This window comes from Rhodococcus sp. DMF-1 (assembly GCF_021441945.1).
GTDB classification, from domain to species: Bacteria; Actinomycetota; Actinomycetes; order Mycobacteriales; family Mycobacteriaceae; genus Rhodococcus; species Rhodococcus ruber.
Genome location: NZ_CP090442.1, coordinates 1,482,470 through 1,540,140, shown reverse-complemented (window position 1 = coordinate 1,540,140; position 57,671 = coordinate 1,482,470). Strand labels below are relative to the sequence as shown.

Below are 57,671 nucleotides of genomic sequence, written 5' to 3'. Positions count from 1 at the left end.
GCCGGATCACGGTGAGCGAGAACGGGTCGTACACCATGTTGAAGTGCCCGGTCTGATCCGGTGGGCACAGGTCCTGGATCATCAGGTTGACCGCCCCGGGTCCGCGCAACGCGACGTTGGTGGCCGGCTGGATGACCTCGTCGACGCGGGATCCGATGGTGGTGTAGCGGACGCCGGGAACGGTGTCGACCGGGGTGTTGAGCTCGGTGAGCAGCTCGGAGCCCTGCAGCTGCTGCGCGAGGGCCACCGAGAAGAAGTCCTCGACCGCGCCGGTGGCGCCCGGAGCGGCCACGACCGCGGCGCCGAGCCCGTAGAAGGTGCCGCCGTAGCTCGGCGAGGCCACCCCCACCCAGCGGTCCACGACGGCCGAGCCGCCCAGCCGGTTGACGTAGTACCGCGCGACGGTCGCACCCTGCGAGTAGCCGACGAGGTCGACCTCGTCGGCGCCGGTGCCGGCACGCACCCGCTCGACGAACGTCCCGAGCTGCGCGGCGCTGACCCGGATGTCGCCGGTGCCGTACTCGTCGGCACCGTCGGCCTTGCCGTAGTCGAGGGCGAACACGCACCATCCGGCATCGGCGAGCATCGGTGCGACCGCGGCCCAGTCCGAGTAGGAGTTGGAGTCGGTGCCGTGGGCGAGCACCACCGGTCGTGGATGCTCCGGAGACGGCACGCACCCGAAGTCGTTCGACCGCGCCGGCGCCGTTCCGGGATGCTCCTCGGCGTAGCCGGCGGCCTGGGCGTGGGTGGTGGCCACGGGGCCCGGGTCGACGGGTACGGACGCCGACGACCCCGGCGCGGCGGTGACGGCCGCGGCGCCCGTGACGGCCGCGGCGGCCACCGCGATACCGGCCAGCGCCCCGGCAATCCTGCGTGCGCCGTTCACGGCCCCTCCCTCCGGCTCGCCCGCAGCCGGGCTCCCGTCACCAGAATCGACCCCTCGGGACCTATCGTGACACAGGTGCGCCCCACCGGCATGTCATCTTTCCGCAGGTGACGGGGGGTTCTTCCCGTCCTGCCACCCGGGGCGATCCTCCGCGCGGCGCCGGAGGCCGTGGCGGCCGTCACCCGACGCGCAGCGGATCGATCTGCACCCGCAACGCCCCCTCGCCGCGGCGGGCACTGCGGGCGGCCTGCGCCTCACGCAGGGCGCGGCCGAGCGCGAGGCCCCGGCCGCGCGGCACCCGGATCACCATGCGCTGCACCTCGTCCGGCTCGGGATCGTCGGCCCCGAACGGCAGCCGCTCCCCCGGCGGCAACGGCACCGGCCCGAGCACCTCCGCCTCCGGCGGGAGCGTCGCGGCGGCCAGCAGGTCGGCGACTGCGGCGGCGGTGCCGTCGACGGCGGCCATGTGCACCGCCGGCGGGAAGCCGACCTCGGCGCGCTCGGCGAGCTGGGACTGCGCGTGCCCGATCGGGTCCCACCGCACCAGTGCCTGCACGGTGGGGATGCCGGCGTCTGCGACGACGACGACCTGGCCGCCGTCGGCGAAGGGCCGCACCAGCGACGACGCGGTGAGCCAGCGACGCATCGTCTCCTCGGCGGCCCGCAGGTCGGCGCGGCCGAGCAGGGCCCACCCGTCGAGCAGCAGCGCCGCGCCGTACCCCCCGGCGGCGACGGGTTCGGCGCCCACCGTGGCCACGACGAGCGCCGGTCCCGCCGGGGCGGTGGCTTTGACCTCCGTCCCACCGGAGGTGACCACCGGGACACCGGGGAACGCCCGGCCGAGTTCCTCGGCGGTGCGCCCGGCGCCGACGACGACGGCGCGCAGGGCACGAGCACCGCACGCGTGGCAGCGGTGGGTGGCGTCGGCGATGCCGCACCAGCGGCAGGCGGGGGTCGCGGCACCGTCCGGGCCGGCGGCCTGCGGCAACGCGAGCGGGCCGTTGCAGTGCCGGCAGCGGGCCGGGGTCCGGCACTTGGCGCACGCCAGCGCAGGCACGTAGCCGCGGCGGGGCACCTGCACGAGCACCCCGCGGTCGGCGCCCAGGGCGGCGCGGGCGGCGGCGAAGGCGATGGCCGGCAGGCGGGCGGCGCGGGCGGCGGGGTCGCGGGCGAGGGCCTGGTCGCTGTCGGCGAGGGCGGTGATCTTGGGGGCGCTGGCACGGACGACGTCGCGGGGGGCGGCGAGGTCGTGCGCCCATCCGGTGTCGACGAGGGCCTGGGTCTCGGCGGTGCGGGCGTGCCCGGCCAGGACGACGGCGGCACCGGTGGCGTGGGCTCGCAGCAGCGCCACCTCTCGGGCGTGCGGGTACGGCGCCCGGGGCTCGGAGTGCAGGTCGTCGCCGTCGTCCCACACCACGAGCAGGCCGAGGGCGGGGGTGGGAGCGAACACCGCGGCCCGGGTGCCGACGACGATGCGGGCGGTTCCGCGCAGCGCCGCGAGCCAGCGCCGGTAGCGCACGGCCGGACCGAGCCCGGCGGCGAGCCCGACGACGCAGTCGGCGCCGGCCATGTCGGCGCAGGCGGTCACGACCCGGTCGAGGTCGCGCTGGTCGGGCACCACGAGCACCGCGGCGTGGCCGGTGGCGGCGACCGCCGCCGCGAGTTCGGCCAGGCGACGGGGCCAGTCCTCTCCGGGCAGGGACTGCCAGGCCGCGCGGGGGGCGCGGCCGGCGGCGAGGGCGTCGAGGAAGTTCTCGCCGTGGCGGTATCGGGACCAGGCGATCCGGTCGACGGCCGGTGCCGCGGTGGGCGGTGCGGGTGGCGGGTCCTCCGCCTCGACCCGGGCGTGCCGCGGGGGCACCGCGAGTCGCAGCACGTCGGCTCGGGTACCGGCGTAGCGGGCGGCGACGGCGTCGGCGAGGGCGGCGATCTCGGGGGTCAGGACGACCTCGGGCGAGACGATCCGGTCGAGCCAGCCGAGCCGGCCCGTGTGCTCGCTGGTCGGCGCGCGGGACAGCAGGAAGCCGTCGACGAGCCTGCCGGCGAACCGGACGCGCACCCGCACGCCCGGCCGCGCCTCGGCATCGAACTCCCGCGGGATCAGATAGTCGAACTCGCGGTCGAGGTGGGGCAACGGCAGCAGCGGCAGGATCCGCGCCACCGGATCCGTCTCGGCCGCGGTCCTGTCGGTGGCCACCCGGACCGTCGAGGGTCCGGGTTACAGACCGGCGGCGGCGCGCAGCTTCTCGGCCCGGTCGGTGTTCTCCCACGGCAGGTCGATGTCGGTGCGGCCGAAGTGCCCGTACGCGGCGGTCTGTGCGTAGATCGGCCGCAGCAGGTCCAGGTCCCGGATGATCGCACCCGGTCGCAGGTCGAACACCTCGGTGATCGCCTGCTGGATCCGTGCCGGGTCGGTCTTCTCGGTGCCGAACGTCTCGACGAACAGTCCCACCGGGGCGGCCTTGCCGATGGCGTAGGCCACCTGCACCTCGAGCCGGCCGGCCAGGCCCGCGGCCACGGCGGTCTTGGCGACCCACCGCATCGCGTAGGCGGCCGAGCGGTCCACCTTCGACGGGTCCTTGCCCGAGAACGCGCCGCCGCCGTGCCGGGCCATGCCGCCGTAGGTGTCGACGATGATCTTGCGGCCGGTCAGGCCCGCATCCCCCATCGGGCCGCCGAGCACGAACGACCCGGACGGGTTCACCAGCAACCGCAGGCCGGTGGTGTCCAGGCCCGCGAGGCTCGGGTCCGCCAGCACCGCCTCGACGACGTGGGTACGCAGGTCCGGGGTGAGCAGGTTGTTCAGGTCGATGTCCGCCGCGTGCTGGGTGGAGATCACCACGGTGTCCAAGCGGACCGGGCGGTCGCCGTCGTACTCGATGGTGACCTGGGTCTTGCCGTCCGGCCGCAGGTACGGCAGCACCCCGCTCTTGCGGACCTCGGTGAGCCGGCGCGAGAGCCGGTGCGCCAGCGCGATCGGCAGCGGCATCAGTTCCGGGGTGTCCGAGCAGGCGTAGCCGAACATCAGGCCCTGGTCGCCGGCGCCCTGCCGGGCCACCTCGTCGTCGGTGAGCACCCCGGTGCGGGCCTCGTGCGAGACGTCGACGCCGCCGGCGATCTCCGGGGACTGCGCGCCGATGGCGATGTTGACCCCGCAGGAGTTGCCGTCGAAACCCTTCGAGGACGAGTCGTAGCCGATCTCGAGGACCCGGTCGCGCACGATCTTCGGGATGTCCGCGTAGGCCGAGGTGGTGACCTCCCCGACCACGTGCACCTGCCCGGTGGTCACGAGGGTCTCGACCGCGACGCGGGCGCGGGGGTCTTCGGTGAGCAGCGCGTCGAGGACGGAGTCGCTGATCGCGTCACAGATCTTGTCCGGGTGTCCCTCCGTCACGGACTCACTGGTGAAAAGCCGACCGCCGGTCTTGCTCACGGAACTCCCTCTCGACTGGTTGTGTCTAGCTCGAACGATATGGGCGACGCTACTGTTCCGGCCGCGCCGACGCGAGACTTTCGCTCACGGGCGCGCCCCCGACGTCACGGGCGCGCCGCCCCCGCGTCACGGGCGCACCGCCCCCGACGTCACGGACGCGCCGCTGCCAGGGTCACGACCGGTCCTGCGCCAGCAGCGGGCGCAGTGCGTCGAGGACGCGGCTGGCCATCAGCGCCTTGGAGCCGTGCGCGAGGGCGGTCTCGGAACCGTCTGCCGCCAGCAGCCACCCGTCGTTGTGGTCGACCTCGAACGCCTTCCCGTCGCCGACGGCGTTGACCACCAGCAGATCGCAGCCCTTGCGGGCCAGTTTGGCGCGGGCGTGGGTGAGGACGTCGCCCTCGGCGTCGCCGGTCTCGGCGGCGAAACCGACGATGACGGTGCTCGCCGGCAGCGTGCCCTCGGTGCGGGCGGCGACCAGCCCGGCGAGAATGTCCTCGTTCTTGGTCAGCGCGATCGCCTCCGGCTCGCCCGCGCCCTTCTTGATCTTGCTGGTGGCGAAGGTGCTCGGCCGGAAGTCGGCGACGGCGGCGGACATGACGACCGCGTCCGCACCGGCGGCATGCTTGGTGACCGCGGCCTGCATCTGGGCGGCGGTCTGGACCTGCACCACCTCCACCGCGGCGGGATCGGCCAGCCCGGCCACCGCCCCGGCGACGAGGGTGACGTCGGCGCCGCGCTGGGCGGCGAGCCGGGCGAGGGCATAGCCCTGCTTGCCGGAGCTGCGGTTGCCGAGGAACCGCACCGGGTCCAGCGGTTCGCGGGTGCCGCCGGCGGAGACGACGATGCGCCGCCCGGTCAGATCCCGCGGCAACGCGTCCGGTCGTTCGAGCAGCAGCGACGCCAGTCCGAAGATCTCCTCGGGTTCGGGGAGCCGGCCGGCGCCGGTGTCGTGCCCGGTGAGCCGGCCGGAGGCGGGCTCGACGACGACGGCGCCGCGGCGGCGCAGCGTGGCGACGTTGTCCACCGTCGCCGGGTGTTCCCACATCTCGGTGTGCATCGCAGGCGCGAACACGACCGGGCACCGCGCGGTGAGCAGCGTGGCGGTGAGCAGGTCGTCGGCACGGCCGTGGGCGGCGCGGGCCATCAGGTCGGCGGTGGCGGGGGCGACGACCACCAGGTCGGCCTCCTGTCCGAGCCGCACGTGCGGAACCTGCGGCACGTCGGCGAACACGCCGGTGTGCACGGGGTTGCCGGACAGGGCCTCGAAGGTGGCGCGGCCGACGAACTCGAGCGCCGAGTCCGTCGGGATGACCCGCACGTGGTGTCCACTTTCGGTGAACGCCCGGATCAGCGCGCAGGCCTTGTAGGCGGCGATGCCGCCACCGACGCCGACGACGATGCGGCGGCGTTGCGCGAATTCCGAGTGGTCCGCGGTGCCCGCGGCGCGCTGGCTCACTCGCCTTCGGCGTGCTCGAGCAGGTCTGCGTGGATCTCCCGCAGCGCGATCGACAGCGGCTTCTCCTGCAGGCCGGGCTCGACGAGCGGGCCGACGTACTCGAGGATGCCGTCGCCGAGCTGGTTGTAGTAGTCGTTGATCTGCCGGGCACGCTTGGCTGCGTAGATCACCAGCGCGTACTTCGAGGAGGTGCGCTCGAGCAGCTCGTCGATGGGCGGGTTGGTGATGCCCAGCGGGGTGTCGTAGGCCGGCAGGTCGTGGCCGGCGGTGTCGGACACGGCTGCTTGGGTGCTGCTCACTCGGTGTTCTCCTGTGTCGTTCCGGAGCTCTGGTGGGGCCCGGGATTCGGGTTCGAGGCGGGGAAGGTCGTGATCGGCTGCGGACGGTCGGGGCGATCGTCGCGGGGACCGACCAACAAGGATACCAATTCGTCGCAGGCGCGGTCGACGTCCTCGTTGACGATCACCGTGTCGAACTCGTCGCGGGCGTCGAGTTCGGTCCGGGCGGTCTCGAGCCGGCGGCGGACCACCTCGTCCGATTCGGTGCCGCGGCCGGTGAGGCGGGCGACCAGCACATCCCAGCTCGGCGGCGCCAGGAAGGCCAGCACGGCCTCCGGCATGGCGGCGCGCACGGAGCGGGCGCCGGTCAGGTCCACCTCGACGAGCACGGGGCGTCCCGAGGCGAGCGCGTCCCGCACGGGACCGGCGGGGGTGCCCGAGCGTTGCAGCCCGCCGTGGATCTCGGCCCACTCGAGCAGGTCCCCGGACTCGATCATCCGATCGAACTCGTCGCGGCTGACGAAGTGGTAGTCCACCCCGTTCACCTCGCCGGGCCGGGGGTCGCGGGTGGTGGCCGACACGCTGAACAGCAGGTCGGGCACCCGGCTGCGGAGCCGGCGGACAACGGTGGACTTCCCGACGGCGGAGGGGCCGGCCAGCACCACCAGCCGGCCCCTCCGCGTCGTGGAACCGCTGTCCGACACGGTGTGTGCGTCAGCTACCACCGGTCGCTCAGGCGTCGAAGTCGAACCTGGCGAGCAGCGCCTTGCGCTGACGGTCGCCCAGGCCGCGCAGGCGGCGCGTCGGGGCGATCTCGAGTTCGGTCATGATCTCCTGCGCCTTGACCTTGCCGACCTTCGGCAGGGCCTCGAGCAGGGCGGACACCTTCATCTTGCCGAGGATCTCGTCGTTCTCGGCATCGGCCAGGACCTGCTTGAGGTCGGTGCCGCCGCGCTTCAGGCGGTCCTTGAGCTCAGCCCGGGCGCGACGGGCAGCAGCCGCCTTCTCCAGAGCAGCGGCGCGCTGCTCGTCGGTCAGCTGGGGAAGGGCCACGGTTCCTCCGTCTCATCGTTGGCAATCAGTCTCATCCGCCGGTTAACCAGCGGCGATAGCGACCGTACTCACGCCGGACGACGATTGCGAACCCACCCCCCGGCGTTTCGGCTCGAAAACACGTGCGGTAGTGCGCCCGCAGCGTGGCCCGCGGGCAGGTCCGGCCCGGGGACGTAGGCACCGCCCCTCACCTCGGCGAACCCGGCATCGCCGCAGGTAGCGGCGTTGTGGATGGCAGTTCGGCCCGGCGCGGGTGCCGGTCTGCGGGCCGGCGCCGGCGCCGGCGCGTCCACGCCGGAAACGGCCCGGAAAAATTTCCGCGCACGAGCGTGTCGGGGGGCTCCCACCTGCACCGGAACGGACATCCGGCCCGGAGCCGGGAGCCGGATCCGGGCCGGATGTCCGGGCCGTCAGGCCCGCAGGAAGGCGAACGCGTCCACGGTGCGGGACACGGCGTCGCGCAGCGCCGCGGGCGTCGGGCCCGCCCGCAGCACCTCGCGGGAGACGTTGGGCACGACGGCGTCGAGGCGGTCGCCCGCCAGCCGGCGCACGTCCTCCGCGGTGCCGCCCTGGGCGCCCACCCCGGGCATCAGGATCGGGCCGTGCAGCGCGCTCAGGTCCGGTGCCCGGGTGAGGGTCGCGCCCACGACGACGCCGACGGAGCCGAGCGTGTCGGCGCCGGCGTTGCGGGCCGCGGCCTCGTCGACCATCACCTGCGCGACGCTGCGCCCGTCGGCGGTGCGCGCCTGCTGCACCTGGGCGCCCTCGGGGTTGGAGGTGGCGGCGAGGACGAACACCCCGCGCCCGTCGACGGCGAGGCGCAGCGCGGGCTCGAGCGCGCCGAACCCCAGGTACGGCGAGACGGTGACCGCGTCGGAGCCCAGCGGGGACGCATCGGTCAGCCACGTGCGGGCGTACGCGTCCATCGTCGAGCCGATGTCGCCGCGCTTGGCGTCCGCAAGGACGAGGGTGCCGGCGCCGCGCAGGGCCGTCACGGTGCGCTCGAGCACCGCGATGCCCGCGGCACCGAACGCCTCGAAGAACGCGACCTGCGGCTTGACGAGGGCCACCCGCCCGGCGAACGCGTCGACACACGTCCCGGCGAACCGCTCGAGGCCCGCGACGTCGACCGGCAGCCCCCACGCCGCGAGCAGTTCCGGGTGCGGGTCGATGCCCACACACAGCGGCCCGCGCTCGGCGAGGGCCGCGTGCAGACGCTGCCCGAACGTCGTCACGACGCCGTGTCCGCGAGTCCGTCGCGCAGCCCTCCGACGCCGCCGGACGCCCCGGCGTCCTCGCGGAGGCTGCCCTGGTCCTCCCGGAGCCCGGCGTGCATCTCCTGCAGGGAACGGACCCCGATGTCGCCACGGATGGCGGCCTCGATGCCCTGCACGGCCGCGGAGGCACCCTGCACGGTCGTGATGCACGGGATGTTCGCGGCGACGGCCGCGGTGCGGATCTCGTAGCCGTCGATGCGCGGCCCGGAGTTGCCCCACGGGGTGTTGATCACCATGTCGACCTCACCGGCGCGGATCTTCTCGACGATGGTGTGGGCCCCCTCGGGCCGTTCCTCCTCCGACACCTTGTACACGTGCTCGCACGGGATGCCGTTGCGGCGCAGCACCTCCGCGGTGCCGATGGTGGCGAGCACCCGGAAGCCGAGGTCGGCGAGCCGCTTGACGGGGAAGATCAGCGACCGCTTGTCCTTGTTGGCGACCGAGACGAACACAGAGCCGGAGGTGGGCAGCGAACCGTAGGCGGCGGTCTGGCTCTTGGCGAACGCGGTGCCGAAGTCGTCGTCGATGCCCATGACCTCGCCGGTGGACTTCATCTCCGGGCTGAGCAGCGAGTCGATGCCGGTGCCGTCGGCGCGGCGGAACCGGTTGAACGGCAGCACCGCCTCCTTCACCGCGACCGGGGCGTCGACCGGGGCGTGCCCGCCGTCGCCGTGGGCGGGCAGGATGCCCTCGGCGCGCAGGTCGGCGATGCTCTCGCCCATCATGACCCGCGCGCAGGCCTTGGCGAGCTGCACGGCGGTGGCCTTCGAGACGAACGGCACGGTGCGGGAGGCACGCGGGTTGGCCTCGAGCACGTAGAGGACGTCGTCCTTGAGGGCGTACTGCACGTTGAGCAGGCCCTTGACGCCGATGCCGTGCGCGAGGGCCTCGGTGGAGCGGCGCACGTTCTCGAGGTCGGACCGCCCGAGGGTGATCGGCGGCAGCGCGCACGACGAGTCGCCGGAGTGGATGCCGGCCTCCTCGATGTGCTCCATGATGCCGCCGATGTAGACGTCGGTGCCGTCGCACAGGGCGTCGACGTCGATCTCGACCGCGTCGTCGAGGAAGCGGTCGACCAGCACGGGCCGGTCCTCGGAGATCTCGGTGGCGCGGGAGATGTAGCTCTCGAGCGCGTTCTCGTCGTAGACGATCTCCATGCCGCGCCCGCCGAGGACGTAGGACGGACGGACCAGCACCGGATAGCCGATGCCGGCGGCGATGTCGCGGGCGCCCTCGAAGGTGGTGGCGGTGCCGAACTTCGGGGCCGGCAGGCCCGCCTCGGTGAGCACCCGGCCGAACTCGCCGCGGTCCTCGGCCAGGTCGATGGCCTCGGGGCTGGTGCCCACGATCGGCACCCCGGCGGCCTTCAACCGTCGCGCGAGCCCGAGCGGGGTCTGGCCGCCGAGCTGGACGATGACCCCGGCGACGGTGCCGGACTGCGACTCGGCCCGGTACACCTCGAAGACGTCCTCGAAGGTGAGCGGCTCGAAGTAGAGACGGTCGGCGGTGTCGTAGTCGGTCGAGACCGTCTCGGGGTTGCAGTTGACCATGACGGTCTCGTAGCCGGCCTGCGACAGGGTCAGGGCGGCGTGCACGCACGAGTAGTCGAACTCGATGCCCTGACCGATGCGGTTGGGGCCCGAGCCGAGGATGAGCACCTTCGGCCGCTCGCGCTGCTCGGCGACCTCGGTCTCGGCGTCCGGGTCGAGTTCGTACGTCGAGTAGTGGTACGGGGTCTTGGCCTCGAACTCGGCGGCGCAGGTGTCGACGGTCTTGTACACCGGATGCACGCCGAGCTGCTCGCGCAGGGCCCGCACCGCGTCCTCGTCGCCGAGTTCGGGGCGCAGCGCCGCGATCTGCCGGTCGGAGAAGCCGTGGTGCTTGGAAAAGCGCAGTTCCCGCTCCCCGAACGTCTCGGCGGCGCGCACCGTCTCCCCCAGCTCGACGATCTGCTGGATCTGATCGAGGAACCACGGGTCGATCTTGGTGGCGTCGAACAGCTGCTCGACGGTGGCGCCGAGCTCGAAGGCCTTGGCGATGCCGTAGAAGCGGCCGTCGTGCGGGACCTCGAGCTCGCCGAGGAGGGTGCCGAGATCGGCCGCCTCGACCTCGGGGCCGGTCCAGAACCCGGAACGCTTGGTTTCGAGGGACCGCAGGACCTTGCCGAAGGCCTCGGTGAAGTTGCGGCCGATCGACATGGCCTCGCCGACCGACTTCATGGTGGTGGTGAGGGTGCCGTCGGCGCCGGGGAACTTCTCGAACGCGAAGCGCGGAGCCTTGACGACGACGTAGTCGAGCGTCGGCTCGAAGCAGGCCGGCGTCTCCTTGGTGATGTCGTTGACGATCTCGTCGAGGGTGTAGCCGATGGCGAGCTTGGCGGCCATCTTCGCGATCGGGTAGCCGGTGGCCTTCGAGGCCAGCGCGGACGACCGCGACACCCGCGGGTTCATCTCGATCACCACGAGACGACCGTCGCGCGGGTCCATCGCGAACTGGATGTTGCAGCCGCCGGTGTCGACGCCGACCTCGCGCAGGATCGCGATCGACAGGTCGCGCATCTTCTGGTATTCGCGGTCGGTCAGGGTCATGGCGGGGGCGACGGTGACCGAGTCGCCGGTGTGCACGCCCACCGGGTCGACGTTCTCGATGGAGCAGACGATCACGACGTTGTCGCGGCCGTCGCGCATGAGCTCGAGCTCGTACTCCTTCCAGCCGAGGATGGACTCCTCGATGAGCACGTTCGCGGTGGGCGACGCGGCGAGGCCGCCGCCGGCGATGCGCTCGAGGTCGGCCTCGTCGTAGGCCATGCCGGAGCCGAGGCCGCCCATGGTGAACGACGGGCGCACCACGACGGGGTAGCCGAGCTCGGCAACGGTGTCGCGCACCTCGTCCATCGTGTAGCAGACCCGCGAGCGCGCGGACTCGCCGCCGCACTTGGCGACGATGTCCTTGAACTTCTGCCGGTCCTCGCCGCGCTGGATGGCATCGAAGTCGGCGCCGATCAGCTCGACGTCGTACTTGGCGAGGATGCCCTGCTCGTGCAGGGCGACGGCGGTGTTGAGCGCGGTCTGCCCGCCGAGGGTGGCGAGCACCGCGTCGATCGGGGTGCCCTTGGCCTGCTCGGCGGCGATGACCTTCTCGACGAACTCGGCGGTGATGGGCTCGACGTAGGTGGAGTCGGCGAACTCCGGGTCGGTCATGATCGTGGCCGGGTTGGAATTGACGAGGGAGACCCGCAGGCCTTCCTCGCGCAGCACGCGGCACGCCTGGGTGCCGGAGTAGTCGAACTCGCAGGCCTGGCCGATGACGATCGGGCCGGAGCCGATGACGAGGATGTGGGAGAGGTCGGTACGGCGTGGCATCTAGTTCTTCTCTCCCTCGAGCATGCTGGTGAACCGGTCGAACAGGTAGGAGGCGTCGTGCGGGCCGGCCGCCGCCTCGGGGTGGTACTGCACGGAGAAGGCGGACCCGTCGAGCAGGCGCACGCCCTCGACGGCGCCGTCGTTGGCGCAGGTGTGGCTGATCACGGCCCGGCCGAACGGGGTGTCGAACTCCTGGCCCGCCTCGCCCTCGAGCGCGAAGCCGTGGTTCTGGGCGGTGATCGCGATCCGCCCGGTCTCGTGTTCGATGACCGGGATGTTGATGCCGCGGTGCCCGAACTTCATCTTGTAGGTGCCCAGACCGAGGGCGCGGCCGAGGATCTGGTTGCCGAAGCAGATGCCGAACAGCGGCAGTCCCTGCCCGAGCACTTCCTTGGTCAGGTGCACCGCGCCGTCCGCGGTGGCCGGGTCCCCGGGACCGTTCGAGAGGAAGACACCGTCGGCCTTCAGGTCCAGGATGTCGTGCAGCGTCGCGGTGGAGGGCAGCACGTGCACGCGCATGCCGCGCTCGGCGAACATCCGCGGGGTGTTGGTCTTGATGCCGAGGTCGATCGCGGCGACGGTGAAGCGGGCCTCGCCGTCGGGCTCGACGACGTAGCCGCTGGTGGTGGTGACCTCGCCGGCGAGGTCGGCGCCGAGCATCGACGGCTGGCTCCGGACCCGGTCGAGCAGCTCGGCGTCGTCGGCGAGGGCGTCGCCGGAGAAGACACCCGCCCGCATCGAGCCGCGGGTGCGCAGATGCCGCACCAGGGCGCGGGTGTCGATCCCGGCGATGCCGACGATGTTCTGCCGCTCGAGTTCGTCCTGCAGGGAGCCGGCCGCGCGCCAGCTCGAGGTGCGGCGCGACGGGTCGCGCACGACGTACCCGGCGACCCAGATCTTCGCGCCGGCGGGGTCACCGGTGGGGCCGACGGACTCGTTGTCCTCGGCGTTCCACCCGGTGTTGCCGATCTGCGGGGCCGTGGACACCACGATCTGCCGGTGGTAGCTGGGGTCGGTGAGGGTCTCCTGGTAGCCGGTCATGCCGGTGCTGAACACCGCCTCGCCGAGGGTCTGGCCCACCGCACCGAAGACGGTGCCGCGGAACGTGCGACCGTCCTCGAGCACCAGTATCGCGGTGTCCGTGTCGAAGTTGTTGCCGCTCATGCGTTCTCTCCGTTCTGCTCGACCTCACCGGAGCTCGCCGCATCAGCCGAAATCTCGCGTGCCGTCGTCGCTGTACCAGCCGTCCAGGCTGTCGTCCTAGCTGTCACTGTCCCGGTGATTCTCGTTCGTCTCCTGCACCCACTGGGGGTAGATGGTCTTGTCGTCGCCGCGGAATCCGGTGTCGATCTCGGTGCCGGACGGCAGCTGCCAGCGGATCACCAGCACCCCGTCCTTGGTCATCACCTTTCCCGCGAGGCCACGTTCGGTGCGCACCGCTCGGATCGAGTCCTGCGGGATCCAGATCGGCGAGGCGCCGTCCCGTTCGAGCAGCACCCCGGCGCGGTAGCGGCTGATCTCGCCGGCCGCGCGGTGGCCCAGGTCGCCGACGGCGATCCGGTCCTGCCAGCTCGGCGCGAGGGTACTGCCCACGTACAGGCCGGTGCTCGGGGCCACCAGCTGCTCCCCCAGCTCGGCCGGCACCGGCGGGAGGGCACCGACGGCCTCGGCCTGGCGGCGGCCGCGGCCGCGCCAGCCCTTCCACATCAGCAGGACCAGCACCACCCACAGGGCGACGAAGCCGAGCGTGAGCCACAGGCGGTCCATCACCGCACCCCGCTTCCGGTGCCGGGCCGGACCGCTCCGTCGAGTGCGGTGATGCGGCCGCGCAGCACGGTCGCAACGACCTTGCCGGGCAGCGTCATCGCCTCGTACGGCGTGTTGTGCGCCACCGAGGCCAGCTCCGGTCCGCGCACCGTCCATTCGGCGTCGGGGTCGACGAGCACCACGTTGGCGGGCTCGCCCACCTCGAGCGGGCGCCCCTGGTCGTCGAGGCCGACGATCTCGGCGGGCCGTTCGCTCATCACCTTCGCGACGCCGCGCCAGTCCAGCAGCCCGGGACGGACCATCGTCTCGACGACGATCGACAGGGCCGTCTCGAGCCCCAGCATGCCGGGCCGGGCCTGCGAGAACTCGCAACACTTGTCCTGCTCGGCGTGCGGGGCGTGGTCGGTGGCGATGCAGTCGAGCACGCCCTCGGCCAGTCCGCGGCGCAGCGCCTCGACGTCGGAACGCTCGCGCAGCGGCGGGTTGACCCGGTTGATGCCGTCGTAGGTCTCGAGCCGCGAATCGTCGAGCATCAGATGATGCGGGGTCACCTCGGCGGTAATCGGGATCCCTTGTGCCTTGGCCCATTTCACCAGTTCGACGGTGCCGGCGGTGGAGGCGTGGCAGATGTGCACGCGGGCCCCGGCGTCCCGGGCGAGCAGGGCGTCGCGCGCGACGATCGACTCCTCGGCCGCGCGCGGCCAGCCGGCCAGCCCGAGACGCGCCGCGGTGGGCCCCTCGTGCGCGACGGCCCCGGCGGTCAGCCGCGGCTCCTCCGCGTGCTGGGCGATGAGCACCCCGAGCGAACTCGAGTACTCCAGCGCCCGCCGCATGATCAGCGGATCGTGGACGCAGTGCCCGTCGTCGGAGAACATCCGGACGCGGCCGACGCCGGCGGCCATGGTGCCCATCTCGGCGAGCTGCGTGCCGGCGAGCCCGACGGTGACGGCACCCACGGGGTGCACATCGACGAGGCCGACCTCCTGCCCCCGTCGCCACACGTGGTCGGTGACGACGACGGAGTCCGCGACGGGGTCGGTGTTGGCCATCGCGAACACCGCGGTGTAGCCGCCGAGCGCCGCGGCCGCGGATCCGGTGTCGATGGTCTCGGTGTCCTCGCGGCCGGGCTCACGCAGATGCGTGTGCAGGTCGACGAAGCCGGGCAGCAGGATCCGTCCGGCGCCGTCGATCACCTCGGCGTCGGGGCTCGCCTCGAGGTCGGGGCCGAGGGCGAGGATCTGTTCGTCGCCGAGCAGCACGTCGGTCGGCGCACCCTCCCCGTAGACGAGCACGTTGCGGATGAGCACCTGCGGCGACACCGAATCTTCTCCTGTCCCACTGTTCTTCGTCTTCTGCGCGGACGTCCGGTCCGCATACGCGTCGGTCATGCGATTGCGCTCTCCGTGCCGACGAGCAGCCGGAACAGCACGGCCATGCGCACGTGCACGCCGTTGCTCACCTGCTGCAGCACCGCGGTCTGCGGGGCGTCGGCGACCGCGGAGGCGATCTCCATGCCGCGCAGCATCGGGCCGGGGTGCAGCACCACGGCGTGCTCGGCGAGCATCGCCAGTCGCTTCTCCGACAACCCGTAGCCGATCGAGTACTCGCGCGCCGACGGGAAGAACCCGCCGTTCATGCGTTCGGCCTGCACCCGCAGCATGAGCACCGCGTCGAGGCCGGGCAGTTCGGCGTCGAGGGAATGGGAGACGGTGACGGGCCAGGTCTCGACGCCCACCGGCAGCAACGTGCGCGGCGCGACGAGCACCACCTCGGCCCCGAGCGTGGACAGCAGCAGGGCGTTGGAGCGCGCGACCCGGCTGTGCAGGATGTCGCCCACGATCGCGATGCGCCGGCCGGCGATCGATCCGAGCCGCTGCCGGAGGGTGAGCGCGTCGAGCAGGGCCTGCGTGGGGTGCTCGTGGGTGCCGTCGCCGGCGTTGATCACCGCCGGTCCCCCGCCGTCGCCGTCGCCGGTCCATTCGGCGATCCGGTGCGCGGCGCCCGACGCGGGGTGCCGCACGATCAGGGCGTCGGCGCCGGCGGCGTGCAGGGTCAGCGCGGTGTCGCGCAGCGATTCGCCCTTGGCGACCGACGAACTCGACGCGCTGACGTTGATGACGTCGGCGCTCATCCACTTGCCGGCGACCTCGAACGAGACCCGGGTGCGGGTGGAGTTCTCGAAGAACACCGTCATCACGGTGCGGCCGCGCAGGGTCGGCAGCTTGCGCACCTCACGGCCGAGCAGCGCCTGCTCGAACCGTTCGGCCTCGTCGAGAAGCTCGGTCGCGGACTGCTCGGTCAGGTCCGCGATGGAGAGCAGGTGCTTCACGAAATCTTGCCTCCGGAGATCACCACGGCGTCGCGGTCGTCCTGCTCGGTGAGCAGGACCCGCACGTCCTCGGCGCGGGCGGTGGGGACATTCTTGCCGACGTAGTCGGCGCGCAGCGGCAGTTCGCGGTGCCCGCGGTCGACCAGGACGGCGAGCTGCACCGCGCGGGGCCGGCCCAGGTCGCGCAGGGCGTCGAGGGCGGCGCGCACCGAGCGACCCGAGAACAGGACGTCGTCGACGAGGACGACGAGGGCGTCCTCGACGCCGCCCTCGGGCACCGATGTGCGCTCGAGCGGCCGGTGCGGCTTGGTGCGCAGGTCGTCGCGGTAGAGGGTGATGTCCAGGGAGCCGACGGGCACGCGCACCCCGGAGAACTCGGCGATGCGTTCGGCGAGCCGGTGCGCGAGGGTGGTGCCGCGGGTGGGAATGCCGACGAGGACGACGCGGGGGGCTTCACCCGCGGGGGCGTCGAGCGCGGTCTTCTCGATGATCTGGTGCGCGATGCGGGCGACGGTGCGACCGACGTCGGCTGCGGAGAGCAATTCGCGGGCCGGACCGGGCGGGGATGCCGGTGACCCGTCTTCGGACATGGCCATACTGCGACCTCCTTCTCCGCCTCGCTGGACGGATCGTTAAAGGATGCCTGACGGTGCTCCAGCCTAGCAGCGGCCGGTGCCCGCCAGACACGGATGCGGGGTGAGGCCCGACACAGGCCGGGGTCCCCGAAGCGGCGAGCGGGCCCGGCCGGCGACCTCCGTCGCCGGCCGGGCCCGCTCCCGCTGCGTTGTCAGGGCCGCTCGGAGTCCCGCTGCCCGGCCGGGTCGGCGGCGCGCGACGAGGTGGCCGCCGCGGCGGCACGCACCTGGTCGGCGAGCGCCACGATCTGACCGAGGATGCCGTTGACGAAGGCCGGCGAATCGTCGGTGGACAGCTGCTTGGCCAGCTCGACCGCCTCGTCGACGGCCACCACCGGCGGCACGTCGGGGGCGTGGAACAGCTCCCACACCGAGATGCGCAGGATCGCCCGGTCCACGGCGGGCAGCCGCTCGAGCGTCCAGTCGTGCAGGTGCTCGGCGATCACCTGGTCGAGCTCGTCGAGTCGCTCCGCCACGCCGCGCACGACGGTCTGCGTGTACGGCGGGATCTGCGCGACCTGGTCGTCGGTGACGGCGAGCGCGATCCGGTCGGCGGCGAGACCGACCGGATCGATGTCGCGGGCCTCGGCCTCGAACAGCAGATCCACGGCGCGCTTACGCGCCTTGTGCCGGGCTCCGAGTTTCTTCTGCGTACCGGACACTCAGGAATTCACTCGCCCGAGGTAGCTGCCGTCACGGGAATCGACCTTGAGCTTGTCACCGGTGTTGATGAACAGGGGCACCTGGATCTCGGCGCCGGTCTCGAGGGTCGCGGGCTTGGTGCCGCCGGTCGAGCGGTCGCCCTGCAGGCCGGGATCGGTGTGGGTGACCTCGAGTTCGACGGTGACGGGCAGTTCGACGAACAGCGGGGTGCCCTCGTGGGTGGCCACCTGCACCTGCATGTTCTCGAGGAGGAATCGGGCGCCGCCGCCCAGGGTCTCCTCGCTGATCGAGATCTGGTCGTAGGTCTCGCCGTCCATGAAGACGTAGTCGGTGCCGTCGTGGTACAGGTACGTCATGTCGCGACGGTCGACGGTGGCCGTCTCGACCTTCACGCCGGCGTTCCAGGTCTTGTCGACGGTCTTGCCGGAGAGCACGTTCTTGATCTTCGTGCGGACGAACGCCGGCCCCTTGCCGGGCTTGACGTGCTGGAACTCGATGATCTGCCACAGCTGACCGTCGATCTTCAGCACGAGCCCGTTCTTGAAATCGCTGGTATCGGCCACTTGGTTTCGCGTCTCCTAGAGTCGAGGTACCGCCCTTATACGACGGTCAATGTCTTGTCGGTGAGTGTGAGCAGCTCCGGTCCCTGCTCACGCACCACGAGCGTGTCCTCGATCCGCACGCCTCCGCGCCCGGAGAAGTACACGCCCGGTTCGACGGTCACCGCCGCACCGCAGGCAAGTGTACCGGTCGCGGCCTGGCCGATTCCGGGTGCTTCGTGGATCTCCAGACCGACGCCGTGGCCGAGTCCGTGCAGGAACAGCTCACCGTGGCCGGCGGCGGCGATCACGTCGCGGGACGCGGCGTCCACGGCGGCCAGGTCGACGCCCGGCACGAGCGCCGCCCGCCCGGCCGCCTGGGCGCGCGCGACCAGGTCGTACACGTCACGCTGCCAGTCGGCGGCCCGGCCGAGGACGTAGGTGCGGGTCATGTCGGAGTGGTATCCGCCGACCTGTGCACCGAAATCGAGCTTGACGAAGTCGCCGGCGGCGAGCACGGCGTCGGTGGGCCGGTGGTGCGGCACGGCCGAGTTCGCCCCGGTCGCGACGATCGTCTCGAAGGAGATGCCGTCGGCGCCGTGGTCGAGCATGCGGGCCTCGAGATCGCGGCCGACCTGCCGTTCGGTGCGGCCCGGGCGCAGGCCGCCGGCGGCGACGAGATCGGCCAGTGCCCGGTCGGCCACGGCGCACGCCGCCGCGAGCAGCCCGACCTCGTGTTCGTCCTTGACCATGCGCAACTGCTCGACCAGCCCGGGCGCGGGGGTGAGGGTGAGCGGGCTGTCCAGCCCCGCCCAGCGCACGTGCGCGTCGACGGTGACGACATGGCTCTCGAAGCCCCACCGGGCCGGCGTCGCCGCGGAACGGACCAGGTGATCGGCGCTGGCGCGGGCGATCTCGGCCCGCAGATCGGGCACCTGCGCGGCGACCTGGGTGAGGTAGCGGCCGTCGGTGCACACGACGGTGCGGGACTCGTCGAGGTCGTCGTCGGTGGTGACGAGCAGCGCGGCGTTCGAGCCGGTGAATCCGGTGAGGTAGCGGATGTTGAGCAGGTCGGTCACCAGGAGCGCATCGAGGTCGCGGTCGGCGAGCAACCGGCGCAGCGCGGCGCGGCGGGCGGAGTGATCGGCGGACATGGGGTCAACGTACTCCCGCGCCGACAGCCGGGACGGCCGTCGACGGTCACGAATGTGGGGCGGGACACATCCGCGCCGATCCAGACGTTACTCTGAGGTACATGAAACCCTGGTTGCTTCGCGGGCTCGGCCTGACCCTCGTGCACGTGCTGGTACGGGTCCTGCTGGGGGTCGCCCTGGTGCAATGGCCGCTGCAAGGCTCGATGCTGCGGATGGTCGCGTTGGCCGTCGTCGTGCTCGCCGCGATCGTGTGGGCCGGGCTCGACGGGATCCGCGATCAGCGGGCGCACCCGCAGTCGGAGGACGGGGCGGACCTGACGATGCTGTGGCTGAAGGCCGCGGCGGTCACCGGTCTCGCCGCCGGCCTGCTGACGTGGCTGATCGACACGGTCGGTCCGATCCAGGTCGGGGTCAAGTCGCTGTTCTTCGAACTGACCTCGGGTGCGGCGTTCACCGTGCTGCTGGTGTTCGTTCCCGCGACGGCCGCGGTGATGCTCGGGCGGCTGCTGGTGCGTCGAGATCAGCGCAAGTCTGCGGCGACGGGGACGGCGACGGGGAAGCCGGACGACGGGCCGGCACCGGTCACGGCGTCCGCTGCCCCGGATCAGGGGTGGCGTGACGACGACGCGCCCACCGAGGTGTTCGAGCGGATCGACCCGGACCGCCGCCCCTGACACCTACCCGGGTCCGCACCGTTGGCGGAGAATCGGGTCCGCGGCCCGGAGCGGGCAGGTACCGTTCGGCCCATGGCCGGACGCGGGACGAGCGGCACCCACGGACGCCGGCGGACGGCGCTGGTCGTCGCGGGCGCGGGTGCGCGCGGCGCGTATCAAGCCGGCGCGATCACGACCCTGCTCCCCCGGATGACGCGGCACCACGGAGCGCCCCGGATCCTCGTCGGGACCAGCGCCGGCGCCATCAACGTGGTCGGGCTCGCCGCGTTCGCCGACGAGGGACTGCCGACGGCCGCCGAACGGCTCGTGGACCTGTGGACCGGGGTGGTCTCGTCCGACGTGTACTCGTCGGTGCACAGCGTGCTCGGCACCGGCGCGGCGTTCCTGGGTCAGGCGATCGGTTTTCCCCGCACGCGTCTCGTCAGCCTGCTCGACACGACCCCGATCCGGGGGACCCTGCAGCGCCTGGTGCCGTGGGACCGGCTGCACGAGAACATCCGGGCCGGGCTGGTGGACGCGGTCGCGGTCGCGACGACGTCCGTGGCCACCGGCGGGACGGTGGTGTTCGTGGAGAAGAACGCCTCGGTGCCCCTCCCCGAGTACGACATCCGCCGCAACATCAGCTACGTCGAGACGACCCTGACCGTCGACCACCTGCTGGCGTCCTCCGCGGTGCCGATCCTGTTCCGGCCCATCCACGTCACCGATCGGTGCGCCCCGCAGCGCTCCGGCTGGTACATCGACGGCGGTCTGCTGCTCAACACCCCGATCAAGCCCGCGCTCGTGCTCGGCGCGAACGACGTCGGCGTCGTGGCGACGCAGCCGCGGATGTGGCCCCCGCCGGTGTCCGCGCGCACCGGCAGGCGCCGACCGGCACCTCCCGACGTGGCCGGCGTCGCGGCCCTGGCGCTGCGGGCGATGCTCGGCTACCGGATGATCGAGGACCTGCACACGCTCGAGTTCCGCAATGCCCGCATCGCCCAGACCCGAGCCGTGTCCCCCACCGACCGTCCCATCGGGATCGACTTCGCCGGCCCGCCGCCCGGCCAGGCCGGGCGGATCGCCGAGATCGCGGAAGGGGTGGTCCGTCGCCGCCCCGCCGTGCGCCGGTTCCTGCGCAACCCCGCGCCGTCCGTCGTCGCACGATTGATCGGTGGCGACGACGAGGATCGCGGCGACCTGCTCAGCTTCCTGCTGTTCGATCCCGAATTCACGTGCGCGATCGCCGAACTGGGTCGCGAACACGGCGCCGAACCGAGCACCGCACAGCCTGCCGCCGAGCTCCGGGCCTGATCCCCGCGCCGATCCGGGCGGTCAGGGCCGTCGCGCCGGGGTCGGGCGCCGATATCCCACCGCATCCCGGTCACGGGGCCCGTACCGCGCCGTCCCGAAGGTCTCCACGAAACTGCGGTCGCGCCGTACCGGCCGCAGCCCGGTGGCGGCGAAGTAGGTGCGCACCGCGGATCGCGCGACGTAGGCCAGAGCGGGCCGCGGCTCGGGCAGGCTCTGCACGGCCCGTAGGCGGTCGTCGCAGAACGTCGACAGCACCTCCGGCGCGAGCGGTCGCAGCGGACCCGGAAACCAGCGGTCCGCGAAGTCGTCGACGAGTCGCCGGGTCACGGCGAGCCCGTCGTCGGTGCGCGCGTATTCCGCGGCCTCGAAGTCGGCGGTCCACCGCGCGAGCTCGTCGCGGGAGCCGGGGATGTCCGTGATGCGCTGGGCGGCCGCCACGCCGCGCCAGAAATGCCACTGCGCTTGAAGTTCCGTCCCGGAGAACGGCCGGGACCCGACGAGCGCGGCGATACGCTGCGGTTCGAGCACGAGCGTGGCGAGCGTGTAGAGCGAGTCCTCGTTGCGGATCGGGAAGTGCCCGTGGATCTCGTTGAGCCGCTCGATCCATGCGAGCCCCTCGGACGTGTCGTAGCCGAGTTCGAGGAACTTGCCGAAGAACACCATCGTGTCGTCGTTGCGCTTCGCCGTGCGGACGACGATGTCGCCGCGTCCGCGGCGGTGCAGGATCTTCGCGATGCCGGGCACGGCCACCTGCCGGATGAACGACACCGTGAACAACGCGTTGACGAGCATCGCGTTCCCGTGCAGGACCTCGAGCGAGAGTCGAGCGACGGCGCGATCGTCGCGGAGCGGATCGAGACGCTCGATTTCCCGTCGGACCTGCCGTCCGATCGTCACATTCCTCATTCGTCCTCCGTCGCTCTCCCGGCCCCCGTAGTGGACAACATATGTTGTCCACTACGGGCGGTCAACGGCCGTTCCCGGTCCGACCGATCGGTCCGGCAGGATGGGATCCATGCGCACCCCCCCGAGCCGCAGCTGGCACGGCGTCAGCGCCGACGACCGGCGCGCGCAGCGCCGTACCCGGATCCTGGCGGCGGGTACCGAACTGCTCGGCACCGGCGGAGGCCGCGCGGTCACGGTCCGCGCCGTGTGCCGGGCCGCCGGGGTCAGCGAGCGGTACTTCTACGAGAGTTTTCCCTCGCGCGACGAACTGGTCGCCGCAGTCTTCGCAACGACGGCGGAGGGCCTCATGCGTCACATGCAGGCCGTCGTGGCCTCCGCCCCGGCGGAGGTCGCCGCGCGGGCCCGCGCCTTCGTCTCCGGAGCGATCGACTTCTTCGCCGCCGACCCCCGCCGCGGCCGGGTGCTGGTCCGCGAGGCGATGACCGAGCCGGCGTTGTCGCAGCAGGGCCTGCACGCAGCACCCGCCCTGCTCGGCGCCCTGCTCGTCGGCGTCGCTGCGCCGGAACCGGACGCCGAGTCCCGGCTGATCAGCGGCGCCGTCCTGGGCCTGGGCATCGGGGCGCTGATCGTCGCGTGGATCGACGGGCAGGTCGACGTCGAGCGAGAGGCGCTCGTCGAGCACTGCACCCTGCTCGTCCGACGCGCCGTCACCCCCTCGGAGTCCGGGTAGGTTCCCCGGAACCGGACTCGCCGGGCGGAACGGACCGATTCGGACGGAAGCAGTGTCACGGGACGTGCCGGTGGTGTAAATGTGAACTGTCGGGGTCGAGAACCGGGAACCGGCAGGGGCACGCCGGTCACCCGACCGCACGCACCGAGGGGGGATTGCGATGGCCGAATTCGAGCGATGGCCGACCGATCTGCTCGCCGAATTCGTAGCCGACCTCGAACTGGGACGCACCCTGACACTTCCGGCCGCCGTCGAAATCGCCGCGCGCGAGGAACTGGCCCACCGGAGCATCGACGCCGGATGAGTCCGATCCGCGGCACCGGCCGCGGCGGCCCCGCGCACCGGGACATCGGGCACAGGAGCCGCCGCTCCCCCGTCATGCGATCGCCGAAAACCAATCCCTCTGGCGCCCAGCACATTTAAGGTAGGGAAGCATGGGAGAGCGCGCCCCGATACGTCCCGACCGGAAGACGGTCCCGAACGGCTCGGACGAGGGCGGAGCCTTCGCGTCGCGGACCGGCGGCGAGCCGCAGCTGGGGCGACTGCTCGGGGCGATACTGCCGCTGACGCACCCCGGAGGGCTGTGGTCCACGACGCGGGGGCTCGTGAAAGGAACGTGCAGCGCCGCGGCGGCGGTGGGCGGACGGGTGCTCGGTCTCCGCCACCCGGGCGCCCGGCAGGCGGCCGACCCCGTCCTGCCGGCGAACTGGTGGCCCGACGACCTCGATCTCGAGGCGGCGGCCCGGAAGTGCCCGGGGGTGGATCTGTATGCGGTGACCGTCGACTTCGTCGAGCGCCACCACGGGTTCGCCCTGTCGATGCTGGGCGGGATCCCGTCCTGGACCGCCGCCTGGTACTCCCGGGTCGGCGTGGCCTATCTGCAGGCCCACCGGATCGCCCGCCCGGACCGGGACGAACGGGCCCGCCGCGGGGCACCTCCGTCGGCGCGGGCGACCCGTCCCGGCCTGCAGGTCGTGCACGGCGCCGAGTAGCCCGGCCGGGGCCGGCCGCGCCGGCGACCGACGCGCGGGTGACCGGTCCGCGCGCGCGTCGCCGTCCCGGCCCGGCCCGATCGATCATGGTCCGGCTCGACGACGGCGAGAGCACCCTCACGGCAGTGCGGACGGGCCCAGGACCCGGCCCCGGACGTCGGCCAGCACCCGGCGCACGAACTGCTCGTGCCCGATGCGCGCCCGCTGACCGCACTGCGGCACCAGGACGCTGACGGTGCCGTCCGCGAGTTCCTCGTCGCCGACGATCGCGAGGTAGGGATCGCGGTGCAGGCGCGCAGCGCGGATCCGGCTGCCCAGCGATCCACCGGAGAGCACCTCGGCGCGAATCCCCTCGTCCAGCAGCCTGTCCCGCAACGCGCCGGCCTCGTCGCGGTGTGGGTCACGGACCGGCAGGACCGCCACTTGGCGGGGCGAGAGCCACGGCGGCATTCGCCCTTCGAAGCGTTCGACGAGCATCGCGGTCAGCCGCTCCATCGATCCGAGCACACCCCGGTGGATCATCACGGGCCGGTGCCTGTGCCCGTCCTCGCCGGTGTATTCGAGGCCGAAACGCTCGGGTTGAGTGAAGTCGAACTGGACGGTGGACACGGTCTCCTCGCGCCCGTGCGCCCCGGCGACCTGGACGTCGATCTTCGGACCGTAGAACGCGGCCTCCCCCTCGGCTTCGAAGAAGTCCAGCCCACACCGTTCGAGCGCACCGCGCAGCTGACCCTGAGCATGCGCCCACTGCTCGCCGGAGCCGAGATAGCTGCCCCCGGCACCGCGGAGGGAGAGGCGGTAGCGCCGGGCGTCGAGCCCGAGAACCCGATAGCAGCGCTCGATCGCACTCAACGCGAGTTCCACCTCCGCACCGGCCTGTTCGGGCGCGCAGAACACATGCGCGTCGTCGAGACCGATCTGCCGGACCCGGCTCAGGCCGCCGAGCACGCCCGACAGTTCGCTGCGGAACATCGATCCCAGCTCCGACAGGCGGATCGGCAGGTCGCGGTAGCTGCGGGCCCGCGAGGCGAAGATCTGGGCGTGATGGGGACAGTTGGCGGGCCGCAGGACGAAACTCTCGCCGCCGACCCGCATCTCGGGGAACATGTCGTCGGCGAACTTGGACCAGTGGCCCGACCGGACGAACAGCTCCTTCTTGGCGAGCACCGGGGTGTAGACGCGGCGACAGCCGGACTCGGCCGCCACCTCGGCGGCGAAGGCCTCGAGCTCGGCACGGATCACCGCACCGTCCGGCAACCACAGCGGAAGACCCGCACCCACAATCGGCGCGCCGGCGAACATGTCGAGTTCGCGACCGAGCACTCGGTGATCTGCACCGTTCATTTCCTGTTCCTCGACTCTCGTCTCGGCGAGAGGGAGCGACGTGCCCGAACACGACGAAAGCCCCGGGACGTCGACTCCCGGGGCTCGCTTGGTGGGTCAGCAGTGAGCGACGCGGCGCCGGAAGGCATCCGGCGTCGTCGTGACCTGCTGAGCGTTCATCATGACCGGAATCGTACGGCCGGTTTCGCCCAGAAATCAACGGCGAAGAGCGATCGCATCCCGGAGCTCCTGCGCGCCCGGGTTTTTCATCGTCTTTTCGGTAGGCGGCCGTTCAGCTCGGGCGGGGACCAGGAATTCGGAGAATTCCCGCGTTCCGTCCAGGGCGAATTATCCGCGCGGTGGTGAACCGGGAAGATCCCCGACGAGGACGCGGGCCGTCGCACCCCGAGGGTGCGACGGCCCGTCGACGACGGTCGGCAGCTCAGCCGGTCAGCAGCTCACAGGAGCACGGTGCCTGCGTCCGCGGTGCCCTCCCGCGCAACCGCCGAGTACGCCGCGGCGAGCAGCGACGGATCCGGTCCCTCGAGGCGCCCGGGCTTGGCGAGGCCGTCGAGGACGACGAACCGCAGCATCCCCGCGCGGTTCTTCTTGTCGGTCTGCATGCCCTCGAGCAGCTGGGGGAACGCGTCGGCATCGTAGGTGGTGGGCAGCCCGACGAGCTCGAGGATGCTGCGGTGCCGGTCGGCGGTGGCGTCGTCGAGGCGCCCCGCGAGGCGGCCCAGCTCGGCGGCGAAAACGAGACCGACGGCGACGGCGGCGCCGTGCCGCCACCGGTAGCGTTCGCGCCGTTCGATGGCGTGACCGAGGGTGTGCCCGTAGTTGAGGATCTCGCGCAGGCTCGACTCCTTGAGGTCCGCGGCCACGACCTTCGCCTTGACCTCGACCGAGCGCCGGATCAGTTCGGGCAGTACGCTTCCCGTCGGGTCGAGCGCGGCCTCCGGGTCCGCCTCGATCAGTTCGAGGATCTTCGGATCGGCGATGAAGCCGGTCTTGATCACCTCGGCGAGACCGGCGACGATCTCGTTGCGCGGCACCGTCTCGAGCGTCGCGAGGTCGACGAGCACCGCGGACGGTTCGTGGAAGGCACCGACGAGGTTCTTGCCGGCCTCGGTGTTGATGCCGGTCTTGCCGCCGACCGCGGCGTCGACCATGGCGAGCAGCGTGGTGGGGACGTGCACGATCCGCACGCCGCGCATCCACGTGGCGGCGACGAACCCGGCCAGGTCGGTGGCCGCTCCCCCGCCGAGGCTGACGATCGCGTCGGATCGGGTCAGCCCGATGCGGCCGAGCACCTCCCAGCAGAAGCCCGCCACGGCGAGGTCCTTGCCGTCCTCGGCGTCGGGGATCTCGACGCGGTGAGCGTCGATGCCCTTCTCTGCCAGCGCGGCGCGCACCGCCTCGGCGGTCTCCGCGAGCGGCGGCTGGTGCAGGATCGCCACGGTGCGGGTGCCGGTGAGTTCGTCGACGAGCTCACCGAGCAGGCCCCGGCCGATGATCACCGGGTAGGGCTGGGCCGTCTGGACGTCGACGCGTACCGGTTCGGTCACGATTGATTGCTCCGATTCTCTGTACTGGTCGTGCTGGGCGCGGACGGGTGGGCGCCGGTGGCCGCCAGATCCGACTGGGCCTCCAGCTTGGCGAGGACCTGCTGCACCACGCGGCCCGGACTGCGCCCGTCGGTGCGCACGCGGATGGTGGCCGCCTGCCGGTAGAGCGGGCGGCGCCGGCGCATCAGCTCCCGGTACTTCGCCGCGGGGTCCGCCCCGGCGAGCAGCGGTCTTGTGGTGTTGGTCCCGGTGCGGCGCAGGCCCTCGGCGACGCTGATCTCGAGGTAGATCACCGTTCGGTCCTGGAGCAGGGCGCGGGTGCGCTCGGACAGGATCGCGCCGCCGCCGAGCGAGACGATGCCGTCGTGCCGGGCGAGCGCGTCGGCCACCACCTCCTCCTCGATCCGCCGGAACGCCGGTTCGCCGTCGGTGCCGAAGATGTCCGGGATCGTGCGGCCGGTGGTGCGCTCGATCTCGGCGTCGGTGTCGAGCAACGGCAGATCGAGCGCCTGGGCGAGCCGCCGGCCGATGGTCGACTTGCCGGCCCCGGGCGGCCCGATCAGGACTGCGCGTGGGGTCATGGCGTCACCGTGGTACCCGGGCCGCGACGACCTCGAGGTAGTTGCGGACGTTGGTGCGGGTCTCGTCGATCGAGTCGCCCCCGAACTTCTCGAGCGCGGCCTGCGCCACGACGAGCGCCACCATCGCTTCGGCCACGACACCGGCCGCGGGCACGGCGCACACGTCGGAGCGCTGGTGGATCGCCACGGCCTCCTCGCCGGAGGCCATGTCGACGGTGGCGAGGGCGCGCGGCACCGTCGAGATCGGCTTCATCGCCGCCCGTACCCGCAGCGCCTCGCCGTTGGTCATGCCACCCTCGAGGCCGCCGGCCCGGTTGGTCGAGCGGAGCACGCCGTCCGGGCCGGGCCGGATCTCGTCGTGGGCGACGCTGCCGCGCCGGCGGGCGGTCTCGAAGCCGTCGCCGACCTCGACACCCTTGATCGCCTGAATGCCCATGAGGGCCGCGGCGAGCCGGGCGTCGAGCCGGTCCGCCCCGCTGATGAACGAGCCGAGACCCACGGGCAGGCCGTGCACCACGACCTCGACGACACCGCCCAGGGTGTCACCGTCGCGCTTGGCGGCCTCGATTTCGGCGATCATCGATTCCTCGGCCGCCTTGTCGAAGGCCCGCACGGGGCTGGCGTCGATGGCGGCGAGATCGGCCCCGGTCGGCTCCGCCCCCACGTAGGGGTCGGACGCTCCGATGGAGATCACATGCGAGACGACCTCCGCGCCGAACACCTGCCGCAGGAAGTTGCGGGCCACGGTGCCGGCGGCAACCCGGGCCGCGGTCTCCCGGGCGCTGGCGCGCTCGAGGACGGGACGAGCGTCGTCGAAGCCGTACTTGAGCATCCCCGAGTAGTCGGCGTGGCCGGGTCGCGGGCGGGTGAGCGGTGCGTTGCGGGCCTGTCCGACGAGCAGTTCGGCGTCCACCGGGTCGGCGGACATGATGGTCTCCCACTTGGGCCACTCGGTGTTGCCGATCTCGATGGCCACCGGGCCGCCGAGGGTGTGGCCGTGCCGGACGCCGCCGAGAATGGTGACCTTGTCGGCCTCGAACTTCATGCGCGCGCCGCGGCCGTAGCCGAGGCGCCGCCGCGCGAGCTGCTCCGAGATGTCGCTCGACGTCACCTCGACACCGGCGACCATCCCCTCGAGCATCGCGACGAGGGCGGGACCATGGGACTCTCCAGCAGTTATCCAGCGCAGCACAGGACCATCCTTCCACGTTCGTCGCCACCGGCGGGACGCCGCCCCGGTCAAGCCGCCGCGAGGACCCCGGCGACGGCTGCCGCGCACATCGACGGCCCGTGCGGCAGCACCACACCGCGCGGGCGACGGTGTGCCCGTACCCAACCCACGGCGGCGACGACGACGCCCACCGCGGCGGTGAGCAGCGGCGGCAGCAGGGCCGCCGTCGTCCACGCTCCCGCGCCGGCGGCGCCCGCGGCTGCCCCCAGCCCGGCCGCGAGCTTCACGTCGCCCGCGCCGAGACTGCGCGGGGCGGCCAGGTGGGCAAGCAGGTACGGTCCCGCCAGCAGGCACGCGCCGACGAACGCCGGGACTGCCTGCCCCGCTGCCGCGGCGACCGTGAGGACGACGCCGGTGCCCGGCACGGTCAGCACGTTCGGCAGCCGCCGCGCCGACAGGTCGGCTGCGCTCAGGCACAGGCACCACCAGGTCAGCGCCGCGACGGTAACCGCCCCCGGCATCGTCGAGGTCCCGAGCACGGCCACGGCACCGCCGCCCGCGCCGGCCACCTCGCACATCCCTCGTAGTGGGAGACGCCGGACGAGGCGGGCGACGAGCCGCCGCATGCCGGCTCCGGCCACGGCACCGAGAACGGCGAACACCACAACGGTCATGGCGTCAGCGTGCCGTCCGGGTGGCACCCGAACGGCGCTCTCGCCGCCCACGGCCGGAATCTGTGGACGAACGGGCCGGGTGTGGACAACCTGGTTGCCGGGACGGATCGAGCCGGACCTGCGACCATGACCGAATCGTCCCGTCCGCATCCCGGAGGTTCGCATGGAGCTGGCCCGCGTTCTCGAGACCGTCGGCGGCGCCGTCGACGTGGTCGGGGTGGCGGTGATCGTCGTCGGGGCGGCGGTGGCGAGCTGGATCGCCCTACGGTCCTGGCGCCGCTCGCCGGGTGCGCCGATCTACGAGCGCTACCGGCGCGATCTGGGACGGTCCATCCTGCTCGGCCTCGAATTCCTGGTGGCCGCGGACATCATCAAGACGGTCGCCGTGACCCCCACCTTCACGTCGGTGGGGGTCCTGGCGATCATCGTCCTGATCCGGACCTTCCTCAGCTGGTCGCTGCAGCTCGAGATCTCCGGCCGGTGGCCGTGGCAGAACGGCAGGAGCGGACCGCAGAGCGAGAAGGCACCGGTCAGCTGAGTTCGGCGCGGCGACGTTGCAGGAAGCCGCGCTCGGCGGCGTTGGTGGCCCGGGCGAGCGCGGCGTCGTATGCCGCGGCGGCCTCCGGGAGACGACCAAGCCGGCGGAGCAGGTCGGCCCGCACCGCGTGCCACAGGTGGTACCGGTCCAGGTCGAGGACGTCGACCAGGTCCAGACCCGCGGCGGGGCCGTCCACCTCGGCCACCGCGACGGCCCGGTGCAGGGCGGCGACGGGGGTGGGTGCGACGACGAGCAACTGATCGTAGAGTGCGACCACCTGCCGCCAGTCGGTCGTCTCGATCGTGGCGGCGTCGCTGTGGACGGCGGCGATCGCGGCCTGGATCTGGTACGGGCCGGGCCGGCGCAGTTGCAGGCAGCGGCGGACGAGGGACTGTCCCTCGGTGATCAGGTCTCGGTCCCAGAGCGTGCGGTCCTGCGCGGCGAGCGGGATCAGGTCGCCGTCGGCGTTCGTGCGGGCCGGTCGTCGCGCGACGGTGAGCAGCAGCAGCGCGAGCAGGCCCAGCACCTCGGGCTCGTCGGGCAGCAGTTCGGCCAGCAGGCGGGCGAGCCGGACCGCCTCCACGCACAGGTCGTCGCGGACCAGGCGGTCCCCACCGGCCGCGGTGTGCCCCTCGGTGAAGACGAGATAGACGACGGCGAGGACGGAGGCGAGGCGGGCGGGCAGTTCCGCGGGGCCCGGAACGCGGTACGGGATCCGGGCGTCGCGGATCTTGCCCTTGGCGCGCACCAGCCGCTGCGCCATGGTCTTCTCCGGAACGAGGAAGGCGTGGGCGATGTCGGCGGTGCTCAGGCCGCCGAGCAGCCGGAGCGTGAGAGCGACGCGGGCGGCGGGCGCCAGCGCGGGATGGCAACACGTGAAGATCAGGCGCAGCCGGTCGTCGGGCACGGCATTCTCCTCGTCGACGGCGCTGGTCCCGACCTCCTGCAGGCGGGCGGCCTCGGCGTGTTTGCCTGCGCGGGCGTTCTCCCGGCGGATGCGGTCGATCGCGCGGCGCCGGGCGGTGGTGACGATCCAGCCGGCCGGGCTCGGCGGCAGTCCGTCGGCGGGCCACCGGGCGACGGCGACGGCGAACGCGTCCTGCACGGACTCCTCGGCAAGGTCGATGTCCCCGAATGCGCGGACGAGCACGGCGACCGCGCGGCCGTGCTCGCTGCGGAACACGCGCGCGATCTCCGCGGCCGTCACCGCGGCCACGGCCGACTCACCCGCAGTGCCCGCCCTGCAGCGGCCGCACCTCGATCGGCAGTGTGATCGCGCGGGCGAGTTTGCGGCCCCATTCGAGGGCGGCGTCGAGGTCGGGCGCCTCGACGACGGTGAACCCACCGATGTGTTCCTTGCCCTCGAGGTACGGGCCGTCGGTGGTGAGGATTCCGTCGCCGTCGAGCCGGAGCACGGTGGCCGTGCTCGGCGGGTGCAGTCCACCGGCGAACACCCAGGCGCCGGCGGCGCGCATCTCGGCGTCGACGGCCTCGACGTCGCGCATGATCGGTTCGAGGATCGCCGCCGGTGGCGGGTCGCCGTCCGGCTGGTAGATGCTCAGCAGGTACTGGGTCATGGCACTCCTCCTCACGATCACCGGACCGGCGCCGGTGATCCACCCTCTACACGATCGGCGGGCCGCCGAATCGACATCGCACTCGCCGGCTCGGGGCGTCCCCCCTCTTCCGCGCGCCATCGGCTCGGACTGCACCCGAACCGGTTCCGGAACCAGCGGGAGAAATTGCTGGGCGCGGAGAACGACAGCAGGTCGGAAACCTCGGTGAGCGAGTGTCGTCCGCTGCCGACCATGCGCGTCGCCAGGTCCGCGCGGGTGGCGTCGAGGACGGACGAGAACGTCTCCCCCTCGTCCGCGAGCCGGCGGTGCACGGTGCGGCGGTCGATGCCGAGACTGCGGGCCACCTGGTCGACCGAGCACCGGCCGGTGGGAAGGAGCAACTCGATCAGCTCCCGCACCCGGTCCACCGTGGTCGTCTCGCGTGGACTTCCGACCGAGTCGAGGAACTGCTGCGCGTACGACCGCAGCAGCGGATCCGACATGGCATTGGACGCGTCCAGATCCGCTGTGTAGAGGACGATTCCGTCGAAGTCCCGGCCGAAGTCGACGGCGGTGCCGAACACGCGGTGGTGAGTGTCGAGGCGCCGGGGTGCGGGACGGGCGAACGAGACGGACAGCGGACGCCATTGCGGACCGAGGAAGCCCTGCAGCAGACGATGCATCACTGCTACCGCGAGATCGACGGATTGGTGGAACTCCCCCGGCCGGCCGACGTCCAGGGTGATGCGGATGGTGGCGACACCGTCCTGTTCGGTCAGGCGGGTGTGCAGGGCCTCGTTGTACATGTGCTCGTAGCGCACGAGGATCCGCAGCGCGCTGCGGACGTCCGGCTCCTCTCGGACCACCAGGCTCAACGGGCCCAGATTGGAAAATCGCCGTCGCTCGGCCAGCTCGAGACCGAAGTCGTCGCGATCGGCTGCCGCGGCGGAACGTTCGAGCAGGTCCGCGATCGCCTCGGCCGGCACCCACCGGTCCTGCAGGCTCAAGCCGGCCGGGTCGAGACCGGACGCGCGGAGCAGCGTCGCCGGATCGATCTTCGACGAGTGTGCCACCTCGACATAGCTGTTCAGTGCGGCGTAGCGCGCCAGTGGTTTCACTGCCCTCCCTGTCCCGAAATGAATGACAATCCGTCCCCGTGGGATAAGCGTACCGCCTCGAGATCCCCTACTGTTAGTTGCATCACAAGGTACGGCGAAGTGTGACGGAGCGGATCGAGAGTCCGGACCCCCGAGCGGCTCCGCTTCCACCGCCTCGGCCGCACCCCACGGCCGAGAACCGGGATCGCCGCCACCGGCTCACCGAATTCATACACATCCGCCCTCCGCCGGCCAATCGTGGCCTGCGAGTGCGCGTTCAGGAGGAAACATGGCAAAGGCTGTTCGCTTCTACGAGACCGGCGGTCCGGAAGTTCTGCAGTGGGAGGCCGTCGAGGTCGGCGAACCGGGCCCCGGCGAGGTCCGCATCCGGCACGAGGCGGTGGGCCTGAACTTCGCCGACACCTACTTCCGCACCGGCCTGTACCCGGCACCGCTGCCCGCCGGGATGGGCGTCGAGGCCGCCGGGGTGGTCGAGGAGGTGGGTCCAGGCGTGACGTCGGTCCGGGAAGGCGACCGGGTGACCTACACCGGCAGCCCACTCGGGGCCTACAGCACCGAACGGGTGATGCCCGCCGACCACCTGATCGCACTGCCCGACGCCATCGGCTTCGACACGGCCGCGGCGATGACGATGCGCGGCCTGACCACCGCCTACCTGCTGCGGCGCATCTGGCCGCTGGCGGCCGGGGACACGGTGCTGCTGCACGCCGCCGCCGGCGGCGTAGGCCTGATCTTCTCTCAGTGGGCGAAGCTGCTGGGCATCCGGGTGATCGGCACGGTCTCGAGCGAGCGCAAGGCGCAGGTCGCCCGAGCACACGGCTGCGACGAGGTCGTCATCTACACCGAGGAGGATGTGGCGCAGCGGGTGCGGGAACTGACCGACGGCAAGGGCGTTCCCGTGGTGTTCGACAGCATCGGCGCCACGACTTTCGAGACCTCGCTGAACTCGCTGGCCCGCCGCGGCCTGCTGGTGTGCTTCGGCACCGCCTCGGGGCCGATTCCGCCGATCGACGCCATGCAGCTGGCGATCAAGGGGTCGGTGTACGTCACCCGTCCGGCGCTGGCGGACTACATCGCCGACCCGGCCGAGCGGGCCGCCCTCGCCGCGGAGCTGTTCTCGCACGTCGCGACCGGAGAAATCGCGATCGAGATCAACCAGCGCTACGCACTCGAGGACGCGGTGCAGGCGCATCGCGATCTCGAGGCCGGCCGCAGCATCGGCTCGTCGGTCTTCGCCCTCTGACCCCGTCCGGGCCGTACCCGGAGTCCGCCCACTTCCGAAGGACCATCCATGACCACCACCACCCGACCGCCGAGTCCGGTCTCCACGGCCTTCCGGGTCGAACCACTGACCTGCACGATCGGCGCCGAACTGTTCGACGTGGACCTCGGCGAGGTCTCGCGCGACGACGCGCTGTTCGCCGAGCTGCGGGCCCTGCTGCTCGAGCACAAGGTGCTGTTCTTCCGCGACCAGGACATCACCCGTGCCGAGCACGTCGCCCTGGCCGAGCGGTTCGGCCCACTCGAGGATCACCCGGTGGTCGGCAGCGACCCCGACCATCCCGGGCTGGTGCGGATCTACAAGGACCTCGACAGCGCGCCCGAGCACTACGAGAACGCCTACCACTGCGACGCCACCTGGCGCGACAACCCCCCGCTGGGATGCGTGCTGCGCTGTGTCCAGACCCCGCCGGTGGGCGGGGACACCATCTGGGTGAACATGGCCGAGGCCTACCGGCGCCTGCCCGGCTCGGTCAAGGAGCAGATCGCCGGCCTGCGGGCCCGGCACAGCATCGAGGCGAGCTTCGGCGCCCAGCTGCCGCTCGAACAGCGCCATGCGCTGCACGCCCGCTACCCGGATGCGGAACATCCGGTGGTGCGTACCCACCCCGAGACCGGCGAGAAGATCCTGTTCGTCAACTCCTTCACCACCCACCTGGTCAACTACCACACCGCCGAGAACGTCCGCTTCGGCATCGACTACGCCCCGGGTGCCGGCAACCTGCTGCAGTTCCTGACGAGCCAGGCGTCGATTCCCGAGTACCAGGTGCGCTGGCGCTGGACGGAGAACAGCATCGCCATCTGGGACAACCGCTCCACGCAGCACTACGCGGTGCAGGACTACTGGCCCGCCGTTCGCAAGATGGAACGCGCCGGGATCGTCGGCGACCGGCCCTTCTGAGCTCTTCCCTTCCTTCCCTTACACCGTCCACATTCCGAAACGGAGACCCGACAATGCACTTCCACGACGACGCCCTCTTCCCCGAGAACCAGGAGAAGCTGGTCATCACCGCCGCGCCCTACGGCCCGGAATGGGAGCTCGACGACTTCCGCGAGGATCTTCCCCTGACCATGGACGAGCACGTCCAGCAGGCGGTGGACTGCTACGAGGCGGGCGCCACCGTGCTGCACATCCACGTCCGTGAACTCGACGGCAAGGGCAGCAAGAGGCTCTCGAAGTTCAACGAGCTGCTCGCCGGCCTGCGCGAAGCGGTGCCGGACATGATCCTGCAGGTCGGCGGATCCATCTCCTTTGCTCCCGAAGGTGAAGGCGCCGAGGCGAAGTGGCTCTCGGACGACACCCGGCACATGCTCGCCGAACTCGACCCGGCGCCGGACCAGGTGACCATCGCCATCAACACCAGCCAGATGAACATCATGGAGCTGATGACGGCCGACGACATCGCCGGCACCTCGATGGAGCGTCCGGAACTCGCGGCGACGTACCGGGAGATGACCGTGCCCGCCGGTCCGGAATGGGTTGCGGAGCATCTGAAGCGACTGCAGGCCAAGGGTATTCAGCCGCACTTCCAGCTCTCGTCCATCCCGCAGCTCGAGACGGTCGAACGCCTGATCCGGCGCGGGGTCTACACCGGACCGTTGAACCTGACGTGGGTCGGTATCGGCGGCGGCTTCGACGGCCCCAATCCGTACAACATCATGAATTTCGTCCAGCGGGTTCCGGACGGCGCCTGCCTGACCCTCGAGACGCTCATGCGGTCCGTGCTCCCGGTCAACGCGATGGCCATCGCAATGGGCCTGCACACCCGCTGCGGCAACGAGGACACCATCTGGGGCCGCAAGGGCGAGAAGATGACCTCGGTGGAGCAGATCCGGCAGCTGGTCCGCATCGCCGAGGAACTGGGCCGCGAGGTCGCCACCGGCAAGGAGGCCCGCGAGATCTACCGGATCGGCGAGACCTACCGCGACGCCGACGAAACCCTCGCCAAGCTCGGCTACGCCCCCAATCGCCGGCCCGGACAGGTCGGCTTCACCCACCACGGCTGAACCACGGACCCCCGGGGCACGCGACCCGCACCGTGTGCCCCGGGACCCGGCCGGTGACCGAGTCCGTCGAGCCCTCCCTGTCCTCGCCCCTCTCGCGGTGGGCGCTCCCCGATGCGCATCCCCGCCCGCCGCCCCAGCCTTGCAGGAGCACCCATGGGATCGTCCACCTCCTCCCTGGAGAACCACACCGCCACCAGCACCCCCGCCGGTCCGAGGACCCGATCGCGGAAGTACCCGTGGCTCGTGTTCGCTCTCACCTTCGGACTGCTGTTGTCGGACTACATGTCCCGGCAGGTTCTCAGTGCCGTCTTCCCGTTCCTCAAAGCCGAATGGGCCCTGACCGATTCACAGCTCGCATCGCTGACGAGCATCGTGGCGCTCATGGTCGGCCTGCTCACGCTTCCGCTGTCGCTGCTGGCCGATCGCTGGGGCCGGGTCAAGAGCCTGGTGCTCATGGCGGTGCTGTGGTCGGTCGCCACTCTCATGTGTGCGGTGGCCACCAACTTCGAGCAGATGCTCGGCGCGCGATTTCTCGTCGGCGTCGGCGAGGCCGCCTACGGCAGTGTCGGAATCGCGGTGGTGCTGAGCGTGTTCGCTCCCCGGGTCCACGCCTCCCTCAGTGGGGCGTTCATGGCCGGCGGCTCGTTCGGCTCGGTCCTCGGTGTCGCCCTCGGCGGCGTCATCGCCGTTCATCTGAGCTGGCGGTGGTCGTTCGCGGCGATGGCGGTCTTCGGGCTCATCCTGGTGGCACTGTTCCGCGCCCTGGTCACCGAGCGCAAGCTCGCCGCGCACGCCGCCGACGACCGGCCCGCTGCCGTCGACGAGCGAGCCGCCGGTGCCGCGACCACACCGCCGGACGGATTCCGCGCGCCGGTGTCGAGCCTGTTCACCAACCCCGCCGTGCTGTGCGCCTACGTCGGCGGCGGCCTCCAGATGTTCACCGCCGCGGTCCTGCTGTCGTGGACGCCGAGCTTCTTCAACCGCTACTACGGCCTCGCCCCGGACAAGGCCGGCGTCGCCGCCTCGATCGTCGTCCTGCTCGTCGGCAGCGGCATGGTGGTGTGCGGGATCGTCACCGACCGCGTCGGACGGCACGACATCACCCGCAAGTGGACCACCGCGATCGCCTTCTGCGCCATCTCCCTGGCGTGCCTGGCCCTCGCGTTCCGTCTCGACACGGGCACCGCGCAACTGGTGCTGCTCGGGATCGGTGCGTTCTTCTCCGCCGGATCCTCCGGACCCACCGCGGCCATGGTCGCCAACCTCACGCACTCGTCCGTCCGCGCGTCCGCCATGGGGACGCTGACCGTGGCCAACAATCTGCTCGGCCTCGCCCTCGGCCCGTTCGTGGTGGGCATCCTCGCCGACCGCCTCGGCCTGCGGGAAGCGCTGCAGCTGTCCCCGCTGGTCTACGTCCTCGCCATCGGCGCACTGGTAGCAGGCAAACGCCTCTACCCGCTGGGCCTGCGCAAGTTCACCACCCTCGGCACCGGCTCCGGCGCGGCTGCCTGAACGACTGTCGTCCCGTTCCCACCCCATCTCCCGGAGTCCCCCGTGAACCCCTCCCACTCCCCGACCGTGGTCATCGTCCCCGGCCTGCGCGACCACGTCGCCGATCACTGGCAGACCCTGCTCGCCGAACGTCTTTCCGACGTCCGGACCGTTCCTCCGCTCGAGCGCGACAAGCTCAGCCGCGCTGCCCGCGTCGCCGCACTCGACGAGGTCCTGCGTGAGATCGACGGACCCGTGGTGCTCGTCGCCCACAGCGCCGGCGTGATGATCACCGTGCACTGGGCGCAGAACCCGACGCGTCCGATCCAGGGCGCGCTGCTGGCCACGCCGGCAGACCTGGAACTACCCCTGCCCGAGGGCTACCCGACCACCGACGACCTCGACCGGGGCGGATGGAACCCCATCCCCCGCCGCAGGCTGCCGTTTCCGAGCATCGTCGCCGCCAGCCGCACCGATCCGCTCGGCGGCTACCGGCGCATCGCCGGCATGGCCGAAACGTGGGGCAGCCGCCTGGTGGACCTCGGCGACGTCGGGCACCTCAATCCCGCCGCCGGATACGGCTACTGGCCCGACGCCGAGAACCTGCTCCGGCAACTGCTCGACAGCACCGCCCTCCCGGTACACAGCTGAACCCCACCGGCACCGCGACTCCGTCCCCGTCCACACTCCGAGCGCCTCGCTCACGTCCGGAAAACCACGAAATGACCAAGATCTATGAAACGGCCGCCGAGGCGGTCGCCGACGTTCCCTCCGGAGCCTCCCTCGCCGTCGGCGGGTTCGGCCTGTCCGGCATCCCGGACCAGCTGATCGCCGCGATCGCCGCCGGGGACGCGACCGACCTCGAGGTGTTCTCCAACAACTGCGGCGTAGACGGCCGCGGACTGGGAATCCTCCTCGAACGACGACGGATCCGACGAGTGACGGCCTCCTACGTCGGCGAGAACAAGGAGTTCGCCCGGCAGTACCTCTCCGGTGAACTCGAAGTGGAACTGACGCCGCAAGGCACCCTGGCCGAGAAGCTGCGCGCCGGCGGCGCCGGCATCCCGGCCTTCTTCACCCCGGCCGGTGTCGGCACCCCCGTCTCCGACGGTGGCCTGCCGTGGCGCTACCACCCCGACGGCTCGGTGGCAGTCGCGTCCCCACCGAAGGAGATCCGCGAGTTCGGCCGCAAGCAGTACGTGCTCGAAGAGTCCATCACCGCCGACTATGCACTGGTACACGCCCTGCGCGGCGACACCGAGGGCAACCTGGTGTTCAACAAGGCCGCAATGAACTTCAACCCGCTCGCCGCGACGGCCGGACGCATCTGCATCGCCCAGGTCGAACAGCTCGTCGCACCGGGCGAGATCGACCCGGGCCAGGTACACCTGCCGGGCGTCTTCGTCGACCGCATCGTGCACACCGGCGCCCAGGACAAGCAGATCGAAAAGCGCACCGTCTCGACGGGAAAAGGAGCCTGACGTGACCGTAGTAGCAGAACCCAAGATCCTCGGATGGTCGCGGACCGAGATGGCCGCCCGTGCCGCGGCCGAACTCTCGCCCGGCCAATATGTCAACCTCGGTATCGGACTGCCGACACTGATCCCGAACCATCTGCCCGCCGGGGTGAAGGTCACCCTGCACAGTGAGAACGGAATCCTGGGCACCGGCCCCTACCCCACCGAGGAGCAGGTGGACGCGGATCTGATCAACGCGGGCAAGGAGACCGTCACGGTCGAGCCCGGCGCGTCGTTCTTCGATTCGGCGACGAGCTTTTCGATGATCCGCGGCGGTCACATCGACACCGCGGTGCTCGGCGGGATGCAGGTCTCGGCCACCGGTGACCTCGCGAACTGGATGGTGCCCGGCGCGATGGTCAAGGGCATGGGCGGGGCGATGGACCTCGTCCACGGCGCCGCCAAGGTCATCGTGCTCATGGAACACACCGACAAGCACGGCAATCCGAAGATCGTCGAGAAGTGCACGCTGCCCCTCACCGGCCGAGCCGTGGTGCAGCGCATCGTCACCGATCTCGCGGTCGTCGACGTCACCGACCACGGACTGGTCCTGGTCGAGACCGCGCCCGGCGTCACCGACGAGCAGGTCCGCGCCGCCACCGGCGCTCCCCTCGTCTGATCCCCTCGTCCCCCTTCCGACAGGACATCGATTCGTATGCTCAGTCTCTCCGTGTTACTGGAGGACTCCGCGCGCCGCTACCCCGACCGGACCGCGCTGGTCCTCGGCAGCGAACGACTCACCTACGCGCAACTCGACGCGCAGGCCAACCGGATCGCCAACCTGCTCGTCGCCGAGGGCGTCGCGCCGGGCGACAAGGTCGCGCTCTCGTGCCCGAACGTCCCCCAGTTTCCCGCCGTCTACTACGGCATCCTCAAGGCCGGCGCGGTGGTCGTGCCCCTGAACGTTCAGCTCAAGCCTCGCGAGATCGCCTATCACCTCGACGATTCCGGTGCCGCCCTCTACCTCTGCTTCGAAGGGACCGCGGAACTTCCCGTCGGCGAATACGGCAGGGCCGGTTTCGACCGGGCCGACCGTTGCCGCACCATGCTGCTGATCACCCGCGATCCGCAGGCCCCGTCCCCGCTCGACGGTATCGCCACCCTGGCCCACGCCACCGCCGAACAGCCGGACACGTTCGCCACCGCCGTGCGCGAACCCGTCGACACCGCCGTGATCCTCTACACCAGCGGCACCACCGGCCGGCCCAAGGGCGCCGAACTGACCCACGCCAACATGGTGCTCAACGCCCTGACCGCGAACCGCCTGTTCGACAGCACCCCGCAGCGTCCGGACACCTATCTGCTCACCCTGCCGCTGTTCCACTCCTTCGGCCAGACCGTGACGATGAACGCCGCACTGTCGGTCGGTGCCACCTGCGTGCTCATGCCCCGCTTCGACGCCCCCGCGGCGCTGCACCTGATGGACGAGCACGACATCACCGTGTTCGCCGGGGTGCCGACAATGTACTGGGCGCTGCTCGGTGCGCTCGACGCCGCGAAGGCGGCCGGCGTCGACGTCGAAAAGACCGCGCGGACCATGCGTCGGGCGATCTCCGGCGGCGCGGCGCTGCCGGTGGAGATCCTCACGCAGTTCAAGGACAGGTTCGATGTCCAGATCCTCGAAGGCTACGGCCTGTCCGAGACGTCACCGCTGGCAATGTTCAGCGACCCCGAACGCGCCCCGCGTCCCGGTTCGATCGGCGTACCGGTGTGGGGCATCGAGGCCGCCCTCGTCGACGAACACTGGAATCCCGTCCACGACGGCGTCGGAGAACTCGTCCTGCGCGGCCACAACATCATGACGGGCTACCTCGGACGACCCGAGGCGACCGCCGAGGTGATGCGCGACGGCTGGCTGCGCACCGGCGACCTGGCCCGGCGTGACGAGGACGGGTTCTACTACATCGTCGACCGCGCCAAGGACCTCATCGTCCGCGGCGGTTTCAACGTCTACCCCCGCGAGATCGAAGAGGTCCTCATGACCCACCCGGCCGTCTCCCTCGCCGCCGTCGTCGGCGTCCCCGACAATCGTCACGGCGAGGAGGTCAAAGCGTTCGTCATCCGCGAACCGGGCGCACAGATCACCGAACCCGAGCTGATCGCCTGGTGCAAGGAGCAGATGGCCGGCTACAAGTACCCGCGCCACATCGAGTTCGCCACCGTACTGCCCATGACCGCCACCGGAAAAATCCTCAAACGCGAACTGGTTCCAGCCGTCGCAGGTCAGGGCAGTGGCCGATGACAACCCACGACGCAGCTTCGTCCATCGTCGACCGCCTCAAGCGCGAAGGAAGTTGGAACCCGTTGTGGGACGGACTCGACGAACTCGATCCCGGATGGACCGAGCACTACCTGACTGCCACGCTGCAACCCTACGAAAGCGGTGTGCTCCCGCCGCAGGTCGTCCAGTTGCTGTGCATTGCGGTCGATGCCTCCTGCACCCACATGTACGGGCCCGGACTGCAGCGGCACATCCGGGCCGCACTCGATCTGGGCGTCACCGCACACGAAATTCTCGAAGTCCTAAAACTCGCCACGACCGTCGGCATCCACTCGCTCAACCTCGGCGTGCCGATCCTGCTCGAGGAACTGTCCGCGCGGGACTCGTCCTGACCTCCACCGGCCGTGCCGAGGCACGGCCGGCAGTCCTGACATCTCGTGCCGCGTACCCGGTCACCTCTCGTCGGCTGCGCCCTCTGCCGCGGCGATCGCGTAGGCCGCACCGATCAGGGTCAGGTGGCTGAACGCCTGCGGGAAGTTGCCGACCTGGCGACCACGTCCGACGTCGTACTCCTCCGCCAGCAGCCCGAGATCGTTGCTCAAGGCGGCGAGCCGCTCGAACAACGTCCGAGCCTGCTCGAGACGGCCGTTGCGGGCGAGCGCAGCGACCAGCCAGAACGAGCACGCCAGGAACTGGCCTTCGTCGCCGGGCAGACCGTCGTCCGTCCGGGAGGTCGAGTATCTCGAGACGAACCCGTCGCGCCCGAGTTCGCGGGTGACCGCGTCGATCGTGCCGGTCACCCGCTCGTCGGTGCCCGGCAGGAAGCCGACGAGCGGAATCGTCAGCACGCTGGCGTCGAGTTCCTCCGATCCGTAGTACTGGGTGAAGGTGTTGCGCTGCGGATCGTAGCCGCGCTCGCACACCTCGTCGTGGATCTCGTCCCGTAGCCGCCTCCACCGTTCGACCGGACCGTCCAGGTCGTAGCGTTCGACCAGGCGGACCGCCCGGTCGAACACCACCCATGCCATCACCTTCGACTGGGTGAAGTGCCGCCGCGGCCCGCGGGTCTCCCAGATTCCGTCGTCGGGTTCACCCCAGATCGACTCGACGTATTCGATCAGAGTGCGCCAGCGCGGCCACAGGTGCGGTTCGACCCGCCCCACGGCCTCGGTGCTGAGGAAGGCGACGCCGATCAGTTCGCCGTAGACGTCGAGCTGGAACTGTTCCGAGGCGGCATTGCCGACCCGTACCGGGGCGGACCCCTCGTATCCCGGCATGTCGGGCAGCTCGAACTCCGTCAAGCGCCGCTCACCGCCGATGCTGTACATGATCTGGATCTTCGCGGGGTCTCCCGTGCCGACCCGCTGGAGGAAACTGCGGAACGAGAACGCCTCCTCGGTGTATCCGCCGGCGAGAAGGGATTCCAGGGCCAGCACAGAGTCACGGATCCAGCAGAACCGGTAGTCCCAGTTGCGCACTCCCCCGATGTCCTCGGGCAGGGACGTCGTCGGCGCTGCGATCAGCGCGCCGGTCACCTCGTAGGTCATGGCCTTGAGCACGATGAGGGAGGTGAGTACCTCGTCCCGGTAAGGTCCGGCGTACTCGAGCCGGCTGCTCCACTCGTGCCACCACGCCTGCGTGCGGGCCAGCGCCGAGTCCGCGTCCTCGACCGACGGCGGGGGACCGAAGGAGTAGTGCCAGCACAGCGTGAAGCGCTCGCGTCGCCCCTCGGCGACGGTGAAGTCCGCCGTCGCATCACCATCCGATATCCCCAGCGGCACCGGAGTACTCAGCCGGAACGAGTCGGGTCCCGCGGTGGCGAGTACACCGTCGGCAGCGGGCTCGACCCAGGGCGTGATCGTGCCGTAGTCCGGTCGGAGCGACAGACGCATCCGCATCGACACCCGGCCCCGCAACCCCTCGACGATGCGCATGAGCCGCGGGGGTCCGTCGCCGCGGCGCGGCATGAAGTCGATCACGCGGACCGCACCGTCCGCGGTCTCGAAGTCGGTCTCCAGGATGAGCGTTCCGGGGCGGTACCGCCGCGTGACCCCCGTGATCTCGGCTGCCGGGCGCAGACTCCAGTGCCCGTGCCGATCGTCACCGACCAGCGCGGCGAAGCACGACGGCGAATCGAACCGGGGCAGGCACAACCAGTCGATGTTGCCGGCGCGGCCGACGAGCGCGGCACTCTGCAGATCTCCGATAAGACCGTAGTCTTCGATACGCATCGCATACTCCCGCTGGTCGGTCGTGTACCGCCGGTGATGCACACACGTGCGGTTCCGGTGACGCGCCGGGCGCCGCCGGCGTGTCTCAGTCTTCGCGCTCGAACGTCACGAGCATTCCCTCGACGCCGCCTGGACCGAGCCGGCCCTTGATGTCCGCCGACGTGATCGCCTTCTAGCGCCACCCCTGTCGGGCCTGTTCGTTGAGGAGCCGCTCGAGCTTGTCACCCGACATCTTGCCGCCGAGCATCTTCTCGCGAACTTCGACCACCTTGTACGTGTACACGCCGCCTCCTCCTGATTGCCGGATGTGTCCGCCGGGCCGGGTGCCCAGCACGACTCGCGACATTCCTTCCGGTGAATGTCAGACCGGTTCGAGCGGCCGGAACGGGAGGATCTCGTCCGCCCCGGGCCGGACGATTCCGACGGACGCCTCGGGCACCTCGTTCCAGGCACCCGGCAGGTCGCGCAGTGGTTCGGAGACCACGAAGCGGGTCTCGGGGCCGAGGCGATGCAGCACCTCCACCTCCGGATGCAGCGCCCGGACCTTGTCGACCGCCGTGGAAAAGAACAGCGAGCGGCTGCGGCCCACGCTCGAGTACCGGAAGACCCACAGGGATTCGCCGTCGGTGGTGGCCACGGTCATCTGCACCGGGTCGTCGACGCCCTTGGCGCGAGCGACATGTTCGACGGTCCCGACGGCCCTGGAGACCGCGGTGATCGGATCGTCCGACAAGCCGAAGGTCAGGGCGAGGAAGAACAGTACCTCCGAATCCGTCGACCCCTCGATGTCCGGATACAGTTCCGGATCGACCGCCAGCACCAGATCGCGTTTGATGCGCCGGAATTCGCTCAGCACCCCGTTGTGCATCCACAGCCAACGGCCGTGACGGAACGGATGACAGTTGCTGCGCTGAACCGGTGTGCCCGTCGAGGCGCGGATGTGCGCGAGGAGCAGCGGCGTGCGCACATGGGCGGCGAGTTCCCGGAGATTGCGGTCGTTCCACGCCGGATCGACCCCTTTGAACACGGCCGGCTCGTCCTCCTCGCCGTACCACCCGATCCCGAATCCGTCACCGTTGGTGGTGGTCGCCCCGAGCCGCGAGTGCAGGCTCTGGTCGATCAGGGAATGCTCGGGCTTGAACAGCAAGTCCTCCACGAGGATCGGATCGCCCGAGTAGGCCATCCATCTGCACACCACCTCATTGCATCACACCGGCGCCGTCCCCGGCTCGAGAATGCCGAGGTTGCCGCCGGAACCGAGCGGTCCGGTACCCCCTCGTGACAAGGGTCAGTGAGTGAGCACGATCTTCACGATCACGACGACGGTCGCGATCGCGGTCAAGAGCGCAGCAGCAACCACCGACGCACGGGTGGGACGTTCGCCCTTCAACCGGCCGATGACCCACACGATTCCTCCGATGCGGACCAGCACCGCGACTTCGGCCACGATCTGGGCGGTCCTCGGCTCGAGCCATCCCAGCAGCGCGGTCCCGAGGACTGCACACGGCAGCACAGCGGAACTGAGAATCGGCACGGAGTTGCGCAGCTCGCGGATCTTGTCCGCTCGAGTCACCGTGATTCCTTCTCGGACACTCTGACCCACGCCCTCGGCGAAGGCATGGGCAAGGAAGGTGGACAGGGCCGTGCCGAGGACGACGAGAATCCCGACGTGCTCACTCGAAGTGGCGATCGGCACCAGCGCCGCAAGGACGAGGACATTGCCGTAGACGTAGGCGCTGATCCGACTCGCCGCGTTCTCGCGGTCCAACGGTCGACGGCGCGAGAACAACGGGCCGTGAAGCAGCGCGTGCGTATCGGTTCCCATCGGATCCCATCTTTCTCCTCAACCGGATCGAGCCGTGGCTCGCAGGTCACATCGTGGGACCGTCGTACAGCGACGTGCCGTTCGGTCGAGCGGACCGCTCCGGGTGTCACGATTCCGCGCCGTCGTCGTCTCCCGGTCGGATCGGGTCGTGCAGCCGATCACGGGACTCGAAGGCGTCCACGGCAGCCTCGAGCGTGGGATGGAAGCGGGACGGATCGAAGCGGTCGCCCACCCCGAACCGCACCAGCCGATCCTTGATCGGGCCCTTCATCTCCGCGAATACCAGCCTGATGCCGCAACTTTCCAGGTAACGGTCGAGGTCGACGAGTTCGTCGACCGCGGTGGTGTCCAATCCGATGATGGGTTCGGCGGCGAGCACGACCCATTCGACCGGACGGGGAGAATCGGTCACCAGCGAGCGGACGTAGCGATCGAACATCTCGCCGTTGGCGAAGAACAGCGGGGCGTCGAATCGGACGATGACCAATCCCGGGATGCGCCGGCCCTCGGGATGACGGGCGAGGTCGTGGAAGCCCTCCCGATCGGGCACGGCCACCAATTCGGCCCGGTACGGCTGCCACACCCGCACCACCACCGCGAGGAACGACAGTCCGATCGCGACCAGGATGCCCTGCAGGACTCCCACCAGCGCGACGCCGACGAATGCCGCGGCCGCGAGCAACGCCTCCGTCCGGCTCATACGCCACATCTGCACCAGCCCGCGGACGTCGACCAGCGCCGTCGCCGCGACGATCACCACCGCTCCGAGGGTCGCCTGGGGCAGGTACGCGGTCACTCCCGGGGCCAGGAGGACGAACAGCAGCACCGCCACGGCGCCGACCACACCGGCAAGCTGGGTGCGAGCCCCGCTCTGCTCGGCCACAGGGGTGCGCGATCCACTGGCGGAGATGGGGAACCCCCCGAACATGCCACTGGCGACGTTGGCGACCCCGATCGCCTTCATCTCCGTGTTCCCGTCGACGTTCTCTCCCCGCCGGGCAGCGAAGGTGCGGGAGAGCACACCGGAGTCGGCGAATGCGATCAGCGCGATGCCCGCGGCCGGTCCCACCAGAGACGCGACGTCACCCCAGTCGACCCCGCCGAACGAGGGACGCGGCAGCCCCTCGGGCAGGGCGCCGACCATGTCGATGTCGTCGCTCAGATCCGCCACCACGGCCACGATCACGGCTCCCACGACCGCGACGAGCACCCCCGGGACCCTCGAATGCAGCACCTTGAGAACCACGATGACCAGCAACGATGCGACTCCGACCCAGGCAGTTGTCGGATCGACCTGCCCGTCCCCCACCGCGCGGGCGATCGCGCCGATCTCGCCGAGCAACCCGGACGCGTCCACCGAGAGACCCAGCAGCTTCGGCAACTGCCCGACGATGACGACGAGCGCGATGGCGTTGAGGTATCCCAGCCGCAACGGCTTGGACAGCAGCTCGGTGACGAAGCCGAGGTTCAGGAATCCGCCGGCGATCATGATGGCGCCCACGAGCACGGCGAGGACGCCGGCCAAAGCGAGGGCGCTCTCGGGGTCGTCGGTCACGGCCAGCGGCACCACCGCCGCCGCGATCAACGGCGCCAGCGACGAATCGGGGCCGAGGACGAGGATCTTGGACGGCCCCACGATCGCGTAGGCGAGCAGCGGAACGATCGTCGCGTAGAGCCCCGCGTACGCGGGCAGTCCCGCCGCCTCGGCGTATCCCATGCCGGCAGGGATCAACAGGGCAGTGAGAACGAGACCCGCGACGAGATCCGAGCGCAGCCAGTCCCGACGGTAGCCGCGTACCGTCTCGACTCCGGGCAGTCGAGCGAGAGCTCGCCTCCGAGACATTCCGCAAGTATGGCACCGCCCACGGGGCGCTCACCGCACTTCGGGCAGTCCGCATACCTTCGCACTCGGTGCCGCGCGAACGGATTTCGTGGCACGGCCTCGCCGGCATCCGACGGGACACGGCCGCTCGTGCCGCGCTGCGTCGATCGGGTCCCGAACGCCGTGCGCAGGAGGACGGCGATCTGCACCGACCGGTGCCCTACTCCCCCGCGTCGATGATCTCCCGGAGGGTGGCGAGTTGCTCGGTGGTGATCCCCGCCGGTTGCACGACCGTGTTCAAACCGTCGACATATTCGCCGGTGTACTTGTGGCCGTGGCCGCCGGGCACTCCGGTAGAGAACGGCAGATCTGCGGTGACCTGCCAGAACGTGACGAACGGAATCCAGACCATGTCCTCGAGCACGTCCCGGCCGGGCGCCTCCCCGATCCAGTCCGGTTCGCGGAGAATCAGATTCGGGCTCCACCACACGATGGGATCGGACGGATGCATCAGGTACAGCACCCGGCTGCCGTCCCACGGCCGGTCTGTGGGAGGAATGCCGCCCTGCGGATCGTTGGTGAACCGCACCGTGCGCCCGTCCTTGTAGATCGGTTCGACCTCCGGACTGCCGGGGTCACGCCGGTCGCTGAACTCCCGGAACAGCGTGTTGAAGTTGGGGGGACCGGCGAACACGGTTCCCGAGGTGCGGTTACGCAGATCGTACTCACCGCTGAAGGCGGTCTCGCCGCCGAACGAGCCGAGACTCTCTCCGGCGACGAACAGTCGGGGACGGGCGTCCTGGGGCAGCTTCGACCACACGTCGTACACCGCGTCGAACAGATCGCGACCGGCCTGCCGAGCCTTCGATTGGTCCACCAGATAGGAGATCCACGACGGCAGGTACGAATACTGGACCGCCACGGTCGCCGCGTCGCCCCCGGTGAGGTACTCGAACGAATCCACCAGCGCCGGGTCCACCCACCCGCTCCCCGTGGTCGTGACCACGAGCAGATTCGCCCGCTCGAAGCCTCCGGCACGCTCCAGATCCTGGACCGCCGCCGCTGCCCGAGCCTCGGAGTCGTCCGCCGACGCCAGACCGGCATACGTCCGAATCGGCTCCACAGCCGGGCGGCCGACGAACTGTGCGATCTCCTCGGTGGTGGGGCCCGAGCCGATGAAGGTGCGCCCCTGGTACCCCAACGAGTCCCACGGCACCACCGAACCCGGTCCACCCGATCGCAGACTCGTCTCGGGTTGCTGCACGCCCTCGGGAGTCGTGGTGTCGCGCAGAGAGAATGCGGAGTTGGCGACGTTGACGAGGCCACCGAGCAGCACACCCGAGACGACCGCGTAGACCAGCCAGGCGACCGCGATCCACCCGAGCACCCTCGCCGCGCGATGCCCGATCCATCTGTCGAGCAGAGTGGTCAGCCACCGGTACGCGCCCCGCACGCCACGTCCGATCGCGAGCAGGAGACCGAAGACGAGCACTGCCACGAACGGCGAGAGGACGACGAGCGCGACATTGTACTCGGTGACTCCCATCAACGTGCGGATCTGGTGCTGCCAGTATTGTCCGGCGGCGAAGGAGCCGACGAACAGCACCGTCGCCGCGGCGAGGAAGACGTACCAGGAGCCGCGCCGCGGGCGCCGGGGACCGCGATCGGCGAAGGCGCGCCACACGTACGCCGCGAATACTCCCAGCCCGTAGCCGATCGCGGCGGTGATGCCGCAGATCACGCCCTGGAGCAGGCCTCCTCGAGGCAGCAGCGACGGCGTGAACGACAGGCACGCGAAGAGCAGTGCGCCCCAGCACCCCGGAAGGGTGACGAACAGCAACCTCCGGCGGCGCCCGGTCTCGCGATCCGTGTCGTCCGCACTCGGCGCGTCCTGGGGCTCGGTGCCGGCAGCACGGACTCCGCTGTTCTGCTTCCCGGGCGTGCTCGCCGCCGGTTCGTCCTCCACCCTGGGTCCGTGCGCTGTCATCGCCGTCCGCCTACGCGAGTTCGATCCGAGACGACGCTGTGCCCTCATCGATCTCGCGGCGGGCTGCCTTCTCGATCAACAGGGACAGGAAGTCCCGGACCTTCGCATCGGCGAACCGCTTCTCGACGGTCCGCACCACGACCTCGATGTCGCCGCGCGACATCGACGGAAAGCGCACGGCGAGGCGAGTGACGATCAGCTCGCGCTGCACGGCTTCGTCCCCGCCCGGTGGGGGCACGTCCCGGGTGCGGACCCGCCTCAGGTCGCTGGTGGCCGGCTGCGGAGCCGACCGCGCCGACGCGGGACGGACATCGCTCCTCGGGTCGAGGGCACTGTAGACCATGTCGCACTCCTTCCGCGTGCACCGGCCGACTCCGCCGGATCCGTCCCCGAGAGTTGGAATCTACTTCTGCTGCAACGGACCCGATCACGAATTCGACTGCCGGCCACCTGCCCTCACCGACATGATGAAAGGACGATCGCACCGGACTTCCGGTCCCGCTCGCGACTCAGCCGACGGGGACGCCGTCACGACCAGCGGTACCCCGTCCCAGCGCCTGAGCTTTGAGGTGCTCGAACTCGGCGGCCGTGATCGCACCCGAGTCGAGTAGCGCCTTGGCGTCGGCGATCTGCTCGGCCGGGGACTTGCCGGCCGCGACGTTCCGGATGTACTCGTCGGTGGCCTGCTTGGCTTCCGCCTGTGCCTGCTGCGCCCGCAGCGCCATCCCCCGGCCTCGAACGATCAGGTAGACCAGTGCGCTGATGTACGGGAAGAGCACCAGCACGACCACCCACACCGCCTTGGCGAAGCCGGATACGGTGTGATCGCGGAACAGGTCGACGAGAATCTGGAACAGCACGATCAGATACGCCACGAAGGCGAATACGACGACCGTGTACCACACGTAATCCCAGAAGGAATCCATCAGGTCAGCCTCCTCGATCGGACCGGCAAGGTGATCAACTCGAATCCGGCCGGAATGAAATTCTCGGATCCTGCTACGGCGATCCCGGCGCGCTACGGTACCGCCCTCGTCCGCGACTCGACCGAGTTGAGCGGACCCCGACGGTTCAGCGAACCCCGACGGAGGAACCGTCCCCCGGGTTCCGGCAGATCCGACTCCGGAACCCCGCTCGATTACCGACGTCCACCACCATCACCGCGGCCTCGAGGACCGCGGGTGGTACATCGCCACCGAAATCGGTGGTAAGCCGATCGACCGTGACAGCGTCGGCACCAGCACCCGGCATGCTCATCTCGCATCCATGTAGCCCCTTTTGCGGGACGACCGTACATATCGTACGCCGCCCATATACGCAAAGCCCCCGAAACCGTCAACGTGGTGCCGGAGTTCGATCAGGTGTCCCGGGGAGACGCAGTGCCGCCACCAACCCGATCAGACCGAGGACGGCCAGCACTGTCATGGCCAGCGCGTACGCGCGGTCGGGCGATGTCAACCCGGCGACCAGGACGGTACCCGCCACAGCCGTACCCAGCGACGATCCGAGATTGGACACGCACCGCGACAACCCCGAGATCTCGCCTTGACGCTCCTCCGCGAATGCGGACTGCACCACGTTGACCGACGGCGTCAGCATCGTCCCGAGGCCGATGCCGATGAGCAGCAGCCCGGGCGTGAACGCCCATGCACTCGTCCAAGCCCGCACCAGCAGGAGAAGGACACCGACACCCGCGAGAGTGGTGACGAACCCGGCTGTGATCAGCGTGCGCTGCGGGTACTTCGCTGTCAGCCGCTCCGCCACGAGCGAGGCACCGAGGATGCCGGCGGTGGCCGCGGTGAAGATCACGCCGGTCTCGATTGCGTTGTAGCCCCGGACGACCTGCAGGAACGCGGAAACGACGAACGCGATCCCCATCAGCAGCAGCCACTGGATGTTCTGCGTCACCAGCGCGAGGTTCGAGGTGCGGTTGCGGAACAGTGACAGCGACAGCAGTGGCTCCTTGCCGGCCCGTTCACGAGCCCGCACGTACAGCAGGAACCACACGATGAACAGCGCTCCTACCACGACCAGGATTGCCATCAGAACGACATCTGTGTCTGCCTGCAGGATCCCCATCACGAGGCAGACCAGGCCGGCAGCGGAAAGGAGGGCGCCGACGGCGTCGAACGGTCGCGCCGGGTCGGGAGGCACCGGGTCCACGATCCCCCGGCTGAGCACGAGGATCGCACCGATGATCAGCGCCTGGAACACGAAGGCCGCGCGCCAGTCGATGCCGGTGGTGATGACACCACCGATCAGCGGACCTGCTGCCGCTCCGATGCCGCCCATCCCGGTGATGACACCGAATGCCCGCGCTCGAGAGGTCAGATCACTGAAGAGCATCGTGGTGAGGATGTACACCGGCGGAATCAGCAGCGCGGTGCCCACCCCTTCGAGGATCGAGTTGCCGATGATCAGTACCCCGAGGTTGGGCGAGACCGCGCTGATCAATGCTCCGATGCCGTACAGAACGAGACCGAGCACAAAGCACCGCTTACGCCCCCACCGGTCGGTCAGCTTGCCTCCGGGGATCATGAACGCGGCCATCACCAGCAGGAACACGGTGATCGCGGTCTGCACACCCTGCACGGTCGTCCCGAGATCCGCACTGATGTCGTTGATCATCACGTTCATGTTCGACCCGGCGAAGCTGCAGATGAACTGTGCCAGAGCGAGCGGCACGAGCATCCGCCGCAGGGTCGAGGACGGGCGCGGAGAGTCGAGACTGTCCGGCATGGCGAGCCCTTCCGCTCGACAAAGAGATGCACTGACTCGTGCACAACGTGGCCAGTGACATTCTGGGGCATTCGAAGAACCCAAGGTGGCAATTTCGAGCGTCCACCGCCGCCGTTGCGTCGCCCCGATCGAGCCGGCGAAATGGTCGAAATCCGGCGGATCTCTCGGCACTGATGGAAAATCGCTTCCATGCACCTTCCGGCGATCGCTCCGGAAGTGCCGGCCGTTCGATGAGGCCCCTCGCCTCCAGTCCACACATCGGGAGATTCGGTCATGGGTTCCAAATCGGCCCGGAAGAAGGCACCGAAGGGCGGCCACGGCCGGAAGCGCGTTGACGAAGCCGGGGAGCTCCGTTCGCCCGCTGCGGAACCGGGAACGCCGGCGAAGAAGCCGATGAAGAACAAGGAGTATCTACGACGTCTCAAACCGCTCCAGGGTGAACTCGTCGCCATGCAGGAATGGGTCAGATCCTCCGGCGCGAAAGTCTGCATTCTGTTCGAGGGCCGCGACACCGCCGGAAAGGGCGGCGTCATCAAGGCGATCACCGAACGCGTCAGCCCGCGTGTGTTCCGCGTGGTCGCCCTGCCCGCGCCGACCGAGCGCGAGAAGAGCCAGATGTACGTGCAGCGGTACCTTCCGCATCTGCCGGCCGGTGGTGAGGTGGTGATCTTCGACCGCAGTTGGTACAACCGCGCGGGAGTCGAACGGGTGATGGGGTTCTGTACCGACGAGGAAGCGCGGCACTTCCTCGAGATGACGCCCGCGGTCGAACGGGCGATCGTCGACTCGGGCATCGTTCTGCTCAAGTACTGGCTCGAGGTGAGTCAGGAACAGCAGACGGTGCGGCTGCAACGCCGGATCGACGATCCGCGCAGGATCTGGAAACTCTCGGACCTCGATCTACAGTCGTACAGCCGGTGGTACGACTATTCGCGGGCACGCGACGAGATGTTCCGCTACACCGACACCGGCTGGGCACCCTGGTATGTCGCCGACAACGACGACAAGAAGCGCGGCCGGCTCAATGTCGTCAGCCACCTGCTGAGCCAGATTCCCTACGAACCGCTCGAACACCGCGACATCACCCTGCCGGAGCGTCGGGGTCCGCACGGATACCGGACGCCCAGGCAGCAACTGCACTGGATCCCCACGCCCTTCTGAGGAGTCGTCTCCGACGAGTCGTCTCCGGCGAGGAGAAGCGATCATGGCTCTCACCGAACACCCCCCGGATCAGGGGCATCCCACCGACACCGACGACGTGCAGGCCGAGCGGAACACCTGGCACGTCCAGGAGCCGGATACCGTTGTCGCGGTGCTGAACTCGGATCGGCACTCGGGGTTGACCGCGGGAGAAGCCGGTGCCCGCCGCCGCCGGTACGGCCTCAACGAGATCGCCTCCGAGCCCGGACCGTCGATGTGGGCGATCGCGCTTCGGCAGCTCGAAGATCCGATGAACCTGATGCTGGTCGCGGTCGCCGTCGTCAGCATCGTCATCGGTGAGGTACCGACGGCGATCGTGGTCGTGGTGCTCGTCGGACTCAACATCGTGCTGGGCACGCAACAGGAACTGAAGGCTCGTGCCAGCGTCGATGCGCTCGCAAGAATGCAGACGCCGCAGACGCGCGTGATCCGTGACGGCATCCTGGTTCAGCTCGCCGCCACCGATCTCGTCCCGGGCGACATCGTGCAAGTGGAGGCGGGCGACATCGTGCCCGCCGACGGCCGGCTGCTCACGACGGCCACCCTCGAGACGCAGGAGGCGGCGCTGACGGGTGAAAGCACCCCCGTCCCGAAGGACCCACACACGCTCGACACCGCCGATGTCGCCCTCGGCGACCGCAGCAACATGGTCTTCCAGAACACGTCGGTCACCCGGGGCACCGCCACGATGATCGTCACGGAAACCGGCATGCACACGGAGATGGGCCGGATCGCGTCGATGCTGTCCGCCGTCGCACCGAGCAAGTCGCCCCTTCAGCGCGAGCTGGACTCGCTGACCAAGATTCTCGGGATCATTGCGTGGGCTGCGGTCGCGATCATCGTGATCATCGGGTTGGTCCGGGGGCAGGAACTGGCGACGCTGTTGCTGCTGGGCATCTCCATGGGGGTGTCCGCCATCCCCACCGGTCTGCCCACATTCGTTCAGGCCATGCTCGCTTTCGGAGCCCGTCAGCTGGCGGACGCCAAGGCCGTCGTGAAGAACCTCACCGACGTCGAGACACTCGGTGCCACCAGCGCGATCAACTCGGACAAGACCGGCACCTTGACCATGAACCAGATGACCGTCCGGTCCCTGTACTTCCACGGCCGCTGGTACACCGTGGACGGCGAGGGCTACGACAAGACGGGGAGGATTGCCCAGGCTGCGGGCCTGGAGATTCCGGACTTCACCCTGCTCGCGTACGGCCTGTGCCTGGACAGCGACGCCACCGTCTCCGACACCGGCGACATCGTCGGCGATCCCACCGAGGCCGCGCTCGTGGTGCTCGCCGCGAAGATCGGGATCGACGCTCCGCTGACCCGGCGGACGTATCCGCGGGTCGCGGAGGTGCCGTTCGACTCCGCTTACAAGTTCATGGCGACGTTCCACCACCTACCGGTCGACGGCACCACCCGATTCGTGGAACTCGTCAAGGGTGGACCCGATGTCGTCCTCGCCCGCTGCACCAGCGCCTACCAGCCGGGCCGTCGGGAGGTACCGATCGAGGAGGTCCGCGACGACCTGGCCGCGGCCAACCGAACTCTCTCGGAGCAGGGGTTGCGCGTGCTGGCGTTCGCGGTCCGCCTGCTCGACGGTCGGGAAGAGGCGGTGCAGGCCGACCCGATGTCGTTCGTCGGTGAGCTCATCTTCGTCGGGATGGTCGGCATCATCGATCCGCTTCGCCCGGAGGCCGTCGACTCGGTCCGCACCGCGCGAGCGGCCGGCATCGAGGTCCGCATGATCACCGGCGACCACGCGATCACAGCGTCGGCGATCGGTGCCGAACTCGGTCTCGGGCCGGGCGCGATCGGCGGGGCCGAACTGCACGCCATGTCGGACGAGGAACTGACGGCAGCGTTGCCGAACCTGCACGTCTTCGGCCGCGTCACTCCGCAGGACAAGCTGCGGCTGGCCGACCTCATGCAGCGGAGCGGCGCGGTGGTGGCCATGACCGGCGATGCCGTCAACGACGCCGCGGCCCTGAAGAAGGCCGACATCGGGGTGGCCATGGGCTCGGGCAGCGAGGTCACCAAGCAGGCCGGCAAGATGGTGCTCACGGACGACAACTTCGGGACGTTGATCACCGCGATCAGGTTGGGCCGCAGCATCTACGACAAGATCGTGTCCTACATCCGCTACCAGATGTCCAAGCTGTTCTCACTCGTCCTGCTGTTCCTCGTCGCGAGCATCTTCGACATCAACGACGGCGTCGCGCTCACGCCGCTGATGGTGCTGTTCCAGCACTTCTTCATCACCCTCTTTCCGGTTGCGGTCATCATGCTCGACCCGCCACCGCCGAACCTGATGACCAAAACGCCCCGCGACCCCGGGGTGCCGATCGCGAACCGCACGGCGCTACTGCAGTGGCTGGCATATGGCATCCTGCAGTTCGCCGTCACCCTCGCTGCGATGCTCCTCGCTCCCGGCGAGATGAGCCCCACCGCGGCCAACGTCCCGATGACGACCGCATTCGTGGTCTTGTCGTTCGGTTCCATCCTGAGCGGACTCGCCCTGCGCCGGGACCCGGACTCGGGGATGACCGCTCCGGTCCTGAGGGCGCTCGGAATCCTGTCCATCCCCGTCGTCGTCACGGTGTTCGCCGTCGAGGCCGGCTTCCTCCAGGATCTGCTGATGACCACCTCACTGACCGGCGGCCAGTGGCTCGCCTGCGTGGGTTGGTCGCTCCTCGTTCCGGTCGTCATCGAAGGCGAGAAGGTACTGCGGCGACGCCGACGTTCGGCGCCGACGGCCCCCATCCCCGTCGCGGCCGCAGTGGCACCGCAGCGTGTCCATAACCGCTGACAGCGAATCACGATCGTGCACCTACGATCCGGCCGCACGTACGACTCGGGAAGCGGATGACCGAGACTTCGAGCATGTGGGGCCCGAAGGCGCCGGGACACGCCCGCCCGCAGGATGATTCACCGCGGTCGGGCGTGCCGTCGGCTGGTCAGGAAGCCAGGATTCGGGCCTTCTCGGCTTCGAACTCGGCCTCGGTGAGCACGCCCTGCGCCTTCAGCTCGGCGAGGTCCTTCAATGCGGCGATCCGGTCCGTCCCTCCCTGGCCGGCCGGGGCGGCCGGCGGCGGTGCGGGTTCAGGCGGATACTGCTCGTAGCGTTCGTATTGCGCTTGCTCCTGCCCCGCCCAGCGCTGACCCTGTCGCCGGGATACACGGTTGGAGACGGCGGTGGCGGTTCCCGCCACCACGGCCGTTCGGGCGACGCCCCGCAGCAGTCCGGGCATGACGCACTCCTCTGCATACTCGAAGGATCGACTTAGCCGAATCCCTCTGGCTGTTCTCAGCTTTCGGACTCGATCTGATCCAGGGACGACAGGATACTCTGCACGGGAATCCGGCCCGACGCGACGAGCTGGGCGCCGTTGCGGCGCAGAGCGCGAGCAAAGGGTGCTGCCCACGTGTTCTCGTACACGAGCACAGCCGCCGAACAGCCCGGCTCGAGTGCGGCGCCGGCTTCGGCGAAGTCGGTGTCGTCGAGCAGACCGGAGGCGGCCTCCGCGAACAGCGTGACATCGACCTCGCCCTCGAGCCCGACGTCGGCGATGTCGATCCCGGCGACGGAGCCGTCCGGATCCTTCCGGACGAACGCCAGGTCCAGCACTCGGACGATGCCGCGCTCGACGAGATCGCGCAGCAGGGGCAGCGCCGACCCGTCGGGCGGACGGTCGGCGGGGAACTCGATGACGAGATAGTCGACCGGACCCATCTCGTCGATGTCGGAATCGGTCACCGGGTGCCTCGTTTCAGCGACGGGATCGGTCTTCGGCAGCAGTTCGGGCGGTTTCACGGCGCCACACCCGCATGGTGGCGACGCCGACCGGGGAACGGAGAACCGGTCCACTGCATGTTCGACGATAGCTCGCACATGTCTGCGCGCATCCGGTTTTCGGGCAGGCTGTCTTCGGGCAGGCAACCGGATTGCTCCCGCCTCGTCGCCGAAAGAAGGAGCGCGAGGGGTGCGTGACCGCGCCGATACCGAGAATGGGACGAAAGTCCCTGCTGGACCTGTGCAACCCGGCGCACACTCGACCCGTCAGATCCGTTCGGAGAGGGAGACGACCGTGTCACACAACGTGCATGTCGAACCGGAACCCATGTCCACGAAACAGGCCGTCGCGGCGGGGACGTCGATCGGAGCCGCGGTCATCATGGCCACGATCGGAGTCCTGCAGTTCTTCCAGGGGATTGCGGCGGTCGCCGAGGACGAAGTGATCGTCCAGGGCCAGGAGTACACTTTCAAGTTCGATCTCACGACCTGGGGATGGATCCACATCGTCATGGGTGTCGTGATCGTCGTCGTCGGCATCGCGCTGATCACCGGCGCGACGTGGGCACGGGTGGCGGCCATCATCATCGCCGCGCTGTCCATTCTGGCGAATTTCCTGTGGTTGCCGTACTACCCGTGGTGGTCGATCCTGATCATCGCCTTGGACGTCGTGGTCATCTGGGCGATCTCGACGTGGAACCCCCGGGCCGACTACTACTGACCGCGCCCGGCACCGGGTCGTGCGACGGCGATCCGTCCCGTCGCACGATCCGCGGCGTCGCGCGGGTGGCGTCGATGCAGTCGTTCCTCAGTACTGCATCGACCCCCGCTCCATCGATCACCCCGGATGCGACGACCGTCGCCGGTGCCGGCCGGAGCCGAACCCGCCGCGTCGTCAACCGGCGAGGGCCGCGGCCATCTCCGCCTTCGGTGCAGGACGACCGGTGAACTGCTCGACCTGGCCGAATGCCTGATGCAGCAGCATCTGCAGGCCGCCCACCACGACGGATCCATGCGCCGTGGCGGCCTCGGCGAGCGGGGTGGGCCACGGGTCGTAGATCGCGTCGAGGACGAACGGTGCGCGGCCGAGCTGCTGCGCGTAGGGCGCCGCCGCGGCCGCCGGCACGGTGCTCACGAGCGCACCAGCGCCGGCGCACACGTCCGCGAGTTCCGGGGCGTCGAACGGCAACCAACGCGGCTTCATACCCACCGCCTCGGCGCAGTCGAACGTCTCGGCGGCCCGGACCTCGTTGCGGGCGACGACGGTCACCGAGGTGACCCCGAGCTCGGCGAGCCCCACCAGGGCCGGCCGCGCGGTCCCCCCGGCCCCGACCACCACCGCCGAAGCGCCGGCCAGATCCCCGACGCCGGCGGCGCGCAGCGCGCCGGTGACGCCGTCGACGTCGGTACAGTCGGCCCGCCAGCCGTCCGCGGTCCGCACCAGGGTATTCGCCGAGCCGATCAGCACCGCCCGGTCGGTGCGCTCGGTCGCGAACTCGAGGGCCGCGAACTTGCCGGGCATCGTCACCGACACCCCGACCCACTCGGGGCCGAGTCCCGACACGAGGGCCGGCAACTCCTCGCCCGTGCATTCGATGCGCTCGTAG

54 protein-coding genes and 2 pseudogenes (2 of these 56 running past the window's edge) are annotated in these 57,671 nt (G+C 70.3%); 18 read left to right on the top strand and 38 right to left on the bottom strand.

Features of this window, described 5'->3' with window-relative positions:
• From LZP97_RS07205 to LZP97_RS07125, 17 genes are all read right to left on the bottom strand, one after another.
• A protein-coding gene (locus LZP97_RS07205; protein ID WP_010595121.1) for an esterase/lipase family protein crosses the window boundary here: on the bottom strand, positions 1-886 show its 5' portion. Its footprint begins 95 nt before the window's first position; only the first 886 of its 981 coding nucleotides appear in the window; its start codon is at positions 884-886; the stop codon falls past the left edge of the window.
• A gap of 178 nt (positions 887-1,064) precedes the next feature.
• The gene (locus tag LZP97_RS07200) at positions 1,065-3,083 is read right to left on the bottom strand and encodes a primosomal protein N' (RefSeq protein ID WP_082170405.1); all 2,019 of its coding nucleotides are present in this window, start codon (positions 3,081-3,083) and stop codon (positions 1,065-1,067) included.
• Positions 3,084-3,104: 21 nt separating this feature from the next.
• A complete protein-coding gene (gene metK, locus LZP97_RS07195; protein WP_017682101.1) occupies positions 3,105-4,319 on the bottom strand; it encodes a methionine adenosyltransferase in 1,215 nt (404 codons plus the stop codon).
• 172 nt (positions 4,320-4,491) lie between these two features.
• Entirely contained in the window at positions 4,492-5,775 is a 1,284-nt protein-coding gene (gene coaBC, locus LZP97_RS07190) for a bifunctional phosphopantothenoylcysteine decarboxylase/phosphopantothenate--cysteine ligase CoaBC (RefSeq protein ID WP_010595124.1), read from the bottom strand.
• Positions 5,772-6,074 (bottom strand): DNA-directed RNA polymerase subunit omega, encoded by a 303-nt coding sequence (gene rpoZ / locus LZP97_RS07185; RefSeq protein ID WP_003935406.1) that lies wholly within the window; start codon positions 6,072-6,074, stop codon positions 5,772-5,774. Before rpoZ ends, coaBC begins: the two co-directional genes overlap by 4 nt.
• Complete coding sequence (gmk, locus tag LZP97_RS07180; protein ID WP_010595125.1) at positions 6,071-6,718, bottom strand: guanylate kinase; 648 nt, start codon at positions 6,716-6,718, stop codon at positions 6,071-6,073. The genes rpoZ and gmk overlap by 4 nt, the downstream gene beginning before the upstream one ends.
• A gap of 67 nt (positions 6,719-6,785) precedes the next feature.
• Positions 6,786-7,106, bottom strand: a complete 321-nt coding sequence (gene mihF, locus LZP97_RS07175) for an integration host factor, actinobacterial type (protein ID WP_003935409.1) — start codon at positions 7,104-7,106, stop codon at positions 6,786-6,788.
• A 410-nt stretch (positions 7,107-7,516) separates the two neighbouring features.
• Entirely contained in the window at positions 7,517-8,341 is an 825-nt protein-coding gene (pyrF, locus tag LZP97_RS07170) for an orotidine-5'-phosphate decarboxylase (protein WP_010595126.1), read from the bottom strand.
• Positions 8,338-11,745: a carbamoyl-phosphate synthase large subunit gene (gene carB, locus LZP97_RS07165; RefSeq protein ID WP_017682102.1), complete on the bottom strand. Its 3,408-nt coding sequence runs from the start codon at positions 11,743-11,745 to the stop codon at positions 8,338-8,340. Before carB ends, pyrF begins: the two co-directional genes overlap by 4 nt.
• Positions 11,746-12,909, bottom strand: coding sequence for a glutamine-hydrolyzing carbamoyl-phosphate synthase small subunit (gene carA / locus LZP97_RS07160; protein ID WP_010595128.1), 1,164 nt, complete (start codon positions 12,907-12,909; stop codon positions 11,746-11,748).
• Between the two features lie 96 nt (positions 12,910-13,005).
• Positions 13,006-13,512: a PH-like domain-containing protein gene (locus LZP97_RS07155; protein WP_017682104.1), complete on the bottom strand. Its 507-nt coding sequence runs from the start codon at positions 13,510-13,512 to the stop codon at positions 13,006-13,008.
• Positions 13,512-14,831: a dihydroorotase gene (locus LZP97_RS07150; RefSeq protein ID WP_010595130.1), complete on the bottom strand. Its 1,320-nt coding sequence runs from the start codon at positions 14,829-14,831 to the stop codon at positions 13,512-13,514. The genes LZP97_RS07155 and LZP97_RS07150 overlap by 1 nt, the downstream gene beginning before the upstream one ends.
• Positions 14,832-14,896: 65 nt before the next feature.
• Complete coding sequence (locus tag LZP97_RS07145; RefSeq protein ID WP_010595131.1) at positions 14,897-15,841, bottom strand: aspartate carbamoyltransferase catalytic subunit; 945 nt, start codon at positions 15,839-15,841, stop codon at positions 14,897-14,899.
• The gene (gene pyrR / locus LZP97_RS07140; RefSeq protein WP_010595132.1) at positions 15,838-16,437 is read right to left on the bottom strand and encodes a bifunctional pyr operon transcriptional regulator/uracil phosphoribosyltransferase PyrR; all 600 of its coding nucleotides are present in this window, start codon (positions 16,435-16,437) and stop codon (positions 15,838-15,840) included. Before pyrR ends, LZP97_RS07145 begins: the two co-directional genes overlap by 4 nt.
• Positions 16,438-16,628: 191 nt before the next feature.
• Positions 16,629-17,138, bottom strand: a complete 510-nt coding sequence (nusB, locus tag LZP97_RS07135) for a transcription antitermination factor NusB (protein ID WP_010595133.1) — start codon at positions 17,136-17,138, stop codon at positions 16,629-16,631.
• Entirely contained in the window at positions 17,139-17,702 is a 564-nt protein-coding gene (efp, locus tag LZP97_RS07130; protein WP_010595134.1) for an elongation factor P, read from the bottom strand. It abuts the gene before it with no gap.
• 35 nt (positions 17,703-17,737) lie between these two features.
• On the bottom strand, positions 17,738-18,832 hold the full coding sequence (locus LZP97_RS07125) for a M24 family metallopeptidase (protein ID WP_010595135.1): 1,095 nt from the start codon (positions 18,830-18,832) through the stop codon (positions 17,738-17,740).
• Between the two features lie 101 nt (positions 18,833-18,933).
• On the opposite strand from LZP97_RS07125, the gene LZP97_RS07120 reads away from it, so the two are divergent.
• On the top strand, positions 18,934-19,506 hold the full coding sequence (locus tag LZP97_RS07120) for a B-4DMT family transporter (RefSeq protein WP_048773537.1): 573 nt from the start codon (positions 18,934-18,936) through the stop codon (positions 19,504-19,506).
• A gap of 72 nt (positions 19,507-19,578) precedes the next feature.
• Positions 19,579-20,799: a patatin-like phospholipase family protein gene (locus tag LZP97_RS07115; RefSeq protein ID WP_010595137.1), complete on the top strand. Its 1,221-nt coding sequence runs from the start codon at positions 19,579-19,581 to the stop codon at positions 20,797-20,799.
• A gap of 21 nt (positions 20,800-20,820) precedes the next feature.
• Here LZP97_RS07115 and LZP97_RS07110 read toward each other — a convergent pair whose 3' ends face one another.
• Positions 20,821-21,705: a DUF2236 domain-containing protein gene (locus LZP97_RS07110; RefSeq protein ID WP_234574996.1), complete on the bottom strand. Its 885-nt coding sequence runs from the start codon at positions 21,703-21,705 to the stop codon at positions 20,821-20,823.
• Between the two features lie 109 nt (positions 21,706-21,814).
• On the opposite strand from LZP97_RS07110, the gene LZP97_RS07105 reads away from it, so the two are divergent.
• From LZP97_RS07105 to LZP97_RS07095, 3 genes are all read left to right on the top strand, one after another.
• Positions 21,815-22,435, top strand: coding sequence for a TetR/AcrR family transcriptional regulator (locus LZP97_RS07105; protein ID WP_010595139.1), 621 nt, complete (start codon positions 21,815-21,817; stop codon positions 22,433-22,435).
• Positions 22,436-22,595: 160 nt separating this feature from the next.
• On the top strand, positions 22,596-22,739 hold the full coding sequence (locus tag LZP97_RS07100; protein WP_017682110.1) for a hypothetical protein: 144 nt from the start codon (positions 22,596-22,598) through the stop codon (positions 22,737-22,739).
• 130 nt (positions 22,740-22,869) lie between these two features.
• Positions 22,870-23,427, top strand: coding sequence for a hypothetical protein (locus LZP97_RS07095; RefSeq protein WP_010595140.1), 558 nt, complete (start codon positions 22,870-22,872; stop codon positions 23,425-23,427).
• 117 nt (positions 23,428-23,544) lie between these two features.
• Here the strand turns inward: LZP97_RS07095 and thrS are convergent.
• The 5 genes and pseudogenes from thrS to LZP97_RS07070 all read right to left on the bottom strand — a co-directional run.
• Positions 23,545-24,783 (bottom strand): annotated as a pseudogene (gene thrS / locus LZP97_RS07090) (threonine--tRNA ligase); the annotation flags it as partial.
• Between the two features lie 425 nt (positions 24,784-25,208).
• Positions 25,209-26,318, bottom strand: a complete 1,110-nt coding sequence (aroB, locus tag LZP97_RS07085; RefSeq protein ID WP_003935427.1) for a 3-dehydroquinate synthase — start codon at positions 26,316-26,318, stop codon at positions 25,209-25,211.
• Entirely contained in the window at positions 26,315-26,899 is a 585-nt protein-coding gene (locus tag LZP97_RS07080) for a shikimate kinase (protein WP_010595143.1), read from the bottom strand. Before LZP97_RS07080 ends, aroB begins: the two co-directional genes overlap by 4 nt.
• Positions 26,900-26,903: 4 nt before the next feature.
• Complete coding sequence (aroC, locus tag LZP97_RS07075; protein ID WP_048773543.1) at positions 26,904-28,091, bottom strand: chorismate synthase; 1,188 nt, start codon at positions 28,089-28,091, stop codon at positions 26,904-26,906.
• A gap of 47 nt (positions 28,092-28,138) precedes the next feature.
• Positions 28,139-28,744, bottom strand: a complete 606-nt coding sequence (locus LZP97_RS07070) for a prepilin peptidase (RefSeq protein ID WP_048773545.1) — start codon at positions 28,742-28,744, stop codon at positions 28,139-28,141.
• A 163-nt stretch (positions 28,745-28,907) separates the two neighbouring features.
• Here LZP97_RS07070 and LZP97_RS07065 point away from each other — a divergent pair, with 163 nt between their 5' ends.
• Positions 28,908-29,282 carry a DUF1622 domain-containing protein gene (locus tag LZP97_RS07065; RefSeq protein WP_003935431.1) on the top strand — a complete coding sequence of 125 codons (375 nt, stop codon included), beginning with the start codon at positions 28,908-28,910 and terminating at the stop codon, positions 29,280-29,282.
• Here LZP97_RS07065 and LZP97_RS07060 read toward each other — a convergent pair.
• The 3 genes from LZP97_RS07060 to LZP97_RS07050 are packed head-to-tail and all read right to left on the bottom strand — an operon-like array spanning position 29,275 to position 31,956.
• The gene (locus LZP97_RS07060; RefSeq protein ID WP_048773546.1) at positions 29,275-30,498 is read right to left on the bottom strand and encodes an RNA polymerase sigma factor; all 1,224 of its coding nucleotides are present in this window, start codon (positions 30,496-30,498) and stop codon (positions 29,275-29,277) included. The two genes, LZP97_RS07065 and LZP97_RS07060, sit on opposite strands and share 8 nt — an antisense overlap.
• 7 nt (positions 30,499-30,505) lie before the next feature.
• The gene (locus LZP97_RS07055) at positions 30,506-30,859 is read right to left on the bottom strand and encodes a YciI family protein (protein ID WP_010595147.1); all 354 of its coding nucleotides are present in this window, start codon (positions 30,857-30,859) and stop codon (positions 30,506-30,508) included.
• 17 nt (positions 30,860-30,876) lie between these two features.
• On the bottom strand, positions 30,877-31,956 hold the full coding sequence (locus LZP97_RS07050; protein ID WP_048773547.1) for an AraC family transcriptional regulator: 1,080 nt from the start codon (positions 31,954-31,956) through the stop codon (positions 30,877-30,879).
• 268 nt (positions 31,957-32,224) lie between these two features.
• Here LZP97_RS07050 and LZP97_RS07045 point away from each other — a divergent pair, with 268 nt between their 5' ends.
• The 9 genes from LZP97_RS07045 to LZP97_RS07005 all read left to right on the top strand — a co-directional run bounded on the left by LZP97_RS07045 (position 32,225) and on the right by LZP97_RS07005 (position 40,865).
• The gene (locus LZP97_RS07045; protein ID WP_048773548.1) at positions 32,225-33,199 is read left to right on the top strand and encodes a quinone oxidoreductase family protein; all 975 of its coding nucleotides are present in this window, start codon (positions 32,225-32,227) and stop codon (positions 33,197-33,199) included.
• Between the two features lie 48 nt (positions 33,200-33,247).
• Positions 33,248-34,138, top strand: coding sequence for a TauD/TfdA dioxygenase family protein (locus tag LZP97_RS07040; protein ID WP_048773549.1), 891 nt, complete (start codon positions 33,248-33,250; stop codon positions 34,136-34,138).
• Between the two features lie 53 nt (positions 34,139-34,191).
• Positions 34,192-35,244 (top strand): 3-keto-5-aminohexanoate cleavage protein, encoded by a 1,053-nt coding sequence (locus LZP97_RS07035; protein WP_048773550.1) that lies wholly within the window; start codon positions 34,192-34,194, stop codon positions 35,242-35,244.
• Positions 35,245-35,397: 153 nt separating this feature from the next.
• Positions 35,398-36,756: an MFS transporter gene (locus LZP97_RS07030; protein ID WP_003935438.1), complete on the top strand. Its 1,359-nt coding sequence runs from the start codon at positions 35,398-35,400 to the stop codon at positions 36,754-36,756.
• Positions 36,757-36,798: 42 nt separating this feature from the next.
• Positions 36,799-37,386 (top strand): RBBP9/YdeN family alpha/beta hydrolase, encoded by a 588-nt coding sequence (locus LZP97_RS07025; RefSeq protein WP_003935439.1) that lies wholly within the window; start codon positions 36,799-36,801, stop codon positions 37,384-37,386.
• A gap of 71 nt (positions 37,387-37,457) precedes the next feature.
• A complete protein-coding gene (locus LZP97_RS07020) occupies positions 37,458-38,216 on the top strand; it encodes a CoA transferase subunit A (RefSeq protein WP_003935440.1) in 759 nt (252 codons plus the stop codon).
• Position 38,217: 1 nt separating this feature from the next.
• Positions 38,218-38,871 (top strand): CoA transferase subunit B, encoded by a 654-nt coding sequence (locus tag LZP97_RS07015; protein ID WP_003935441.1) that lies wholly within the window; start codon positions 38,218-38,220, stop codon positions 38,869-38,871.
• Positions 38,872-38,907: 36 nt separating this feature from the next.
• Positions 38,908-40,494 carry a long-chain-fatty-acid--CoA ligase gene (locus tag LZP97_RS07010; RefSeq protein ID WP_048773551.1) on the top strand — a complete coding sequence of 529 codons (1,587 nt, stop codon included), beginning with the start codon at positions 38,908-38,910 and terminating at the stop codon, positions 40,492-40,494.
• Positions 40,491-40,865, top strand: a complete 375-nt coding sequence (locus tag LZP97_RS07005; RefSeq protein WP_040271302.1) for a carboxymuconolactone decarboxylase family protein — start codon at positions 40,491-40,493, stop codon at positions 40,863-40,865. The genes LZP97_RS07010 and LZP97_RS07005 overlap by 4 nt, the downstream gene beginning before the upstream one ends.
• Positions 40,866-40,925: 60 nt before the next feature.
• Here the strand turns inward: LZP97_RS07005 and LZP97_RS07000 are convergent, their stop codons facing one another.
• The 9 genes and pseudogenes from LZP97_RS07000 to LZP97_RS06960 all read right to left on the bottom strand — a co-directional run bounded on the left by LZP97_RS07000 (position 40,926) and on the right by LZP97_RS06960 (position 51,248).
• Positions 40,926-42,704, bottom strand: coding sequence for a glycoside hydrolase family 15 protein (locus LZP97_RS07000; RefSeq protein WP_040271373.1), 1,779 nt, complete (start codon positions 42,702-42,704; stop codon positions 40,926-40,928).
• 85 nt (positions 42,705-42,789) lie between these two features.
• A pseudogene (locus LZP97_RS06995) lies at positions 42,790-42,987 on the bottom strand (DUF4177 domain-containing protein).
• A gap of 78 nt (positions 42,988-43,065) precedes the next feature.
• On the bottom strand, positions 43,066-43,887 hold the full coding sequence (locus tag LZP97_RS06990) for a class II glutamine amidotransferase (RefSeq protein WP_003935446.1): 822 nt from the start codon (positions 43,885-43,887) through the stop codon (positions 43,066-43,068).
• 105 nt (positions 43,888-43,992) lie between these two features.
• Positions 43,993-44,529, bottom strand: coding sequence for a hypothetical protein (locus tag LZP97_RS06985; RefSeq protein ID WP_003935447.1), 537 nt, complete (start codon positions 44,527-44,529; stop codon positions 43,993-43,995).
• A 106-nt stretch (positions 44,530-44,635) separates the two neighbouring features.
• A complete protein-coding gene (locus tag LZP97_RS06980; RefSeq protein ID WP_048773552.1) occupies positions 44,636-46,372 on the bottom strand; it encodes a SulP family inorganic anion transporter in 1,737 nt (578 codons plus the stop codon).
• A 199-nt stretch (positions 46,373-46,571) separates the two neighbouring features.
• Positions 46,572-48,317, bottom strand: a complete 1,746-nt coding sequence (locus LZP97_RS06975; RefSeq protein ID WP_082170406.1) for an alpha/beta hydrolase — start codon at positions 48,315-48,317, stop codon at positions 46,572-46,574.
• Positions 48,318-48,348: 31 nt separating this feature from the next.
• Entirely contained in the window at positions 48,349-48,681 is a 333-nt protein-coding gene (locus LZP97_RS06970; protein WP_048773553.1) for a three-helix bundle dimerization domain-containing protein, read from the bottom strand.
• Positions 48,682-48,847: 166 nt separating this feature from the next.
• On the bottom strand, positions 48,848-49,264 hold the full coding sequence (locus tag LZP97_RS06965; RefSeq protein WP_003935451.1) for an SHOCT domain-containing protein: 417 nt from the start codon (positions 49,262-49,264) through the stop codon (positions 48,848-48,850).
• A gap of 409 nt (positions 49,265-49,673) precedes the next feature.
• A complete protein-coding gene (locus LZP97_RS06960) occupies positions 49,674-51,248 on the bottom strand; it encodes an MFS transporter (RefSeq protein WP_234574994.1) in 1,575 nt (524 codons plus the stop codon).
• Positions 51,249-51,350: 102 nt separating this feature from the next.
• On the opposite strand from LZP97_RS06960, the gene ppk2 reads away from it, so the two are divergent.
• Entirely contained in the window at positions 51,351-52,238 is an 888-nt protein-coding gene (gene ppk2, locus LZP97_RS06955; protein ID WP_010595162.1) for a polyphosphate kinase 2, read from the top strand.
• Between the two features lie 43 nt (positions 52,239-52,281).
• Positions 52,282-55,080 (top strand): cation-translocating P-type ATPase, encoded by a 2,799-nt coding sequence (locus tag LZP97_RS06950; RefSeq protein ID WP_048773555.1) that lies wholly within the window; start codon positions 52,282-52,284, stop codon positions 55,078-55,080.
• A 148-nt stretch (positions 55,081-55,228) separates the two neighbouring features.
• Here the strand turns inward: LZP97_RS06950 and LZP97_RS06945 are convergent, their stop codons facing one another.
• Complete coding sequence (locus LZP97_RS06945; RefSeq protein WP_040271286.1) at positions 55,229-55,522, bottom strand: SHOCT domain-containing protein; 294 nt, start codon at positions 55,520-55,522, stop codon at positions 55,229-55,231.
• A gap of 56 nt (positions 55,523-55,578) precedes the next feature.
• Entirely contained in the window at positions 55,579-56,028 is a 450-nt protein-coding gene (locus tag LZP97_RS06940) for a DUF6325 family protein (RefSeq protein ID WP_048773557.1), read from the bottom strand.
• Between the two features lie 364 nt (positions 56,029-56,392).
• Here LZP97_RS06940 and LZP97_RS06935 point away from each other — a divergent pair, with 364 nt between their 5' ends.
• Entirely contained in the window at positions 56,393-56,785 is a 393-nt protein-coding gene (locus LZP97_RS06935; RefSeq protein WP_225222415.1) for a DUF7144 family membrane protein, read from the top strand.
• Positions 56,786-56,959: 174 nt separating this feature from the next.
• Here LZP97_RS06935 and LZP97_RS06930 read toward each other — a convergent pair whose 3' ends face one another.
• A protein-coding gene (locus LZP97_RS06930) for a shikimate dehydrogenase (RefSeq protein WP_048773559.1) crosses the window boundary here: on the bottom strand, positions 56,960-57,671 show its 3' portion. 131 nt of this gene lie beyond the right edge of the window; only the last 712 of its 843 coding nucleotides appear in the window; the start codon falls outside the window, past its right edge; its stop codon occupies positions 56,960-56,962.

Excerpts from the sequence above, each read along its gene's own strand:
- carB (WP_017682102.1), bottom strand. The coding sequence starts at position 11,745 with ATGCCACGCCGTACCGACCTCTCCCACATCCTCGTCATCGGCTCCGGC.
- carA (WP_010595128.1), bottom strand. The coding sequence starts at position 12,909 with ATGAGCGGCAACAACTTCGACACGGACACCGCGATACTGGTGCTCGAG.
- LZP97_RS07155 (WP_017682104.1), bottom strand. The coding sequence starts at position 13,512 with ATGGACCGCCTGTGGCTCACGCTCGGCTTCGTCGCCCTGTGGGTGGTG.
- pyrR (WP_010595132.1), bottom strand. The coding sequence starts at position 16,437 with ATGGCCATGTCCGAAGACGGGTCACCGGCATCCCCGCCCGGTCCGGCC.
- LZP97_RS07125 (WP_010595135.1), bottom strand. The coding sequence starts at position 18,832 with ATGTCCGCCGATCACTCCGCCCGCCGCGCCGCGCTGCGCCGGTTGCTC.
- LZP97_RS07120 (WP_048773537.1), top strand. The coding sequence starts at position 18,934 with ATGAAACCCTGGTTGCTTCGCGGGCTCGGCCTGACCCTCGTGCACGTG.
- LZP97_RS07115 (WP_010595137.1), top strand. The coding sequence starts at position 19,579 with ATGGCCGGACGCGGGACGAGCGGCACCCACGGACGCCGGCGGACGGCG.
- LZP97_RS07110 (WP_234574996.1), bottom strand. The coding sequence starts at position 21,705 with ATGAGGAATGTGACGATCGGACGGCAGGTCCGACGGGAAATCGAGCGT.
- LZP97_RS07105 (WP_010595139.1), top strand. The coding sequence starts at position 21,815 with ATGCGCACCCCCCCGAGCCGCAGCTGGCACGGCGTCAGCGCCGACGAC.
- LZP97_RS07100 (WP_017682110.1), top strand. The coding sequence starts at position 22,596 with ATGGCCGAATTCGAGCGATGGCCGACCGATCTGCTCGCCGAATTCGTA.
- LZP97_RS07095 (WP_010595140.1), top strand. The coding sequence starts at position 22,870 with ATGGGAGAGCGCGCCCCGATACGTCCCGACCGGAAGACGGTCCCGAAC.
- LZP97_RS07080 (WP_010595143.1), bottom strand. The coding sequence starts at position 26,899 with ATGACCCCACGCGCAGTCCTGATCGGGCCGCCCGGGGCCGGCAAGTCG.
- LZP97_RS07070 (WP_048773545.1), bottom strand. The coding sequence starts at position 28,744 with ATGACCGTTGTGGTGTTCGCCGTTCTCGGTGCCGTGGCCGGAGCCGGC.
- LZP97_RS07065 (WP_003935431.1), top strand. The coding sequence starts at position 28,908 with ATGGAGCTGGCCCGCGTTCTCGAGACCGTCGGCGGCGCCGTCGACGTG.
- LZP97_RS07055 (WP_010595147.1), bottom strand. The coding sequence starts at position 30,859 with ATGACCCAGTACCTGCTGAGCATCTACCAGCCGGACGGCGACCCGCCA.
- LZP97_RS07045 (WP_048773548.1), top strand. The coding sequence starts at position 32,225 with ATGGCAAAGGCTGTTCGCTTCTACGAGACCGGCGGTCCGGAAGTTCTG.
- LZP97_RS07040 (WP_048773549.1), top strand. The coding sequence starts at position 33,248 with ATGACCACCACCACCCGACCGCCGAGTCCGGTCTCCACGGCCTTCCGG.
- LZP97_RS07035 (WP_048773550.1), top strand. The coding sequence starts at position 34,192 with ATGCACTTCCACGACGACGCCCTCTTCCCCGAGAACCAGGAGAAGCTG.
- LZP97_RS07030 (WP_003935438.1), top strand. The coding sequence starts at position 35,398 with ATGGGATCGTCCACCTCCTCCCTGGAGAACCACACCGCCACCAGCACC.
- LZP97_RS07020 (WP_003935440.1), top strand. The coding sequence starts at position 37,458 with ATGACCAAGATCTATGAAACGGCCGCCGAGGCGGTCGCCGACGTTCCC.
- LZP97_RS07010 (WP_048773551.1), top strand. The coding sequence starts at position 38,908 with ATGCTCAGTCTCTCCGTGTTACTGGAGGACTCCGCGCGCCGCTACCCC.
- LZP97_RS07005 (WP_040271302.1), top strand. The coding sequence starts at position 40,491 with ATGACAACCCACGACGCAGCTTCGTCCATCGTCGACCGCCTCAAGCGC.
- LZP97_RS07000 (WP_040271373.1), bottom strand. The coding sequence starts at position 42,704 with ATGCGTATCGAAGACTACGGTCTTATCGGAGATCTGCAGAGTGCCGCG.
- LZP97_RS06990 (WP_003935446.1), bottom strand. The coding sequence starts at position 43,887 with ATGGCCTACTCGGGCGATCCGATCCTCGTGGAGGACTTGCTGTTCAAG.
- LZP97_RS06985 (WP_003935447.1), bottom strand. The coding sequence starts at position 44,529 with ATGGGAACCGATACGCACGCGCTGCTTCACGGCCCGTTGTTCTCGCGC.
- LZP97_RS06980 (WP_048773552.1), bottom strand. The coding sequence starts at position 46,372 with ATGTCTCGGAGGCGAGCTCTCGCTCGACTGCCCGGAGTCGAGACGGTA.
- LZP97_RS06970 (WP_048773553.1), bottom strand. The coding sequence starts at position 48,681 with ATGGTCTACAGTGCCCTCGACCCGAGGAGCGATGTCCGTCCCGCGTCG.
- LZP97_RS06965 (WP_003935451.1), bottom strand. The coding sequence starts at position 49,264 with ATGGATTCCTTCTGGGATTACGTGTGGTACACGGTCGTCGTATTCGCC.
- ppk2 (WP_010595162.1), top strand. The coding sequence starts at position 51,351 with ATGGGTTCCAAATCGGCCCGGAAGAAGGCACCGAAGGGCGGCCACGGC.
- LZP97_RS06950 (WP_048773555.1), top strand. The coding sequence starts at position 52,282 with ATGGCTCTCACCGAACACCCCCCGGATCAGGGGCATCCCACCGACACC.
- LZP97_RS06945 (WP_040271286.1), bottom strand. The coding sequence starts at position 55,522 with ATGCCCGGACTGCTGCGGGGCGTCGCCCGAACGGCCGTGGTGGCGGGA.
- LZP97_RS06935 (WP_225222415.1), top strand. The coding sequence starts at position 56,393 with ATGTCCACGAAACAGGCCGTCGCGGCGGGGACGTCGATCGGAGCCGCG.